Genomic DNA, 57,671 nt, shown 5'->3' on the forward strand with positions numbered 1-57,671 from the left:
TTTTCCATTTCTAAGTGCAAAAATTGATGCTTTTTGTAATATTCTTGCAACTTCACCAATTAATCCTTCACTCATATTATAAATTAATTTGAAAAGTTCTTTTTCATATAAATTTGATGCTTCCTTTAAAGGAATAGTGCTTTCAAAACTAAGTAATAGTTTTGCAAAATTAATATCTGGATTCCATTTTTTTAATTCAATAGGTTCAAATCTATTTGCAAGTTGTGGGTCAGCTGTTATAACACTTTGTACTTCCCAAACACCAACACCTACTATTGGTATTTGCATATCTGTACTTAGATGTTTTACTGCTGTTAAGAATTTCTTTTGTTGTATTATGTTTCCATGAAAAATATCTTGAAATTCATCTATTATAATCATTTTAGTTTCTACATCACTCATGACTTTTTTTAATTGAGCTTCTTTTCTTGAAGCTGATTCATTTACTGTATAAGGCATATAGTATGCATCTAAAAGTTTTTCATATAAAGCATTATGACTTGGTGAAATAGGTGCTGAGATTTTAATAACTGGAATTTTATTAGTAATATCTAAATATCTTTGATGATTATTCATAAATCTATTAATAATAGTTGTTTTTCCATTATTTGTATCACCAATAATAAGTAATCCTGGAATTCTTTCTTTATCTGGATAATCAAATAAATCTTCTAATTCATTAAGAATATTATTTGCTTGTGGATATGGAATCCAAACTTGTTCTTTACATTTTTTTATTCTTTCATCTATTGATTTATCTAAAAATTCTTTTGCTATATCAGTAAGACTATTATAATGATTTGTACTTAACATAAATATTCCTAAAATTCAATAGAGTCATCAATATCATCGAGTATGATATTTTTATTTTTAGAGATAGAAGAATCATCAATTCCACTAAAAGGGGTTACTTTTTCTAAATCAAACCATTCTTCTTTAATGGGTGTATTTTTATTAAGTAAAGGTTCTGAATTAAAATCATTATTTGAAATTAATATTTTATGAATACTATTTTTTTCATGAGTATTCTTGTTGAGTTTATTTACTCTGTCAATATTTTTTCTATGGCTTTTTGTCTTATTCTTTGCTTCTTGAGCAATTTCTCTAAGTTTTATAAGTGCTTCAAAAATCTCATTTTCATCATATTCTATATTTTTCTGTTTTTTTAAATACTTTTGTGCAGCTGTAAATTCCCAAATAGATGTTTTTGGTAATCTTGAATTTCTATATGGAAGTTGATAATATTTTTTTGAATCAGGGTTGTAAAACCAGATTTTACTAATATCTCTTGGGTCTCTTCTTATAATAAATTTTCTTTTGATTTTTTTACCTCTTATCATTTCAAATGATTCAATCCATACATTAAGATAATAATAAATTGTATCAAGTTGAATACCATATTTTTGAATAGTTCTTTCAAATTTTGGAAGTAAATTTATTTGTAAAAGTTGTTTGTCTTCAACAATTTTTGGTAATCCTTTTGGTGGTTGAGATGGTGTTCCCATAATTCCATCACGATATTTTTGAATAGGAGACATTTCTAATTGAGAATGTATATTTTTATGATATACATCTGCAATTAAAAGAGTAAGCCATTTTTCAAATTCATTAAGAGTCATATTGGCTTTTTTTTCAGAGTTATAATTTTTACGTTCAGAAATGTTTCCAAAAGTCGTAGCTTCAAGTGCATGAATATAATCATTTAAAGTTCCAAGTAGTCTTTCAATATGAGCTCCATATCGAGGTCTTGCAACTGGACGCCAGATTATATCAATTCCATATTCTTCACAAGTGTGTTGCAAATCAATTCCTCTAAATTCTTTTGCATTATCCATATGTAAAGCTTTTGGAATACCCCAAACATTCCAATCTGATGTAAATTGATATTTTTCTTTAATTTCATCTTTAGGTACTATTGCATTATATAAAGCCTGACCTGTACCAAAATATCCTGGTGCTTCAAATGAAATATAAAATCCTGCAACCATTCTTGAATATACATCTATAGCTACTGTAATCCAAGGTCTACCTAATTCTTGTCTATATTCATCATCAACAAGAATAATATCAACTTTTGTATGGTCAATTTGTAGTATATGAAGAGGATATAAGCCATCAGGATACTCTTTTTTATTAATATCTAATTTTTCTGCTTCATTTTTACCAATACGTTTTTTTAAAACTAATTTTTCAGATAGTGAATTAACTCTTCTTCTTACCGTAACTTCAGATGGTGGTTTTATTTTTACATTTTTACATCTGATAACAACTTCTTCATAAGTTCTTGAAACAGTTGGTTTTAAATTAGTGAGGTAATATTCTTTTAGAACAATATCAATAATCTCGTCTTGCTCATTTGTTAATCTACTTTGACCTTTTCCACCTTTTATTTTTGTTTGAACAAGTGAACTTAACTGCCCAGTTGAATTATAATCTCTTAGCCAATTATAAAGAGTAGTTGGTGATACTTCTAATTCTTTCGCTCTTTTTTCAATTTCTTTTCTTGAATTAAGCCCTATAAGTGGTTTTATTGCCTCATATCTTTTTCTAGCTTCGTCCAGTTTTTTCTTAGGTATTAAAGATAAATCTTCACATACATTTATTTTTTGCATATCTAAAGGTTTAGATGCTAAATCTTTAATTGCAATACGTTCTGTTTCAAATGTTGCAGTGCTTTTTGCAAAAACATAGTTAAAATCTATAATTGATATAATTACATACTCATTGTTAAGTTTGTAAACTTTATTTCCTTCTCTTATTTCTAAACTCATAATAAATATCCTTCAAATACTAGACCTTCAAGATGAGATTTATAAAGTTTTTCATCATAAGGTCTTAGTTGTAATAATTGTGTTTCAAGTGTAAGTTTCTCATACATATTAACAATTAATATTTTTTTTCTAATCATTGCCCAAATTGTTGAAATCATTGAAAGTTGTTTAAATTTATCACTACTATATTCTTCTAATAATTGTTGAATTGTAATTTGTGGTATGAATAAATTATAGATTATTTCATAATTCTCTATTGATAAATCTTCATAATTTAATAAAAAATTTACATTAAATTTATATTCACCACTTTTAATATAAGGACATCTATCAGTAAAAAATTTAAAATCTACATTTTTATTCTTAAGATAACTAATCATTGCCTTATATTTTTGTTTTTCAGTTGAGAATATTTTTTTTAATTCATTGTAATATTTAACTTCTATAATAATGTTATTGTATTTTGGTGGAGTTTCTATATAAAAATCTGGAGTATATGTATATCTTTTATTATCAATAAAATATTCAATTGTAATTGGTTGTTCAAGTATTTTTATAACAAAATTCTCAAATTCAAATAAATATAAGAAATCTCTTTCAAGTTTTGATTCAAAGCTAATCATTCTATTTGATTTCTTACTAGGAATTTTACCTGTAATATTTCTATAATTCTTTGGTATTTTTCTTGATGGTTCATTTAAATTCAAACTTTTCTCCTTTTTAAAATATTTAATTTAATTTGATAAATATAAACTTAGTACAATATAATTCGATAAATAATCCAAACAAATTAGATAAAATTTCTTATTAATATTGATATTTTTCAATTTTAATCCAATTTACTTTAATAATTGATAGACAGAGTCAAATCAGCTTTATTGGTAAATAATTTTAAATTTCCACCTCTAAAAATAACTGTAAATTTATCTCCTTCTGAAATATCAAAAAAAGGAACACATTTTGACTTGGCTATTGCTTTACAAATAGCACTTTTTGATGAACAAAAGCTAAAATTTGATGATTTTTATTTTTTTGGAGAGTTGGCACTCGATGGAAGTATAAAAGATACAACATTGATTTTTCCTATGGTTTTATCTTTGGTTAAACAAGGATTATTAAAAAAAGTTGTTGTTTGTGAAAATAGTGCAATAAAACTATCAAATATACCAAATATTGAAATTTATGTAGTAAATAATCTAAATAGTGCCATAGAGTTTGTAAAAACTGAAAATAAAGAGAGATTTTTATATAAAAAAGAGATTTTAGAATATAAAACTATTGAATTAAATGGTGAGAAATATTTTTATGATACAAATTATACAGAAGATTTTAGATATGTTTTAGGGCAAGATATGGCTAAATATGCAGCTATGATTTGTACAGCTGGAAACCACAATTTGATTATGGAAGGAAGTCCAGGATGTGGAAAGTCTATGATTGCAAAAAGATTGCAATATATTTTAGCTCCTATGAGTTTAGAAGAGATTTTGGAAAAAGCAAAACTTCAAGCACTTGATTTTAAAGATGTAGATTTTTATCCAATAAGGGCTTTTAGAAGTCCTCATCATACAGCGACAAAATCTTCAATTTTAGGTGGAACAAATTCAAAAATGGGCGAAGTTGCACTAAGCAACAATGGAATTTTATTTTTTGATGAATTACCACACTTTCCAAGTAATATTATAGAAGCTTTAAGAGAACCACTTGAAGATAATAAAATTTTAATCTCAAGAGTAAATAGTAAAGTGCTTTATGAAACAAAATTTATCTTTGTTTCAGCACTCAATCCTTGTCCTTGTGGAAATAGGCTCTCTAGTGTGAAAGAGTGTAGGTGCAATGAACTTGAAATTCAAAGATATAAAAATAGGCTTAGTGAACCATTTTTGGATAGGATTGATTTGTATTTGGTGATGAATGATAGTTTTAATGACAATAAAAATATCGTAAGTTCAGCCGAACTTCACGAAAGTGTTATAAAAGCTTTTATCAAACAAAAAAGTAGGGGACAAAAAGAGTTAAATGGAAAACTAAGTGATGAAGATATAAAAAAGTATTGTATTTTAGATGATGAAAGTAAAGAAATACTTGAAAAAGCAAGGATAAACTACTCACTATCTTTTAGAAGTATAAATAAAGTTTTAAAAGTAGCAAGAACTATTGCAGACTTGAATAACAATGATATTATCACTAAAAGTGATTTATTAAAAAGCTTAAATTTTAGAAGAAGGTAATAATGATTGAAGATGAGAAAATAGATTATGATAAAAATCCAATTGAAATTAAAGATTATAATACTTTGTTTATGTTCTTAGTTAATATAAGTTTAATTCCGGTTTTAATATTTGTTTATATAAATCATAAATATAATCCAGGAGAAATTAGTGAAGCTTCATTGTATAGAAATTTATTTATTATTATTCCGTTTGCTATGAGTTTTTATATGGTACCTTATATAAAATCAAGAGGAAAGCGAAAAATAGTTTTAACTAATACTGATATTAAATTTATGCACGAAAACAAGATCATAGAAGAGATTAAAATTTCTGAAATAACAAATATTAAGAAAACATATATTGATATGTATCATAAAAGCCAAAACTTAAAATCTTATCAAAGATTTGGGTTACTTATAGTTTTTCCTTTAATAGCAATACTCTCAGATTCTTATTATATATTATTGATTATTCCATTCATGCATATTTTTTTAGTAATTACAAAATATTTATTTCATAAATTAAAAGATGAAAATTATAAATATAAATTTTTTGATGCAATATTAGTTTATTCTGGTGATAAATTTATAAATATTTTACCTACTACAAATAATGAATATGAAAAAGTTAGAAAATATTTTTTGGATAAAAATTTAGGTGATATTCAGAATAAAAATATTTATTTTAAATTATTTGAACATTCATTTGAAAGAATAAAGTTTGATAGACACTAATATAAAGCCTTATAGAAATTATGTTACTATTACAACTATTTATTAAAAAAGGCAAATAATGACAAAATGCGGATATGTTTCAGTTGTAGGACGACCAAATGCAGGTAAAAGTTCTCTTCTAAATTGGCTTGTTGGTGAAAAAATAGCGATGGTTTCACACAAAGCAAATGCTACAAGAAAAAGGTCAAATATCATAGTTATGCACGAAGATGACCAAATTATATTTGTAGATACTCCAGGAATTCACGAAACAGAAAAACTTTTAAATCAGTTTATGTTAGATGAAGCATTAAAAGCTATGGGTGATTGTGATTTGATACTATTTTTAGCTCCAGTTACTGATAGTTTAAAATATTATGAAGATTTTTTACAAAAAAATAAAAAAAATACAAAACACATATTACTTTTAACAAAAATAGATTTTATAAACAATGATGAATTGATGGTAAAACTAAAAGAGTATGAAAAATATCAAGATAGATATGAGGCGATGATACCAATATCTATAAAACGAGCTACAAAAAAATCTGATATTTTAGATGAGGTTGTGAAATATTTGCCAGAACATCCATATTTATTTGACCCAGAGATTATGACAACTGAACATTTAAGAGATATTTATAAAGAGTTTATAAGAGAATCAATTTTTGAAAATATTAGTGATGAAATACCTTATGAAGCTGATGTTGTTGTAAATAAAATAGAAGAAAAATCAAATGTAGATGTGATAAAAGCTACAATTGTAGTGCAAAAAGATACCCAAAAAGGTATGATAATAGGAAAAGGTGCAACTGCCATAAAAAGAATAGGAAAAGATGCAAGAATAAAAATAGAAAAGCTTAGTGGTAAAAAGTGCTTTTTAGAACTTTTTGTAAGTGTTAAGAAAAACTGGACAAAAAATAAAGAAGCTTTAAAATCTATGGGTTACGAAATAGAGAATTAATCTTAATTTCAAGATAGCTTAAATATAATTCAAATGTTTGCTCTATATTTTCTAGGGGATAAATATGACTACATTTGCTTTATCAAAAGATATTTTTGTTTTTGAGGTCGAAACTAGCGAAAAAATAGATGAAAGATATTTAAAAAATTTTGTCTTATCTAATCTAAAATTAAAAAATATCAATTTAAATCCAAACAATACTATATATATAAATTTTATTGAAAATATAAAAGAGTATCAGTTTTTTATAATAGATAATAGTTTTAAATATTTTGAATTTGAAGCTTTTTACTCTATTTATAAAAATAAAAAAGTTAATGGATTTGAACTTTTTATTTGTGATGATTTCTTTGTTATTTTTAAAGACTCATCATTTTATTACTACCAAAAAATAAGCCAGAATATAAATCAAGATGATTTTTTACAATTTTTAGATAAAAAATTTAAAATAAAAATAGAAAAAATCCATCAGATAAATAGTGATATTTTAAAAGATTTTAAAAATGAATTTCTAAAAACAGTTCCTAAAAAATACTCAAAAGAACCATTAAAAAAGATTGAACTAAAAAGAGATTGGAGTTTTTATATATATATTTTCTATATTTTTATAGTTATTTTTTGTTCATATTATTACTATGAAAATAGTCTAAAAGTAGAAGAGAAAATAGAAAATATAGTCAATATTGAAGATATAAAAGAACAATATGCTTTTAGAAGTTTTGAAGATAGTTTTTATGAAATTCTAAAAAATATTGATAAAAATGGAATTGTTTTGATATCTTTTGAATTTAGGCAAAATATGGCAAAAATTGTTCTAAATTCACAAAAAAAAGAGAATATAAATCTTTTTTTAGAAAATTGCAAAAATGTATTTTCATCTTCTATAAATTTTATTGAAGATAGTAAAACTTTTGAGGCTACAATAGATGTTGAATTCAGTCAAAAATAGCTTTGAAACAAGTAGTTTAAAAATCAAAATAGAGCTTTATATACTACCTATATTGGTTTTGTTATTAATATATATTTTATTTTATCAACAAAATAGTGAAGATTTTGCCCAAGCTCAAAATATAGAATTAATAAATCTTGAAAATAAAAAATATGATAAATCAACATTAGAACTTTTAAATGATATTGAAGAAATAGCAAAACAGAACAATGTTTTTATCCAAAAAAGTGAAAATAGCAAAGATGATATTTTTTTACAAGCAAAATCAAAAAAGAGTGATTTATTAAATTTTTTACATAAGATAGAAATTCTAAATAATTTTACAAATATTTATAGTTTGAGTTTAAAAAAAGTTGGATTTGATGATTATTTATTTGATTTAAGAATAGATATATCAAAGTTTTATATCAAAAAAATAGAACAAAAATATTTGCTCAAAAATGATGAAATAACAGAAACTATTGAAGATATAAAAGAAGAAAAAATAGATTTAGGAAATAGTCAAAAAATTGATTTTGAAATTGGTGCAATAGTTGGAAAATATGCTTTTATAAATAATACTTGGGTGGAATTGAACGACTATATATCTAATTACAAACTTGATTTTATAAGTAGAGATTTTGTTTTATTAAAAAAAGATGAAAATATTATAAAATTGGAGGTAAATAGTATTGAGTATTTTAAAAATTCTAATTGATTACTCTTTATTTGAAAAATATGATCAAGAGTATTTTATAAAAAATTTGATTATTCCGATTTGTGAAGATAGTATTAGTTTGAAATTTGCAGTTTGTAAAAACTCAAATTTAACAACTATAAAAGATGATTTTGTAAAACTTTTGACTTATGTTGAAGTTGATGAATTTGAGATTTTATTTATATTATCAAATTTAGAAAGTAGAAAAAATCTATACAAAATTGCACAAAAATCAACAATTCAAAATAGTTCTGAAAAATATACTGTACAGTTTTTAGATGAACTTATTTTATATTCAATAGAACAAAGAGCAAGTGATATTCATATTGAAAAATTTAAAGATTTAGTATTGTTTAAATTTAGGGTTGATGGGAGATTGAAAATATTTTTTAGTTTTGAAGCTGAATTTCTTAAAATATTTTCATCTTTTGTCAAACTTATATCGAATTTGGATATGACACAAACACGCCTTGCTCTTGATGGTAGATTTACACGATATATTGATGATAAAAAATATGATTTTAGGCTTTCAACCATGCCAACAATAGACGCTGAATCAATAGTTTTAAGAATTTTAGACAATAAAAACATAGATAAAAATCTTCAAACTTTAGGTTTGAGTGAAGATATATACTCTACACTTTTTGATGTTTTAAAACTAACTCAAGGTTTGATTTTGATATCTGGTCCAACAGGAAGTGGTAAGACTACAACTTTATACTCTATTTTAAAAGAGTTAAATAGTGATGAAAAAAAGATAATAACAGTTGAAGACCCCATTGAATATAAAATAGATAGTATAAATCAAGTACCTATAAACAATAAAGTAGGGCTTAGTTTTGAAGTTGTTTTAAAAAATATTTTAAGGCAAGATCCCGATATCATTTTTATTGGAGAAATAAGAGATAAATTTTCTCTTGATATTGCACTCCAATCTTCACTTACAGGGCATTTGGTACTAGCTAGTATTCACTCTTCAAACTGTTTGGAAACAATCACAAGATTGATTGATTTAAAAGCAGATCCTTTTTTAATATCTACAACTTTAAAAGCTATTATGGCTCAAAGATTGGTTTTGACTTATTGCAAAAGTTGTATGGCAAGTGGTTGTAAAAAGTGTAATTTTACAAAATTTTATGATAGAAGTTCCATAGCTGAAATTTTAAAAGTTGATGAAAAAATATCATCTTTGATTTTTCAAAAAGCAAGTTTAAATGAGTTTAAAGAGTATTTAAAAACTATCAATTTTAAAACAATGCTTGATGATGGAAAAGAAAAAGTTGATAAAAAGATTACAAATATTGATGAAGTTTACAAAGTGGTAAACTTTTGATGAAAAAATATAAAATCAAATATCAAGAAAATGGACAAATAAAAACTAAAATTGTAACAAATACAGAACTAGAAGAACAAAAAATATCTAAAAATATTTTGGATATTAAAGAGCAAAAAAGTTTTAATTTAAACAAAAAAATCACAATTGATGAAAAAAATTTGAAAGATATATTTTATGAATTGAATTTGATGCTAAAAGCAAATATAAATATAAGTGATGCCTTGGAAATTTTGATAAAAAATAGAAAAGATAAAAATATTATAGATTTTTTGCAAACTATAAATTACTCTTTATCAAATTCAAAGCCTATAAAAAATGAGTTAGATAGATTTAAAATAGATACAAACATAAAATCTTTTTTAGAAATTTCTCAAAATAGTTCAAATTTAAGTTTGAGTATTGAAGCAATTTATATTTTTTTAAATGAGTCAATATTGATGAAAAAGAGTTTTTATAAAGCTATTTCATACCCTATATTTTTAAGTTTTAGTTTTATTGCTTCAATTATTGCTATATTTTTGATAGTTGTACCAAATTTTAAATCTATTTTTGCACAAGCTGGAAATCATTTACCACTTGCTACAAAAATCTTACTTTATATGGAATATTTTTTTAGAGAGTATTTTATTTTTTTAATATTAACTCCAATTTTACTCATACTTTTTTATATCTTTCTTTCTAAATATAGCACAAGATTCAATTTTCTTGTAACCAAAATGTTATTGAAGAATATTCCATTAATAAGAAAAATATACCTAAATTTCGAGTTATATAAACTATTTTTGGTTATAGACATAATGCAAAAATCAAAATATGAGTTTCATAAAGCTTTTCAAACTGCACATCTTTTATTAAAAAACAAATATTTGTTGGATAAAATATATAGTATTAATAATTTGTTAGAAAATGGAAAAACCATTAGCTATTCATTTAGTAAATCAGAAATTTTTGATGATATTGTTTTAAATCTTTTAAATACAGGAGAAGTTTCAAACTCTTTGGAACTTACTATTTGTGAGATTAAAAAGATTTATAAGAATAGATTTGATGATAGCGTAAATTTTTTAATTTTATTGATACAACCAATATTTCTAATATTTATGGCGTGTTTAATTCTTTTCATTGTAATTGCAATATTTACGCCAATTTGGGATATGGGAAGTATGATTCAATAAAGGAGCGTATATTGATAAATTGTTATTTAAAAAAAGACAATAGGCTCACAGTAGTTGAAGGGATTGATTTTATCAGTAATGATGAAGATAAAAGTAGTGTTATTTGGATAGATATGCTTTTCCCAACAACAAGTGAAGTAAGAGCTGTTGAGGAACTTTTTGATATGAAGTTTCCTACAAAACAAGAAACAGAAGAGATAGAACTAAGTTCTAGGTATTGGGAAGAAGATAATAGAATTGAGATAAATAGTTATTTCTTGATCAATGATAAAAATGAACCTATCAATGAAACGGTATCTTTTATTCTTCAAGAAAAACTTTTAATATCTGTTAGATATAAGAATTTGGCAAGTTTTAGTACTTTTACGAAAAGATTATTAGCTAGTCCAAGAGAGTATAAAAATGGTTATTCAATTTTTTGTCAAATCATCGATATTAGAATCGATGCTGATGCTGATATTATTGAAAACTTAAGTAAAGATATAACGGTTTTGAGAAAAAAAGTATTTCATGATGATTCAGATACTGAAGATATTTTGGAAAAAATATCTACTTTTGAAGATTTGAATATGAAAATAAGAGAAAATCTTACAGATAAGCAAAGAATTCTAAATTCTTTGATAAAATCTCAAAAATTTGTAGATGAGAAAAAAGAGATACCAATAATGTTAAAAGATATTAAATCTTTGATTGAACATACAAATTTTAATTTTGAAAGATTAGATTATTTACAAAATATCTTTGTTGGACTTTTGAGTGTACAACAAAATAAAGTTATTAAAATATTTACAATTGTAAATGTTATTTTCTTACCACCAACGCTAATAGCGAGTATTTATGGAATGAACTTTGTAAATATGCCAGAATTAAATTGGGAATATGGTTATCTTTTCTCAATAGGAATTATGGTTTTAGCAGCAGTTAGTCCATTGATAATATTTAAGAAAAAAGGATGGATCTAATTTTAAATATGAAAGGAATAAATTTTTATGAATAATGAGATAAATTTCGAAAATGCAGTAAAAAATATTTTAGAGTATGTTGGAGAAGATATAAATAGAGAAGGTTTACTTGATACTCCAAAGCGTGTTAGAAAAGCTTATGAGTTTATGTTTAGTGGATATCAATTGAATCCAAAAGAAATCATACAAAAAGCACTCTTTACATCAACAAATGATGAGATGGTTGTTGTAAAAGATATAGAGTTTTACTCTTTTTGTGAGCATCATATGTTGCCTATTATTGGTAAAGCACATGTTGCATATATTCCAAATGGAAAAGTTGTAGGGCTTTCTAAAATCCCAAGAGTTGTAGATGTTTTTGCAAGACGACTTCAAATTCAAGAGCAGATGACAGAACAAATCTGTGAAGCTTTAAATGAACACTTAAAACCAAAAGGTGTTGCAGTTATGATAGATGCAAGACATATGTGTATGGAAATGAGAGGAGTTGAAAAAATCTGTTCTACAACAGTAACTTCATCTTTAAGAGGACTTTTTAAAAGTGATAAAAAAACAAAAGATGAGTTTTTATCAATCGTAGCTTCTTCATCTTTTCGTAAATAAAACTATTCAAACTTTTTTCTATTTTTAGAAAAAAGTTTTTAGTTTTACTTTTTTATAATCCAAGTAATCTAAAAATAAAAATAACTAATTTCATCTATTTTTGTTACCAAAGGTAACTCTGGCTAACAAATTTCAAAATTCTTTTGCAAAAATTGTCCATTTTTTTCAAGTTAATCGTCTTACTATATAGAGAAACAAATTCTCAAAATTAATACAAAGGATTTAGGATGAAAAGAAAGATTTTCATTTCAGTTTTAGCATCAATGATGTTAAGTGGAACAATGTTAAATGCAAAAGAGATAAGTTTGCAAGAAGCAGTAGAGAATATAGTAAAGAAATATAATGTAACATATATTTCAAAATCAAAAGATTTGAAGAATAAAATAGTAGATTCAGAAAAGTTGAGTTTCGGGGGGGGGTACGGTATTAAGTAATCTAAATAGTGTACTAGAAGAACATAATCTCAAAGCTATCGAAGAAGATAGTATAATTTACATAATAGAAAAACCAAAATATCAAAACTTTGGTAATACTACTGTTTTAGATGAAATATCTGTTTCTAGTTCTAATTATAAAAATGGAAGTGCAGAATCAGGCTACCTTGTAGATGAAACTTCAGAGATAGGACCTTGGAAAGGTAAATCACTTCAAGATACACCAGTATCAATAAATGTAATCACAGAAGATTTAATACAAAATATTCAAGCAACTTCAGTTGATTCAATCTATAAAATAAATCCTGTTGTTCATTCTGTTACAAATCAAGGAAGAGAATGGTGGAATCCTATAAATCTTAGAGGATTTAGTATTAACACAGCTGCTTTTGATGGTATGAAAAGAGAAAAATGGCAATATTTTGAAAATGCTAACTCTGAAGAGTTTGAACGAATAGAAACTATTACTGGTTTAACTGGGTTTTTATATGGGGGAGATAGTGTAGGTGGAATTATGAATTATATTCCAAAACGACCAACCTCAAAAGCACAGCATAGTGTAACACTTGGTAATGCAGGGGGTAAAAGTGGATACTACACTCATATAGATTTAGGTGGCCCATTAACTGAAGATGGAAAACTAGGATATAGGCTAAATGTAGTTAGTCAAGATAATGACACTCATATAGAACACCAAAGTATAGAAAGACAAATGATAAATCTAGCACTTGATTATAAACCAACGGATAATCTACTTCTTCAAGCAACAGTTTCAGATAGTAAATATAGAATGGATGGAATGCCTATGTCATGGAACTTGAGTAGTGGAGTAAAAAGACCAAGTGCAAAAACAATAGATGCAAATAAACTTTGGGGAGAAAAGTGGACATTTAATGATAGAGAAACAAGAAGATATAGTACAAATCTTTTATGGAATATCAATGACAATATAAATTTTAGAGCGGCTTATATGAACGAAACTTTGACACGCAAAGGTGTACAGTCTTCTGGACGTATATCATCAGATGGAACTTATAGCAAATATACAGATAATTCTGAATGGTTACAAGATAGAGATGGTTATGGTGTAAATGCTTTCTTTGATTTTGACTTTGATACAGTTGGAGTAGAACATCAATTGACTCTTGGAATGCAAAAAGGTGAATCAAAAACAAGTGGGAATAGATATGGCTATTCTTCTGCTGCAAATGTAACTGTGACTGGATTATCTTTTAATAATCCAACATATCATAGTGAACCTATGAAAGATTCTATTACTTCAACTTTTAAAAATGAACAATATTTAAAAAGTACAAACTATATTATTGGAGATAGTATAAGTTTTAGTCCAGAATGGGATTTACTTGTAGGAGCAAATTATGTTGAATTTGAATATAAAGATGATAACTATAAAAAAAGTAAATTGACTCCATCAGCTTCACTTGTATATAAACCAATAGAAAATTTAACTTTATATACAACATATATGGAAGCTTTAGAAATGGGTGGAATAGCTGGTGATACTTATGGTGGATACGCAGTTATAAATGCAAATGAGATGATGGAACCAGTTAAAAGTGACCAAATAGAAGTTGGAGCAAAACTTACTTTAGGTAATACACTCCTAACAGCTACTTATTTCGAAATAGATAAAGCTTTTGAATTTTATGATAATGATGATATTACAAAACCAAAATATGTTCAAGATGGAAGACAAGTTCATAAAGGATTTGAGGTTACAGCAACTGGTAAAATCACAGATAATCTAACAGCTCTTGGAGGCTTTACTATACTTGATGCAAAAGTAAAGGAAAATAAAAACAATCCTGCTTTGGAAGGTAAAAGACCTAGTAATGTTGCAGATAATTTCGTAAAACTATATTTAGAATATACTCCATTTGATACTATTGATTTTGCAGTAAATGGTGGAGCAAACTATACTGGAAGTTTCTATGGAAATAATCTAAATACTGATAAAATAGATAGTTATACATTGGTAAATCTTGGTGCTAGATATACTACAAATGCGACAACTTATCCTTTGACTTTTAGATTAAATGTAAATAATGCTTTTGATAAAGAATATTGGGTTAGTAGTAATTATTTAGGTGATAGAAGAACGATTCATGCTTCTGTTCAAATGAAGTTTTAATTTGTGAAATAAAGTAATTTTTTTATAAATTTAATTCTAGTTTTTCTAAACTTTCAAGTGAAAGCTTATGGAAGTTTAGATAACTAGAGTTTTCATCTCCCATATATTTATAAAAATTTTCATTTCTTATTGTACAAACAAGTTGAAAATCTTTTCTTTTAAGATTTTCAAATTCAAAGTGAGTTTGGATATATTTTTCGCAATAATTTTCAAATATCTCATCTTTAAAATTTAGTTTATTTGTCCCTTTATTTAGTTCAGGACAAGAAATATCTATATAGATTTGATTATCCAAATGTGGACTCAAAGGATAAGTTTTACAAACTTTTGGGCGATTTTCATAAATTGTACATCTAAAATTTTTTAAATGTGGACAAAAATCAAAGCCATTTGATAGCAAAATTACAGGTTTTATAAAATCTAAAGAACCAAAGATAAATAAAATAGGAAAATTTTTGTAAACAGTTTCAAACTCTTCTTTTAATATTTGAGAATATATACTTCCATATAAGCCACTACAACATTGTGCTTGGCAATTTTTACAATCCCCAAAAGTAAAAGTTTGATTTGAAATAGGTATAAAATCTTTCATAAACGAGATTTTACATATATTTTGTTTCAATTAGATAAAATACAAAAAAATTTAGGAAAAATAGTGAAAAAGAAACTAATAAAAATTATAAAAAAAGCTGGAAAAATCTTAAAAAAAGGTTTTTATTCAAATAAAGATGTAACTTTTAAAGCAAAAAAAGATTTAGTTACAAAATATGATGTTGCTGTTGAAAACTATTTAAAAAAACACTTTAGCAAACATTTTAAAGAGTTTAATATAATCGCTGAAGAGTCAGATAACTCAAAAGTAGAATTTAATAATTCAATTATAATAGACCCGATAGACGGAACTACAAACTTTGTAAATGGAGTTCCTCATACTGCTATATCTGTTGGAGTTTACAAAAATAAAAAGCCATATTTAGCTGTTGTTTATAATCCAATTTTAGATGAACTTTATGTTGCAAAAGTTGGAAAAGGTGCATTTTTAAATGGTAAGGAATTAAAAGTAAGTACAGAAGAAGATTTACAAAAATCACTTCTAGCCACAGGATTTCCATATACAAGTGGTTCAAATGAAGATGATTTAAATGATGTTTTGAAAAAAATCAAAGATGTTTTACCACATTGTCAAGATTTAAGAAGACTAGGAAGTGCTTCTATTGATTTGTGTATGGTTGCAAAGGGAACTTTTGAAGGTTATTATGAGATGAATTTAAAACCTTGGGATGTTAGTGCAGGAGTTTTGATATTAAGTGAAGCTGGTGGAAAAATCACAAATATAAGTGGTGGAGAATATAATCTATTTGAAGATAAATATATTGTTGCGACGAACGGCAAAATACACAATCAACTTTTATCAAAACTTGATATTTAGTAAGATTTATATATAATCTTAGATTTTAAAATGAAATAATATATAAAATTAAGGGAAATTTATGTGTGGAATAGTTGGATATATTGGGAAACAAGATACTACAAAGATTTTATTGGATGGTTTAAAAGAGCTTGAATATAGAGGATATGATAGTGCTGGTATTGCTCTATTACAAAATGATAATATTGATGTTTTTAAAGCAGTTGGAAAGCTTGTAAATCTTGAAGAAAAAGTAAACTCTGTACCAAAACAAGATTATTATTTAGGTATCGGACACACAAGATGGGCAACTCATGGAAAACCAACAGAACTAAATGCACATCCACACTTAGGTGAATACTCTTATGTTGTTCATAATGGAATTATTGAAAACTATAAAGAGTTAAAAGATGAACTTATACAAAAAGGTCATCATTTTGTATCTCAAACAGATACAGAAGTTATAGTACATCTTTTTGAAAGTTTTTATAATCAACTAAATGATGCAACAAAGGCTTTCCAAAATACAATAGAGCGACTTGAAGGTGCTTATGCAATTTTGCTTATTACAAAAGTTGAACCAGAAAAAGTATTTTTCTATAAACTTGGAAGTCCTATGATAGTTGCTCGTGGAAATGAAAAAGATGAGATTTTATTTGCTTCATCTGATTCAGCTTTGATAGGACTAGCAAAAGATGTAGTTTATCTTGAAGATAGAATGGGTGGAGTTGCAACGGCTTCAAACATAGAGTTTTTTAATAAAAATGTATTATGGTCAAAGCTTCCAACTTCTAAACAATTTGCTCAAAAAAATGGTTTTAGATTCTTTATGGAAAAAGAGATTTATGAGCAAAGTGATGTTGTGAGTGATTGTATGCTTGGAAGAATAAAAGATAGTGAGATAAATTTTGATGAGATAAATCCTTCAATATTGGATGGGATAAATGAGATAAAAATTTGTGCTTGTGGAACTTCATACCATGCTGGAATTACATCTTCTTATTTGTTTGAAAGATTGTCAAAAATAAAATGTTCTGTTGAAGTTGCAAGTGAGTTTAGATATAAAGAGCCACTTTTAACAACTGATACTCTTTTTATTGTGATTTCTCAAAGTGGTGAAACAGCGGATACTTTAGAAGCTTTAAAAATGGCAAAAAATGCAGGACTTAGAACTTTAGTTGTTTGTAATGTTGATAACTCTTCTATGACAAGAGTTTCTGATGCGACTATTTTAACAAGAGCTGGAATAGAAAAAGGTGTTGCTTCTACGAAAGCATTTTCTACTCAAACAGTTGTTTTATGGATGTTAAGCTTGTATTTTGGAAAAATAAGAAATAGTATTTCAAAAGAGAAACTTCAAAGTGAGGTTTCAACTTTAAGAGAAGTTCCAAAATCTTTAAAAATAGAAGATAGTATACATGAAAAAGCAAAAAGACTATCAAAAAGATATTTACATGGGCATGGATTTTTCTTTATAGGAAGAGATGTTTTCTATCCACTTGCTTTAGAAGGTGCTTTAAAATTAAAAGAGATTTCATATTTACATGCGGAAGGTTATCCAGCTGGAGAGATGAAGCATGGACCAATCGCTCTTGCAGATCCAGAACTATTTACAATTGCACTTATGCCACAAAATATGCTGTATGATAAAATAAAATCAAATGTTGAAGAGTTAAGTGCAAGAGATAGTACAATTTGTGCTATATCGCCACTGGATTTTGATTTAGCTGATGATTTTATCAAAATAAATAAAAGTGAACATTATATGCTTGAATTTTTTGAAATGTTAGTGGTTTTACAGCTCTTATCTATGGAGATTTCTATAAGACTTGGAAATGATGTAGATATGCCAAGAAACTTAGCAAAATCTGTAACTGTTGAATAATTTTAAAAATATAAGTTATATTTAGATAAAATTAAGAACTTTTTTCTCAAAATGAGAAAACTGATTCTTTAAATTTTTATTTTAATTTTCTTAAATATTTTATAAGATATACAAAATGGAAAACAAAAGATGGAAAACAAATCAAGCTAAAGCTTGTGGAAAACAAAGGATGGAAAACAAAATGGAAAAAAAATCTCAATATCTGTTTACAAGTGAAGTTGTAAGCCCTGGACACCCTGATAAATGTGCTGATATCATAGCAGACTCTATAGTTGATAGATTAATAATTGAAGATAGTAATAGTAGAGTTGCAAGTGAAGTATTTGTAGCTGGAAAACATATAGTTATCGGTGGTGAAGTAAAATCTAATGCAAAATTATCACAAAATGATTATGAAAAAATAGTAAAAGATACATTAGCAAAAATTGGATATGATGGGAAAAGTGCATTCACAAAAGAACAAGCATTGCACCCTGATGAAGTAAAAGTTCAAGTTTTATTAAATCAACAAAGCCCAGATATAAGTCAAGGAGTTGATCAAACAACTGGAGAAATAGGAGCTGGAGATCAAGGAATTATGTTTGGATTTGCTTCAAATGAAGCAGATGAATATATGCCAGCAGCAATAGTTTATGCAAGAAAACTTTGTGATACAGTTTATAATTATGCTCTAAAAAACAATGATAAATTTGGTGTTGATATAAAAACACAAGTTACTGTTGATTATGAAACAAAAGAGAATTTTGAAAATTGTAAACCACAGAAAATTCACACAATAGTTGTATCAGCACCTTGTGTTGAAGGTATGACTATTGAAGAAGTTAGAAAGACTATTCAAGGATTGATTGATAATTCTGGATTACCTTCAAATTTATATGATAAAAATAATACAATTATTCATATAAATCCAACAGGAAGATATGTAAATCACTCATCTTTACACGATAGTGGACTAACAGGAAGAAAACTTATTGTTGATAGTTTTGGTGGATATGCACCTATTGGTGGTGGAGCTCAAAGTAGTAAAGATTATACAAAAGTTGATAGAAGTGGACTTTATGCGGCACGTTGGATAGCAAAACATATAGTTGCATCAGGCTTATCTAAAAAAGCAATAGTTCAAATATCTTATGCTATTGGTGTTGCAAGACCAACATCTGTTTCAGTTGATACTATGGGAACGTATACAAAACATAATGATGACAAATTATCACAATTTGTAATGGATACATTTGCTTTAACGCCAAGATGGATAACTCAAAAGTTTAATTTGGATAAACCAAGTTCTACTACTTTCCTTTATGCAGATGTAGCTGCAAGAGGCCAAGTTGGACAAGCTGATTATCCATGGGAAAAACTTGATGAACTTGATAAGTTTGAGAATATAAAATAAGGAGAAAATTTTGGATTTAAGAAATCTATTTAGCAAAATTTCATTTGATAATAAAGATAAAGAACAAGCAACAAAAAAAGATGCACCAAGCCACTGGGTGAAGTGTCCTTCTTGTAGTGCTTTGATGTTTTTTAAAGAAGTAGAGAATCAAGATAATGTTTGTCCAAAATGTTCATTTCATATGAGAATTGGTGCAAAAAGAAGAATAGAAATATTAGCAGATGAGAATAGTTTTGTTGAATTTGATGCTTCTTTAAAGCCAAATGATCCTTTAAAATTCGTTGATAAACTATCTTATAAAAAAAGAGTAGAAGAGGGACTTGAGAAAACAGGAAGAACATCTTCAGTTATAAGTGGAGAGTGTAAAATTAATCAAATTCCAGTTCAACTTGTTGTTTTTGATTTTGCTTTTATGGGAGGAAGTTTAGGTAGTGTTGAAGGTGAAAAGATTGTAAGAGCAGTAAATCGAGCAATAGAAAAAAGAGAAGCAGTTATCATAGTATCAGCTTCGGGTGGTGCAAGAATGCAAGAATCAACTTTTGCTTTAATGCAAATGGCAAAAACTTCAGCAGCACTTAAAAAACTTGATAGTGAAAAATTACCATATATTTCTATTTTAACAGATCCAACAATGGGTGGAGTTTCGGCATCTTTTGCATTTTTGGGTGATATTATCATGGCTGAACCTGGAGCTTTGATCGGATTTGCTGGACAAAGGGTTATTAAACAAACTATCGGAGCAGATTTACCAGAAGGCTTCCAAAGAGCAGAGTTTTTACTAGAAAAAGGTTCTATTGATATGGTTGTTAATAGACAAAAAATGAAACAAACTATTACTGATTTATTAACAATTTTTAATCAAGAGAAAATTAGTTAGAACATGACTTCAAATTTAGAAAAAGCTTTAGGTTTTAAACTTGAAGCTTTTAACTACTTATATGTTTTATGCGATTATGAAACACTTTTAAAAAGGAATATGTCTTTAGAAAAATTTGTAGATTTATGTAAAAAAAAAGATGTAAAATTAGTACAATATAGAGATAAAATATCATCTTTAGAAATTCAACAAAACAATCTTTTATATTTAAAATCTAGTCTAAATATTCCTATTATTATAAATGATAAAATTGAACTTATAGATTTTGCAGATGGGGTTCATTTAGGACAAGAAGATTTTTTTAAAATTCATAAAGATAAAAAAATAGCAATAAAGCTTTTAAGGGCAAAAATAAAAAATAAACTATTAGGGCTTTCAACTCATAATGAAATTGAAATTCTTGAATCAAACTCTTTGGATATTGATATGATAGGATTAGGTGCTTATAAAAATACATCAACAAAAGATGTTGATACAATTTTAGGAGATAAAATTTCATATTTGGCAAAAATATCAAAACATCCAGTTTGTGCAATAGGTGGAGTAAAAGTTGATGATATAATAGAAAATATAAGATTCAATGTTGTAGGAAGTGCATTTTTAGATGAAAATTAATATTTATGCAATATTGAAACCAACAACTGATGATTTTGATAAAATTATAAAAGAATTTATAAAAATGTCATCAAAATATGCAAAAGTTGAAGTTCATTATATCTTTAATAAAGATATAGCAAAAGCACAAAGTATAGGGGATAAAGAAGCTAAAGAAGTATATACAAAAACTTATTTGCCACTTTTAAAAGGCTTTAATGTAGCTTTAGATGTTTTAGGTAAAAAAGTTGATACTTATGCTTTTTCAAAATTAATAGAAGATAAGAATGAAATAAATTTTTTTATAGGTGGAGCTTTTGGCTTTGAAAGGGATTTTTTAGCTAAATGTGATAGTGTTATATCTCTTAGTGAATTAACTTTTGCACATAAAATAGCAAATATTGTTTTAACAGAGCAGATATTTAGAGCCTTATGTATCCAAAACAACCATCCATATCATAAATAATTTATATATTTTCTTGTATAATAGAAACTCGTAAAATACAAAAAGGACAGAATATGGGTCTTAAACTTTATATCTTAGCTACAATACTATTTCTTATTCTATTATTTGGATATACATATAGTTTAGAGTTAGGAGAGTATACACTTACATTTTTTGGAAATAGTTTTACATTTCCTGTTGCAGTATGGATAGTATTACCAGTATTATTTTTAATGGTTGCTACATACTTACACATAATTTTTTATGGTTTTATAAAATATATAAAACAAAAATTTGTTGATTCTGATTTGGATACAACGGTTGATATTTTGAAATCAAAACTATTAGGAAAAGATACAAAAGCTGTATATAGAACACAAAAATTTAAGAATATAGCAGAACTTTTTGGTGCTTTTGATTTAAGTGTTACAAAAAATAGCTTTGACTCTACAAATCCTGATTTTAATAGAATTGTTACTGCTATTCAAGATATTAATAATGGAAAATATGTTAGTGAAAAAGTTGTAAAACTTGAGACAAATTCTGAAATTGCAAAGAAAAACTTGATAAATAAAATAAATGAACAAGTTGATTTTGCTGTTGATGTTGTTAAAAAAGCGGATAATTATGATTTTGATATTGTAAAAATAGCTTTAAAAAATATTATCAAAGAAAAAAGTATGACAACTGTTAAAAAGCTTTATAAAAATATCAAACTTGATAAAGAATTGGCTTTTGAATTGTTAAAAAAAGATATTGATAATAAAGAGTTTGGTTTTACTGATGAAGAAATTATAGAAATTGTAAAAAATGTTGAATTTACAAATAATGATTATTTAGAACTAGCAAAACTTTATCAAAAAGAGTTAAACCCAGATAGATTGATAAATATTTTTGAAAAATTATCAAATGAATTTGACGAAGCAACAACTGCAAATTTATATGTTTTAAGTGAATTAGAGATGATTGATAAATTAAGAGAAACTTTAGCAAATTCACCTGAAGAAGACTTCTTAGCATTTAAAGCTCTTTTAGATTTAAAAGATGCTGGAAAACACTACAATTTAGAAACTCTATCATATAAATAATGGAAAAAAAACTTGATTTTACAAGACCTTTAGTGGTGTTAGCACCACTTGCAGGTTATACAGATTTACCTTTTAGAAGTGTTGTTAAAAAATTTGGTGCAGATTTAACTATTTCAGAAATGATTAGTTCAAATGCTTTAGTATATAAAAGTGCAAGAACTCTAAAAATGGTAGAAAAATCTCCAAGTGAAGATCCATATTTTGTTCAAATTGCAGGAAATAGTGTAGATTTAGTAAAAGCAGCTGTTGAAATACTAAATGATGTTGAAGGCATTGATGGAATTGACTTAAACTGTGGTTGTCCAGCTCCAAAAGTATTTAATCATGGAAGTGGTTCAAACCTACTTGGTGATTTAAATAAGCTTGAAGAAATTTTAAGTACAGTAAAAAAATACTCAAAAAAACAGTATACGAGTGCAAAAGTAAGACTTGGAGTAAATGAAAAAATCCCAGTTGAAATAGGAAAAGTAGTAGAAGCTTGTGGAGTTGATTTTGTATCTGTTCATGGAAGAACAAGAGCTGGAAAATATAAAGCACCAGTTGATTATGATGCAATAAAACAGATGAAAGAAGCTATCTCAATTCCTGTTATTGCAAATGGTGATATAAAAGATTATGCTAAGGCTAAAGAAGTCTTAGAATATACTAAAGCTGATGGAGTGATGATAGGACGAGGTGCTATTGGAAAACCTTGGGTATTTTATCAATTAAAACATGGTCTTGAGGATATTGATAATAGTATAAAAAAAGAGATAATCTTAGAACATTATGACAAGATGCTTGAGTTTCATGGCAATTATGGAGCTATAATATTTAGAAAACTTTTGCATGCTTACTCAAAAGGTTACACTGGAGCAAATGAGTTTAGAGATATTGTAAATAAAGTTTCAGATGTAGATGTTATGAGAGATTTAATTGATAGCTTTTTTTAAATTTAATATATATAAAAAGTTATTTAGATAAAATATTACACTTTTTAAAAAAATTAGAAAAGGAAAATTTTTGTCTAAACAATATTTTGAATTGGCGATAAAACCACAAAGCCATTATGAACTTTTTTTGGATTTAGTTGAGTCTATCACAACTGATGCAATTGAAGAGAATGATGGATTTATAATAATAAGAAGTGAAGATAATCTTGATGATTTTGCAGAGGCTGTAAAAAAGTTTGGTGAAGTTTTGCAAACTGAATGTGAGATATCTTGTGAAAAGAAAGATAATATAGATTGGATTAAAAAATATCAAGACTCTATAAAATCAGTTGAAGTTGGAAGTTTTTATATTCGTCCATCTTGGGAAGAAAAAAAGGACAATAAAATAGATATTATCATCGATCCTGCATTAGCTTTTGGTTCAGGACATCATGAAACAACTTCATCTTGCATAGAAGCAATCGATGAGTTTGTTCAAAAAAATGATACTTTACTCGATGTTGGAACAGGAAGTGGAATTTTAGCAATAGCTAGTGCTAAAAAAGGTGCAATTGTTGATATTTGTGATACAGATGAGATTTGTATAGATAGTACAAAATCTAATTTTGAATTAAATAAGGAGAAATTTAATCAATTTTGGATTGGTTCAGCTTCAAAATCAACAAAAAAATATGATGTAGTTGTAGCAAATATAATAGCAGATGTACTTGTTATGATAGCAGGTGATTTGAAAAAATGTTTAAATGATGATGGTGTATTGATACTTTCAGGAATTTTAGATAAACATGAAAAAAGAGTTTTAAATAAATTTCAAGATTTAAAAGAACTAAAAACTATTCATAAAAATGAATGGGTAACAATAGTTTTCAAAAATAGTAAGGAGTCTTAAAAGATGAATAACAAACGACAAAATGGCAGACCTCAAAATAATAGACAGCCAAATAATAATCATAATAACAACGATAACAACAACTTTTTTAATAATAATCCAATTTTAATATTTGTAATTTTTGCAATAGTTACTATATTTGCTTTTAAAGTAATTATGCCAGAAGAAGTAGTAAATGCTACACCAAACCAAAATATACAAGCCTTTGGTAGTAATAGTGGTTCAAATAAAACTATTGCTTATTCAGAGTTAAAGAAATTGATAAGTTCTGGTAAAATTGAGTATGTTGGTATTGGAAATACTCAAATTAGAGCGATAAGCAAAAATGATGGAATACAAAGAGTTACTTATACAGCAAGAAGAGTAGTTCCTGATGAAACTTTAATTCCTGAATTAGAAAAATATAATATTGGATATGGTGGAATAAATGAAGAAAATGTTTTATCAGATATTCTTTTTGGTTGGGTAATTCCTATTTTCTTATTCTTTGCTATTTGGATGTTCTTAGTTAAAAGAATGCAAAAATCTATGGGTGGTGGAAGTGGAGGAATACTTGGAATAGGTTCTTCTAAAAAAATGATAAATTCTGAAAAGCCTAAAGTAAAATTTGATGATATGGCTGGAAATAAAGAGGCAAAAGAGGAAGTTCAAGAAGTTGTAGATTTCTTAAAAGCTCCTGATAGATATGTAAGACTTGGCGCTCAAATTCCAAAAGGTGTTTTACTTGTAGGACCTCCAGGTACTGGAAAAACTCTTTTAGCAAAAGCAGTAGCTGGTGAAGCTGATGTACAGTTTTTATCTGTTTCTGGTTCAGCATTTATTGAGATGTTTGTTGGAGTTGGTGCAAGTAGAGTTCGAGATTTATTTGAACAGGCAAAAAAAGTAGCACCTGCTATTATATTTATTGATGAGATAGATGCCATTGGAAAAAGTAGAGCTAGTGGTGGACCAATGGGTGGAAATGATGAAAGAGAACAAACATTAAATCAGCTTTTAGCTGAAATGGATGGTTTTTCTACTGAATCAGCACCAGTAATTGTACTTGCTGCAACTAATAGACCAGAAGTTTTAGACCCAGCACTTTTACGACCAGGAAGATTTGATAGACAAGTTTTAGTTGATAAGCCTGATTATGAAGGAAGAATAGAGATCTTAAATGTACATATTAAAGATGTAAAATTGGCTAAAAATGTTGATTTAAAAGAAGTTGCTAAAATGACAGCTGGTCTTGCAGGAGCTGATTTAGCAAATATTATAAATGAAGCTGCACTTTTAGCAGGACGTGCTTCTAAAAATGAAGTTGAAGCAACTGATTTTAAAGAAGCAGTTGAAAGACAAATTGCTGGATTAGAAAAAAAGAGTAGAAGAATATCTCCAAAAGAGAGAAAAATTGTAGCTTACCATGAAAGTGGACATGCTTTAATTGCTGAAATTACAAAAGGTGCAAAAAAAGTAAATAAAGTATCAATAGTACCAAGAGGTTTAGCAGCTTTAGGATACACACTTAATACTCCTGAAGAGAACAAGTATCTTATGCAAAAACATGAACTTATAGCTGAAGTTGATGTTCTTTTAGGTGGAAGAGCTGCAGAAGAAGTATTTATTGGTGAAATTTCAACTGGTGCTGGAAATGATTTAGAAAGAGCAACAAATATTATAAAATCTATGGCTACTATTTATGGAATGAGTGATATTGCTGGATTAATGGTATTGGAAAGAAGAACAAACCAATTTTTAGGTGGACAAACTCAAAAAGATTTTTCAGATGCTATGGCAAAAGAACTTGATAACCATGTAAAAGATACTCTAAATGAAAGATACAAAGTTGTACTTCAAGCTTTAAGAGATAATAGTCAATCAATAGAGGAAATGACTGCAGAACTTCTTGATATAGAAGTAATTTCAGGTGAAAGAGTAAGGGAAATCATAAAAGGAAATGGTGGAACTGTTTTTGAAGATGAAGATTTACATACAGAAGCCTTAAATAAAGAAGAAGAAAAAGAAGATGAAACTTCAAAAAGTGAAGTAAAAGAAGAGCAAAAAGATAATATTGAAGATAAATCTTCTGAAAATTCTCAAATAGAAGAAACTAAACCTACTGAAAACTCATAAACTAATTTATTTCAAAGTTATACTTTGAAATAAATTTATATATATTTTACAAACGATAAAATTTTTCCTTGACAATTATAAAAAAATAAAATATACTTTCAGAACTATTTATAAAAAAGGAGAGTAATATGAAAATATTTGATATTTTTAAAAGCAATTTCATTAAAAGTGTAAACTCTCTACTCCTCTTAAAACAATCACTCTAATTATAAATTTATAATTAAATATTCCAAAAATCTGTTTTTCTTTTTTTATTTAAAAAAAGATATAATCAAATGTTAAATTAAAAGGTAAATATTATGGATAAAAATAAAATTATTGTATTTGATACTACTTTAAGAGATGGAGAACAAAGCCCTGGTTGCTCTATGAATACTGATGAAAAGATAAAAGTTGCTTTACAATTAGAGAAATTAGGAGTTGATGTAATAGAGGCTGGTTTTGCAGCAGCTAGTCCAGGTGATTTTGATGCAGTTAGTCAAATCGCACAAATTGTTAAAAATTCAACTATCTGTTCTTTAAGTAGAGCAATAGAAAATGATATAAAACAAGCAGGTTTAGCAGTACAAAAAGCAAATAAACATAGAATTCATACATTTATTGCAACAAGTCCTATTCATATGCAATATAAATTAAAAATGACACCAGATGAAGTTATAAAAAGAGCTGTAAGAGCTGTTGAATATGCTAAAACTTTTGTTGAAGATGTAGAGTTTTCTTGTGAAGATGCTGGAAGAAGTGAAATATCATTTTTAAAAGAAGTTATGGATGCAGTTATAAATGCAGGAGCAAAGACAATAAATTTACCAGATACTGTTGGATATAGATTACCAACAGAGTTAGCTTCTATGATAAAAGAGTTGAGTGAATATGCAAAAGATAGAGCAATAATTTCAGTTCATAATCACAATGATTTAGGATTGGCAACAGCTAATACTTTAGCATCAGTTTTAAATGGTGCTAGACAAATAGAAGTTACTATAAATGGTTTGGGTGAACGAGCAGGAAATTCTGCTTTAGAAGAAGCTGTTATGGCTATAAAGGTACGAAAAGATATATTTGGAGATTTATATACAAATATTAATACACCTGAACTTTATGCAACTTCAAGATTAATTGCAACAATAACTGGAGTTGAACCACAACAAAATAAGGCAATTGTTGGTAAAAATGCTTTTGCACACGAAAGTGGTATCCATCAAGATGGTGTTTTAAAACATCAAGAAACTTATGAAATTATGAGACCTGAAGATGTAGGAGTTATCAAAGATAGCACATTGATTTTAGGAAAACATAGTGGAAGAGCAGCATTTAGAGATAAAATAGTTCAATTAGGATTTGATAAAGTTAGTGATGATGAATTAAATGCAGCTTTTGAAAGATTTAAAGTTTTAGCAGATAAGAAAAAAGATATAACAGATGATGATGTAAGAATGTTGATAACTGATGAAGCTTTAAATCATGATAAAATTTATGAATTAGTAGGTTTACAAATAAGCGACTGTTCAAGTGGTATGCCAATGGCAGCTGTATCTATAAAATATGAAGATAAAATCATAAAAGATGCTGGTTTAGGTGATGGAACAATGGATGCTATTTTTAAAACTATAGATAGAATCACTGGATATTCTGGAGAATTAAAAGATTATAAGGTTATATCTGTAAGTGAAGGTAAAGACTCTTTAGCAAAAGTTACAACAAGAGTTAGCTTTGAAAATAGTCAAGCTTTTGTAGGGCATGGATTGAGTATAGATACTATGCAAGCAACTGCAAATGCTTATATTGGAGCTTTAAATTCATACCTTTCTCAAAAAAATAGACTTACAAAAAACTGTGGACATCAGGTATAAAAAGATAGGTTAAATCCTATCTTTTAAATGATAATGCAAAAATATATTTTAAAAGATATAAAAAATATTTTAGAAGAGAATAAAGCGGTTTTACTATATTTTAGTGCAAATGATTGTTCTGTTTGTAAAGTTTTGAAACCGAAAATAGAGCATAGTTTACAAAATAATTTTCCTTTAATGAAGTCAATTTTTATTGAAGATAATATGGAAATAAGTACAAATTTTACTATTTTCTCAAATCCAATGATAGTAGTTTTTTTTGAAGGAAAAGAGTTTAAAAGATATGGTAGAAATATTAGTTTATCTTTGTTTGAAGAAGATATAGAAAGATTATATAAGATGGTATTTTAATATGAAATTAGCAATAGGAATATTAGTTTTAGTGTTTGTAGCTATGCAGTTTATAAGACCAGAAAAGATTGAATATGAAAAGAATTCTATTTCTGAACTACAAGCACCAGAGAATATTAAAGAAATATTAGTAAAAGCTTGTTATGATTGTCATTCAAATCAAATAAATTATCCTTGGTACTCAAATATTGCTCCTTTTTCTTGGGTAGTTATAAATCATACAAAAGAAGGTGTTAGAGCTTTAAATTTTTCTCAATGGGAAAATTATAATTATGTTGAAAAACAAGCAAAATTAAAAGCTATTTATAGAAGCGTATATTCTGCTATGCCACTTCCTGCATATACTTTAGTACATATTGAAGCCGATATTACAAAAGAAGAAAGAGAAATGGTTAGAAAATGGACTGGAGTTCGAGTACCGTGAGAGAAGAGGTTGCTGAACTTTTAGAAAATAGGGGTGAACTGCTTACTATTACGTATTTTAAACTTCAAAAATTATTTGAGAAAAAGTATGGTTCAAATGCTTTAGTTCTTATGGAAATAGGGACATTTTTTGAAGTTTATGAAGTAAACAACGATAAAGAAAAAATAGGAAAAGCAAAAGAGATAGCAGAACTTCTAAATATTCAATTAACAAGAAAAAATAAATCTATTTTAGAAAACTCAAGAGAGAATCCTATAATGGCTGGAGTTCCTGCTATTTCCCTTGAAAAACATTTGGCTAGAATAATAAATGAGCAAAAATATACTATTGCTATTATACGGCAAAAGGGACTTCCCCCAAATGTAAGTAGATACTTAGATACAGTTGTAAGTCCAGGAACAAACTTTGATTTTGTGATTTCACAAGATGAAAATAACGTAACTTCGCTTTTGATTGATCAAATAAGAGGGATTTATTTAGTTGGTTATAGTGCAATTGATGTAACAACAGGAAAATGTTATTACAATGAAGTTCATGGAACTAGTGAAGATAAGTTTTTTGCACTTGATGAAGTATTTAATTATATGAATATGCACAAAACAAATGAAATAGTTGTAACTTTTGCAGATAAGAATATAAATCAAAAAGAGGTTCTTGACTATTTAGAACTTAGCCTTAAAACTTTTCATATAGGAAACTTTAGACCAAAAATATCTTATCAAAATGAACTTTTTAAAAATGTATTTAGTATAGAATCTCTTTTAACTTCTATTGAACATCTTGATATGGAAAGAGTTCCTTTAAGTACTGAATCACTTGCAGTTTTAATTGATTTTGTAATAGGGCATGATTCAAATATCATTCAAAAACTTTCATATCCAGAAAAACTTGATATTAGTAAATATATATATTTAGGAAATAATGCTTTAGAGCAATTAAATATAATAGAAACTACACATAATCCAAGTCTAATAAAACTTATAAACCATACTTCAACAGCTATGGGTAAAAGACTTCTAAAAGAGCGACTTACTCATCCAGTTAAAGATAGCAAAGAGCTTCTTAGACGATATGCCTTATCAAAAGAGTTGTATGATTACCACTCACCAATAGAAAATGAGTTAGCAAATATTTATGATATTGAAAGATTAACAAGAAGAATAAAGCTAAATAGACTTCATCCTTTTGAGCTAAACTATTTGTATGATTCTTTGATAAGTATAAAAGAAGTTGTAACTTTTATGGAAAATTATAAGTTTATAACTCCACCTTGTAGTAGTGCTGATTTGGCTTTATTTATTCAATCTATTGATTCTACATTTGATTTGAATGTTAGTGGTAAATATATGCTAAAAGATGTTGATACAAATATGGTTAGTTTTGGAATCAACAGTCAAATTGATGAATTAAATAGTCAAAATGAGATTTTATATTCAAAACTTGAACTTTTAAGAAACCATATTTTAGCATCTATGAAAGTTGATGATTCAAACTTTGTGAGTATAAATCGACTTGATAAAGAAGGATTCTTTATATCTTTAACAAAAAGTAGGTTTAATCTAATAAAAAAAGAGTTACTAAATTCTCATTTGATTATTGATGATGAATTGCATCTATTTAAGGATTTCAATATCAAAGTTCAGACAAATTCTGTAAAAATATTTTGTAAATTAACTGAAGATGTTTCGGATAAATATGTACATAATTTACGAAAAATTGTAGAGTTAAATAAACTTGTATTTAGAGAAAAAATTCACGAATTTGAGAAAAAGTTTGCTGTTTTACTTCAAGAATTAGTTCAATTCATTGCTGAGGTTGATTTAACAGTTTCAAATATAAAAACAGCAAAAAAATATAATTATACTTGTCCAAAAATAGTAAAAACAAAAGATGATGAAAACTTTTTAGAACTTATTGATTTACGACATCCAATAATTGAAGCAAATGAGGAACAAGGAATTTATGTCCCAAATGATATTATTTTAGGCGAACTTAGTCTTGCATCAAAAGAGTATGAAGACAATATCATCATAAAAAATTCAAATCCAGTAAATATGTATAACAATAAAATGCACGGAGTATTACTCTATGGGATAAATTCTTCTGGAAAATCTTCACTTATGAAAGCCATAGGAATTTGTGTAATACTTGCACAAGCAGGATTTTATGTACCTTGTAAAAGTATGAGATTTTCTATTTTTGATGCAGTTTATACAAGAATTAGTGGAGCTGATAATATCGCAAAAGGTTTATCTTCTTTTGCAGTTGAGATGCTAGAACTTAAAAATATTTTCAATCGTGCTTCTAAAAACTCTCTTATTTTAGGAGATGAAATTTCTCATAGTACAGAAACTATGAGTGGATTGAGTATCGTTGCTAGTGCTATTTTAAAATTAGCAAAACTTGAAGCTTTGTTTGTTTTTGCTACACATTTACATCAATTACCTGAAATTGAAGAGATACAAAAATTAAAAAATATCATCTCTTTGCATTTATCTGTTTTTTATAAAGATGATGAAGATAAACTGATATTTGATAGAAAACTATCTTTTGGAAGTGGTTCTTCTATGTATGGTTTAGAATATGCTAAATCACTTCATATGGATAAAGAGTTTTTAAGTGTTGCAAATGAAATAAGAAAAAAATTAACTGATGATTATAATCCACTAGAAAGATTATCTCAAAAGAAAACTTCAAAATACAATAACAACGTTTTTGCTTCAAATTGTGTGATTTGTGGAAAAGCTTGTGATGATGTTCATCATATAAAAGAACAAGCACGAGCAAACAAAGATGGATTTATAGGACATATAAATGCAAACCATAAATACAATCTTATTCCACTTTGTAAAGAACATCATAAAATGGTACACGATGGAACTATCAATGTAAACGGTTTTGTAGCAACCTCTAAAGGTTTAGAGTTGCACTATACAAGTTTGGAAGAAAAATAGCTATTTTGTAAACTTCAAAGTCAAATCTTTGTAGTTTTTTAAAGTATTTTCTAACTCTTTTAAAAATATTTCAGGTGCATAAACTAATAGTTCATTTATCTTATCTATATTGTTTCTATTTATTTTATTATTAATATTTGTATGACTACATAAATGAGATTTTAAATACTCTTTTTCTTCACTTGAAGCGGTAGCCAAAATATGTTTTAAGTACATTTTTCTATTAGCGGAACTATCATCAAACAATAATTGTTCAGGTACTTCTAATACTTCAGCTATATATGGAATCAACTCTATTTTTATACCAATTCTTCCATTTAAATATGCATAGATAGTATTTTCAGATGGTATTTCTCCTGTGTTCTTTAATTTTGGTTCAAGAGTTAAAAGCTTTTTAGAAAACTCTTTTTTTGATAACTTATTGATTTTTAGAAGCTGATTTATTCTTTCAAAAGTCTCCATAAATGTACTTATCCTATTTTTTTGTATCTATAGTACAAAAGTAAAGAATATATATGATACAATTTTTTATTATTATTTGTATTATAGATACAAATTTAGGAAAATAGGGAAAATAAAATGGAAAAAAAACAAAAATTATATTTGTACGGAATGATATTTACAGCAAGTTTATTGATTGGAATACTATATTTTATATTCTCTACAAATTTATTAGGATAAAAAATGCAAAATAGATATTTACAAGAGGATGAAATAGATTTAAAAGAGTTATTTAAAATAATATGGAATAAAAAGCTTTTCATATCTATTTTTACTATATTTACAACTATTCTAGCAGGATTTTATATTTATAATAAAACACCAATATATGAAGTGAAATCTTATATTGAGATTGGGTATATAAACAATGAAATACTTGAAGATATAAATATTTTAGAGCAAAAATTAAAAGTTATATATTCAGTTGATGAAGCAAAAGTTGGTGAAAATAGCTTTGAAAAAGGGATAGTAAGTGCTATAAAACAGATAAAAGGTGTAAAAAATCTTTTAGAAATAAAAACAGAAAGTTACTTAAATGAAAATGCTTTAGAAAGAAATAAAGAAATTTTAATATTTATTCAAAATTTATTTATTGAGAAAATAAAACAATATGAAATAGTTTTAAATAATAGTATTTTGGATACAAAAAGAGAGATAGATTTTATAAATAATATTGAGATAAAAAATATAAAATCACAAATAGAAATTTTAAAAGGGCAAGAGTTAAAAAATATTGATAGGCAAATTGAGATTTTGAAAACACAAGATATTGAAAATATAAATAAAGAGATAAATTTATTGAAATCTCAAGAAATACCAAGCTTAAAAAAACAAATAGAGTTTTTTTCTAATTCAAAAATAAAATCGTTACAAGATAAAATTGATTACTACTCAAATAGCTTAAAAACTTATATTTTAGAACTAGATAAATTAAATAAAAATATAGATAAATCAGATAGTTCAATTTCTATGATAGCATCTGTTCAAATGTTAAATTATCAAAATTTAATAACAAATGCACAAAATCAAATCAAAGATTTAGAACTACAAATTGAACTTATTCAAACTGAAACTATCCCAAAATTAAAATATAAATTGGAAAATATTACAACAATTCAAATCAAAGATTTAGAAAATAAAAAGAAAAATATTTCAAATGTAAATATAAAAGATTTACAAAATAAAAAATTAAATGTTTCAAATGAAACTATTAGAAAGCTTGAAGATAGAATAAATATTGAATTTCAAACTAAAATAACTCAATTAAACGAAAAAATAGATACTTTGAATTTTAAAAAATCTGAACAAAATCTTAGCAATTCAAAACTAGTAGGAAATTATATAGTAAATGATTATCCTATAAAACCAAAGAAAAATTTGGTTTTAGCAGTTTCCTTTGTAACTGGATTTATATTGTCAATATTTTTAGTGTTTATTTTTAATTTTATTAGAAAAGATTAAACTCTATTTTAAAATATAAAAGCTAGAATAAGCCCAAAATTAGTTTATTCTAGGAAAAAATATGGACTTTTTTATATCAACGCTTTTAAAAATGTTTTTTATTATGACACCATTTTTTGTTCTTTCAGTATTTTTAACTATTACAAATGATGCAACACCAAGTGAAAAGAGAAAATTGGCAGTTAAGGTTACATTTTCAGTTATTGTTATATCTTTAGTTTTACTATTTTTTGGGCAACACATCTTCAAAGTTTTTGGAATAACTCTTGATGCTTTTAAAATAGGAGCTGGGGCATTGTTATTTTTAACAGCAGTTGGGCTTATATATGGAAATAAAGATGGTCAAAAACCAACAGATAAAAATCTATCTGATTTAGCAGTTGTTCCTTTGGCTTTGCCTATTACTATTGGACCTGGAACTATTGGAGTTCTGCTTGTTATTGGAGCAGAGTTTCATACTATTTCAAAACTTATTATTGGAAGTTTAGCTCTTTTATGTGCTATTTTGCTAATTGGAACGATGTTATATCTTTCAAGTATCATAGAAAAGTTTATAGGAAAAGATGGATTATTGATAATATCAAAAATAACTGGTCTTTTTTTGGCTGCATTATCAGCACAAATAATGTTTGATGGAATAAAAAGCTTTTTAGGATTGTAGTTTTGTTAATAAACAATAAATTTCTAAAATATTTATCTTTTATTATTTCAACAATATTTTTATTGTATCTTTTTTATATAATTTATCAATCTTTTTTTGTAGTAAAAACAAGATTTACAGATATTGGAAAAGCAACTTATGTAAATCAAGTAAGAGTTGATGAATATACAAAAAATCTAGCTTTATTTCTTACAAAAGATTGTAGAAATGATAAAATATGTGAAGTTCAATCAATGCTTGATTTTGTTACAAGAATTCCATATAAAATAAATGATGGAATCGCAAAAAATCCAAGGAGAGTTGTTGAGCAAAATTTTGGCGATTGTGATGACAAATCAAATTTGCTTATTTCACTACTTAAAACAAAAGGTTATGAAGCATATTTTGTTTTAGTTCCAGAACATATTTTTGTAATTATAAATCTTGAAGAAAATATAGATAAAAAAGCTTTATATGTAAATCATAAAAAATTTTATATTTTAGAATCAACAGCTACAAACTCAAAGATTGGGTTTCCTTTAAAATACCAATTTGAAGAGATTGAAGCTATTGTTGATCCCTTTATAAATAAAAAGTTAGTTGTATCAAAAATAGAGTACAAATAAATCTTATTTAAACTCTTTTATGAGTATAAATTTTTCTAACTTTATCATCAAGTGGAGCTAATAATCTATATAAAGCTGGAACTACAAATAAACTTAAAATTGTAGATATTATCAAGCCACTAATAACACTAATTGCCATAGGAGCTTTTATACTTGAACCTTCTCCAACAGAAATTGCAAGAGGAAGCATCCCTAAACACATAGATATAGTTGTCATCAAAATAGGTCGTAATCTTGATATTCCTGCTTCGATAATCGCTTCATCTAAAGCTATATTGTTTTGTCTATTTCTATTTGCTGCATCAACTATCAAAGTTGAGTTTTTCCCAACTAAACCTAAAAGTAAAAATAATCCCATCATGCTAAACAAACTCATATTCATATTAGCTAAATAAAGCCCTAAAAACGCTCCTGTAAAACTAAGTGGCATAGCACTCATAATAATTATTGGTTGAAGTGGAGATTCATATAATGAAGCAAGGATTAAATATATCATTATAATTGCAGCCATGATTGCAACACCAAAGGCAGTTGCTGTATCTTGCATATCTTTTGCATCACCTTCAAAAGTATATGTAACTCCATCTAAAAGCCATTTATCTTCATTTTCAACTACAAAACTTACTAAGGCATCTAAAGCTAAGCCATTTGTTATATCACTTCCAACTGTAACTTGTTTTTGCCTATCATATCTTTTTATAACAGAAGCTATTTCTTTACTATTTATATTTACCAAACTTGATAAAGCAATAAGTTCTTCTTTATCATTTTTTACATTTAACTGATTTATCACATCTTTATTTGTTCTTAAATCATCAGATAATCTCATCACAATATCATACTCTTTACCATTTTTATTAAAATTACTTATTGCAATTTCCCCTGAATATGCCATGGCAATAACTCTTGCAATATCACTACTTTTTACTCCAAATTTTGAAGAATTTTGTTTTAGTATTTCTATAGAAACTTCAGCTTTTTTAGGTTGAATATTATTTTGGATATTTGTTGTTCCTTCAATTGTTTTTAAATAATTTATTAGTTTTTTTGCTGATTGTTCAGCAAGTTTTGAATCACTTGCTTTTAGTATAAGTTGAAAAGGAGTCATAATCTCAGCGCCTGAATTCATATCGTCAGTTTCATTTACATTTATTTCTATATTTTCAAATATTTTTGATTTTTTTCTAATTTCTTCCATTATTTGATGTTGGTTTTTAGTTCTTTTTTCAATTGGAATCAACCTTACATAAATAGAACTCTCATAAATATTTCCATTTAGTCCAATAGTCAAAGAAGAGTAATCAACTTCATTTATTGAAAGCAATTCTTCTTGGATATTGATTGCAGTTTTCTTCATCTCATCCATAGAAATATCTGCATTTGCTTTGATAGAGATTTGAAATTGACTTCTATCTTCTTTTGGCATAAAAACCATTCCCAAGTTTGAAGATAAAATTATAGAAATTACAAATATTACAAATGCACCAAGTAAAGTTGTAAGTTTGAAATTTATAGCTTTTGTTAAAAGATTTTTATAAATTCTATCCATTGATAAGAAAATTGATTCTGTCATCAAATAAAATTTTGAGTGTTTAGGATTTACCAAAAGTGAACTAATCATAGGAATAACAGTAATTGCAATAATATATGAGATTATTACCGAAGCTACAATTGTTATACCAAAACTTTTGAAAAATTTACCTACAATTCCACTCATATTTGCAATAGGAATAAAAATGGCTAAAAGCATAGCTGAAATAGCTAAAATAGAAAAAGAGATTTCTTTTACTCCTTCAAGTGCTGCTTCATATCGACTTTTACCTAATTCTAATTTTTTATAGATATTTTCTATTACAACTATTGCATCATCTATTATAATTCCTATTGATAAAGTTAAGGCTGTAAGAGTCAAAATATTTAAAGTTTGGTCGCTCCAACCCATAACTGCTAAAACACCTAAGATTGAAACAGGAAGAGAAATAGCTGCAATGATTGTAAAAGTGAAATTTCTTAAAAATACAAATACTATTAAAGAAGCTAAAAAACAACCTAAAATTAAGTCAAATTGAACACTTTTATAAGTTGATTCTATAAATGTTGTAGTATCAAATAATAAATTTATGTCAAAATCACTTGATAACTCTTTTATATAAGGGATTTTTTCTTTTACTACTTTTGCAATATTTACTTCATTTGCTCCAGAGATTTTTTTTACTTGTAGTAAAACACCTTTTTGAGTATTGTAGTTTGCAAAAGTTCTTTCATCTTTTATTGTTTCTTCAACTATTGCAACATCTTTGAGTCTTATTCCATCTTTTATTTTTATATTTTCAAGCTCTTCAACATTTATAGCATCTGAATCAATAGAAATATTCCACTCTTTTTCATTTTGGATTACTCTTCCACCATCCTTTTTGATATTTTCTTCATCTATTTTTGAAGCTAGATTATTTAAATCAAGATTATATTTACTCAAAAGAGTTGTATCTGGATAGATTTTGATTACTTTATCTCTAAAACCTGCAATATCAACCTCTCCAACTCCTTCGATACTTTGTAAAATTGGTTTTACTACTTCATTTGCATGAAGCATTAAAGAATCAAGATTATCAAGTTTTGTTGATAAGAAAAGTGTGATGATTGGAGCAGAACTACTTGAAAATTTTTCGATTATAGGTTTATCAGCTTCAATTGGTAAAACAACAGTTGATACTTTATCTCTTACATCATTTGCTGCTTCTTCCACTGGTTTACTTAATTCAAATTGTGCGATTACGATTGATTGGTTTTTTGAAGTATCTGACCTTATAATATCAATTCCTGAAATACCACTTATTGCTTCTTCTATTTTATCAGTTATTTTACTTTCGATAATTTCAGTTGAACCTTGATCGTAAGTTGTAACTATACTAACAACAGGATAATCAACATTTGGTAAAAAGGCAATTGGCATTTTTTGCATTTGAGTATATCCAAAGAAAACTAGAGCAAATACAAACATTAAAGTTGTAATTGGTCTTGAAATGGCAAGTTTGTACATCTTAGTTTCCTTTTATTATTGAACCATCGCCAAAATTACCAACTTTTAAATCAACTCCAAAAGCTTCTGCATTTAGCTTTTTTTCACTATTTAAAGTAGGGTAAACTTTGTAAATTTCAACACAAGTTTTGTTTTCTTCTTTATTTGAATTTATACAAAACTTATCACCCACTTTTACATCTTGTGCAAATTTTGAATCAAAGGCTAAAAGAAGTTTTTTTTCATTTGAAACAAGTTTTAATAAAGCTTTTTCACTATTATTTGACATATCTCCAATTTCGATATTTTTTTCAGAAATTACACCAGAAAATGGAGCAATGATTTTCATCTTTGAGAGTTTTGCTTCATTTAGATTTATCAAATCTTTTGCACTTTTTAGTTCGGCTTCTAATTTATCTAAGCTATTTTTATCAAAAACTTCAGCACTTTTTTTATATCTTTCATATTGAGTTAATAAAAATTTGTAGTCATTTTTTGATATTTCAAGGTTCGCTTTTTCTTCTAAATCATTTAATACAAGTAAAATATCACCTTTATTTACTTGATTTGCAATATCTGTATTTATTTTAGAAACAACTCCAACTGTTGAAACATTTAAAGAGGCTTCTTTTAGAGCTTTTACTTCATAAGTTGCATAAATATTAGCAAATAAAAAATTTGCTAAAAAAAGTATTAAAAATTGTATTTTCATTTTATTCCTTTATAAGTGTTAATAAATCAATTCCAAGAGCAAAAGCAAGATTAGCTTTTTTTAGTTCAATATCATTTTGGGCTAAAATTACTCTATAATTTGCATCTTGTTTTTTTGTAAGTTCAGTTAAATATTCAGTATAACTTATCAAATTTGCATCAAATCTTTTTTTACTAAAATCATAAGTTGTATTAGTAGCTTCAAGTGCTGCTATTGCACTATCTAATTTGATTTTTGAAGACTCTAGTGATTTTAAAGCTAGTTTTCTTTCAATTTGTATAGATTTTTCTTTATATTCAATCTCTTTATTTAAGGCTAAAGTCTCTAATTGGCTAGCTTCTTTATCTTTTGATATTTTTCCAAAATCAAAGATAGGAATATTGATTTGTAAAGATATTTGATTATTTAATTTATCATTATATATTTCATCATAATCTAAATATTTTTGTTTTTTCAAAGAGTTATTTATTGAAATTGTTGGTAAATAATTATGCATTTTTTCATTGTATTTCAAACTTTGTGCTTCAAGCTTTTTTGCTTCAATATCATATCTTTGTTCTTCTTTATAGATTGGCTCCAATAATTTGTCATCATCTTTTGGCAAGATATCAAGACCTGTTAAAAGAGATAGTTGCAAAATAGAATTTTCTAAATCAATTTTTAGCGTTTCAATATCATATAAAGACTCTTTTTTAGAAGCAATTAAAGCTTGAAGTTTATCTTTTGTTGCAAGGTCATTTTTTACTAATATTTCAGATTTTCTTATTTGTTCGTCTATTTCATTTATTTTATAATTTAAAACTTCAATGGCAGACTTGCTATTTTGAAAAGAAAAATACTCTTTTATAACATCTAACATAATCTCTTGTTTTAAGTATTGAGTATTGAATTTTTGTGATTCGTGTAAACTTTTTTTAGCTAATTTATTGTTTGTTATTCTTCCACCATCATATAAAGTATATGATGCTTTTAACTCTCCATATAAAATATCTTCTGGCTCATGTTCTAAAACTTTTGAATTATTTTCATAAGCACCAATTAGATTTAAGGTTGGGAAATTATCTTTAGATGCAGATTCGTACTGCTTTTTAGCCATTTGTTGTAAAGCTTGTTGGGCTTGATAGTTTTCATTTGTTACTTCTATACTATTTAGAAGTTCTTTTAGTGAAACAGCGTATAAAGAAGTCGATATTAGAAAAAATATCAATATATTTTTTAACATAAAAATCCTTTTATTTTTTTAATTGATTTGTAGTTTGGATTAAATACTCTGTAATAGTTTTTTTCAAATTGTAATTACTCAATATCAAAGAGTGATAGTACATACCATCAACTGTTGCAAGAATGATTTTTATAGATTCTTTTGAATCCTCTTTTAAAAAACCTTTTTTTATTTCAGCATCAAAAATATCTTCTATTATTTGGTACATATCAGAAAATGTACTTTCATAGCTTTTCATCTCCTCTTTATATTTTGGATGAAGATATAAGTGTATTGATTCAAACATAATTTTTCTTGCATCAATAAATATTTTTTCTTTATCATTCAAAATAAAAGCAAAATATTCAAATAATTTCTCTAAAAAGTCATTTTTCTTTAAAATATTTTCTTTGATTATTTTTGTAAATTCAAGCTCTTTTATTTTTAAAGTTTCAAATATAAGTTTCTCTTTTGATTTAAAATAGTAGTAAAATTGTCCCTTTGACATATTTAAAGATTCTATGAATTTATTTAAAGAAAATTCAGCAACTCCTTCTTCAATGAATCTTTCATAAGCTAAAGTACATATCTCTAATCTTTTTTCATCAGAATTGATAATTTTTGGCATTTTATAACCTCTTTGTATAGACTGATAGTTTTTTAAACTAGTGGTCTAATAGTAAATTAAAAAAGCTTAATAAAGAATTAATTAACAATATCATTTTTATTTTTGATTTTAACATATAAAGATTTGTAGATTTTTATCTACAAATCTTAGTAGTCTATTTTTTCACCATTTTTAAGAATATCTTTAGAAAATCTTACAACTTTATTTCTTCCTGTATCTTTTGCTTCATACAAAGATATATCAGCATATTTTATACATTTCCAAAATTGTTCTGTATCTGCTGGGAAGAATGAGTAACCTATACTTACAGTTTTATTGAAAGTATCATTTCCATAATTAAATACTATTTTTGAGAACTCTTTATTTATTCTTAGTGCTAACTCTTTTGCACTATCTTCTGTTGGATTTCTCATCAAAATTAAGAATTCCTCTCCACCATATCTTATTATGCATTCATCTTTACTTATTAATTTTTTCATAGTAACGGCAAGTTTTCTTAAAATATCATCACCTACATCGTGACCATAAGTATCATTTACCATTTTGAAATAGTCAATATCTAAAAACATAATAGCAAATGTTACTCCATCTTTTACATCAATAGGAAGTTGTCTATCTATAAATTCATCTAAATATTTTCTATTGTAAAGCCCTGTTAAAGCATCTGTTAGATTTTTATGTCTTAAAACATCCATTAAAATTTTACTTTCTAAAATAGGTTTTGTTTCTTCAAGATATTTTTTGATAATTCCTATTTTATATTTCAAATCTTGCATTTCTTCACTATTTTTGACAACTATATGAATTACTAAATTTACTTGTTCATTTATAGGAAATGGAATACAAATATGTTGTTCTTTATCTTTACAATTTGCAATTCTACAAATTTTAGGAAAATTATTTGAAGTTACAATACTATTTAATCGTTCTGCCCTACAAGCTTCTTTTATATTTTTATCCAAGCTGCAACAAGGTTTTGTATCTTTTGAAGAGTATATAGTTCTTCTTTCATCTTTTATTAAATTTGTTTCAAATATAAAGAAATTCTTAATAAAAAGTTTATCTTTTAAGACCAAAATTAATCTGTGATATATATCATCAATAGTTAAGTCATTTTCAATAGTTTTTTTATAGTGATAAATTTCACTAATATCTTCTATTATTTCTTTTGCTGTTATTAATTTATCATGGTTTATATTTGAAGCACGATTATGAACAAATGATGTAAGATTCTTTTCAATTCCTGTTAATACAGTTTCTAATTTATCTATAAGCTCGTTTAACCAATTTGAAGCTTCTTTATCCTCTTTTAGAACACCATCTTTTGCACGAACCGAATAATCACCTTCATGGACTTTTTTTAGAACTTCTGTAATTTGATCAAAAGAACTAGTATATGGAGTTATTTTTTTTCTTAGGAATATTAAAATTATTACAAAAAATACTGTTATTGTAGCAATTACATATAGAAGGACTACTATATTTGAGCTTCTATCTTCATTTATATCAAATACTAAAGATATAGCACCTAAAACTTCCCCTTCTTGTGCATTATGACATGATAAACAGTTTGGTTTATCAAGTGATGAAGCTGTATATGGAATAGTAATTCTTAAATTTGCATTGAATAAAGATTCATCTATTACAATTTTTTCTTTACCACTATTTAAGACTTCCATATCTATATTGTCTTTAGGATTTTCATTAGCTAAATGAGATTCTCCAAATTGTTCTCTTATGCTTTTAGACCTAACCAACCACAAAGATTTTACATCATCTAGTTGGCTTATACTATTTAGGAAAACATCCCTTTGGTGCATATTTCCATTTATCATGTGTGAAGTAAGAGATTTTTTAACAATATCTGCTGTTAAGTGAGCTTTTTTCTTAACATTTTCATATCCAGTTTCTCGCGAACCAATAGCAACTAATACAACAATTATAGTTGTTAAAAGTGCTATTAAAGAGAATATTATTAGAGTTATTTTTTGATTAGAACTCATATTAAGCCTTGTGCAAAGTTTATGACTATCATTTTACCAAAAAATTATTTATTTTTTATGTAAATTTACAAAATTTTAAAAGCCTCTTCAAGGTTTATTGTTCCTTCGTAAAATGCTTTTCCTACAATTACTCCAGCAATATTTCCATTTTCTTTACAATTTTTTATATCTTCAATATCTTTTACTCCACCACTTGCGATTGTTTCAATACCTGAAGCAAGTGCGATACTTTGTGTAAACTCAACATTTACTCCACAAAGCATTCCATCTTTACTTATATCTGTACAAATAATTGCTTGAACTCCAGCATTTGCAAACTCTTTTGCTAAAGTAGTTGCTTTCATTTTGGATACTTCCGCCCAACCTTCAACTGCAACCATTCCATCAATAGCATCTATTCCAACAGCTATTGGATACTTTTTTGCCATATCCTTTACAAATTGTGGATTTTTAACGGCAATTGAACCAAGAATTAATCTATCAACTCCAAGTTCTAAATACATTTGAATAGTTTTTTCATCTCTTATTCCACCACCAAGTTCTATTTTTAAGTTACAATTTTCTCTTATTTTTCTTATTTGTTCTAAATTTGCTGGTTTTCCTTCAAAAGCTCCATTTAAATCAACTATATGAACCCATTTTGAACCTAACTCTTCAAATCTTTTAGCAACCATCCAAGGTTCATCAGAATAAATTTTTGCACTATCCATAAGCCCTTTGCTAAGCCTTACAGCCTTTCCATCTTTTAAATCAATCGCTGGTAATATATCCATTTTTTCTCCTTTTTAAATAGTTCCTAATTAAAAAGGAACCGTTTTTTTAATTACTACTTTTTATAGCTGGGATTAAAAATCCCCTAAAAAGTAGCAAAAACCTAAAGGGCTTTGAGAACAAAGCTTTTTTATTATAAGTTTATAAAATTTTCTAAAATTTTAAGCCCGTTGTTGTGAGATTTTTCAGGGTGTGGTTGAAATCCAAAAATATTGTCTTTATTTACTGCACTTGTAAACTCATAACCATAATTTGTAGTTCCTATTATATTTTTTTCACTTGTAACTGCGTGATAAGAGTGTACAAAGTATAAATAAGGGTCTTTTAAACCTTCAAAAAGTTTGTTTTCTTTATTTAATATTTTATTCCAACCCATATGAGGTATTTTTAAATCTTTGTTCATTTGTGATTTATCAAATTTTACAACTTTTCCATCAATAAGACCTAAACCTTCAGTAAATCCAAATTCTTCACTACTTTCAAAAAGAAGTTGCATTCCAAGGCAAATTCCAATCATCGGTTTTCCACTTTTTGCAAAATCTAAAATAGCACTTTTTAAATCATTGCTATTTAGGTGTTCCATCGCATCTTTATATGCTCCAACACCTGGTAAAATAAGTCTTGATAGATTTTTTATATCACTAGCATCTTTTACTATTTTTACATTGTTTGTAAATTTTGAACAGGCATTGTAAACACTTGCCAAATTTCCCATATTATAATCAATAATTCCTAGCATAAATAAGTCCTTAATAAAGCGAAAATTATATCTTTTTTAATTTTATATTAGTTTAAAAATGAGCATAAAGTAAGTGCAAATAAGACATTTACGTTATCCTTTTTCAGAGTTTTTCTAGCTTCTAATATTGTTATTCCAGTTGTGAGTACATCATCGACTAAAATGACATCACAATTTTTTGCTCCATTATATTTAAATTTTCTTGGATTTTTTTGTCTAAATTCTAAGTTCTTACCAGCATATTTCACGATATTTGAAGCTTTTAAACTATTAAAAACAGGCTTTAAAAAAGGAGATTTTAGATATTTTGCTAAAATTGCAGTTTGTGAAAAATCGTGTCTTGTGTGGTCATCTATTGGTAATGCTAAAATAGGGTGAGTAAAAGTAAAATTTAAAGCGAATTTTTTAAAACTAAGCTTTGCTAAAGTATTAAAAACTCTATCTCCATAAAAATAATACTTACTTTGGATTAAATCTTCTAAGTCTTTGTAGTCATAAAAAGAGTAAACAAAAAAATCTTTGTCTAACTCTTTTTTATAAAAATTTGGTTCAAGAAGTGTACTTTGACAAGTTTTACAAATGATAGAAAAAGATAACTTATCACAACTTGTACACTTCATATTTTATACTTTATTTAAACTTATTTTATCACTATCTACTAATATTACTTCATTATTACTAATTGGTTTTAAAAAGAGTTTTGAAGAATAAATTTCGATAATCTTTTCTACACTTTCTTCAAAAGGAAAATTTTTATAGTGAGGAACTAAATAAAAATCTACTAAATTCAAAGCATCAAAATTTTTTAGATTAATATTTTCTTCTATACTATCCATCTCTTTCGCATACTCTATATTTTTAGATGTAATTATAGCACCAGCTGACTCGCCTATATAAAGTTTTCCTTTTTTTACCTCTTCAACAATTATTTTATCTGCACCAGTTCTTTTTAATTCTTGTAGTAAAAAGAAAGTATTTCCACCAGATACATAGATAAAATCATTTTTTCTTAATTTGTTTTCTATTTCTTCACTTGTATCAGTTGAAATCTCTAACTCATCTACAATTAATCCTAAGCTTTGAAAATCTTTTTTTGCTAAATCTACATAAAAATTAACTTCTTCAACTATTGAGGCTGTTGGTATAAAAGTTACACTTTTACCTTTTAAATTTTTTTGAAAATCTACAAAAATATCTATAACATCACTAAAAGATGAAGCTAAAAAGAGTTTTTTCATACTTATTTTTCCTTTATATTTTCAATACAGCCATAAAAGCTTCTTGTGGAACATTTACTTTTCCAATAGCTTTCATTCTTTTTTTACCAGCTTTTTGTTTTTCAAGTAGTTTTCTTTTTCTTGTAATATCTCCACCATAACATTTTGCAGTTACATTTTTTCCCATAGATTTTACAGTTTCTCTAGCAATAATTGTACTTCCAATACTAGCTTGTACTGCTACTTCAAAAAGTTGTCTTGGAATAAGCTCTTTTAGTGCTTTTACAAACTCTCTTCCTCTTGAAACTGATTTATCTTCAGGAACTATTATTGATAAAGCATCAACAATATCTCCTGCAACTCTAACATCGAGTTTTTTCAAGTTTCCAGGTCTAAAACCTATTGGTTCATAATCAAAAGAGGCATAACCTTTAGTAGTTGATTTTAATTTATCATAAAAATCCATAACTATTTCATTCATAGGAATATCGTACTCTAGAAGAACTCTTTTCCCTATATAATCCATTTTTAGCTGTATTCCTCTTTTATCATTCAAAAGTTTTATAACATTTCCTAAAAATTCATCAGGTACTAAAATAGTTGCTTTAACATAAGGTTCAAAAATAGTTTCAATATAGTTTGGTTCTGGAAGTTCACTAGGATTTTGAATTACAACTTTTTCTCCATCCTTTTTTAAAACTTCATAAACAACCGTTGGAGCAGTCGCTATTAAATCTAAATCAAATTCTCTTTCTAATCTTTCTTTGATAACTTCCATATGAAGCATACCTAAAAATCCAGTTCTAAAACCACTTCCTAAAGCGATAGAACTTTCAGGTTCAAAAGATATTGATGAATCGTTTAGTTTTAATTTATTTAGTGCTTCTCTTAAATCTTCGAATTTATCTGTTTCTATTGGATAAAGACCTGCAAAAACAAATGGTTTAGCTGGTTCAAACCCATCAATTACTTCAAGTGTCGGATTTTTTGCATCAGTCATGGTATCACCAACTGCAATTCCATCAAGTGTTTTTAAACCTAAAACAACTATTCCAATTTCTCCTGTTTTTATCTCTGTTGTATCTTGTTTTTTTAAGGGATGTGGATACATCAAGCTTATTACTTGGTGTTCAACTTTTGTATTCATCATACGAAGAATTTGTCCTTTTTTTATACTTCCATCATAAACCCTCACAAGTGCTAAAGCTCCCAAATAGTTATCAAACCAACTATCGTAAATAAGTGCTTTTGTAGGAGCGTTTTCATCTCCAGTTGGGGAAGGAACTCTATCAACTATTGAATCTATTAAATCTTTTACCCCAAGTCCAGTTTTTGCACTTATTAGATTGTGAAAAGTACAATCAAGCCCAATAGCTTCTTCAACTTCTCCTAAAACTCTCATAGGGTCTGCACTTGGTAAATCTATTTTGTTTACAACAGGAAGTAATTCCAAATCATTATCCATAGCTATATAAACATTTGCAATAGTTTGTGCTTCAACTCCTTGAGTTGAATCAACTATTAGTAAAGCACCCTCAGATGAAGCTAAAGAACGGCTAACTTCATAAGAGAAATCAACGTGACCAGGAGTGTCTATGAGATTTAGAACATATTTTTGTCCATCTTTTTCATAATTTAATCTAACACTTTGAGCTTTTATAGTAATTCCACGCTCTTTTTCAATATCCATATTGTCCATAACTTGTGAAGTCATCTCTCTATCACTAATTCCACCACACTCTTGGATAATTCTATCTGCTAGTGTTGATTTCCCGTGATCAATATGTGCAATAATACTAAAGTTTCTGATATTTTTTTGCAATTTTCTTCCTATAAATTTAAAAGATTTTTTGTAAAGTGGCAAGATTATATCCAAAAAGTAGTAAGTTTTTGTTAAAGTTTTATCTCTTCATCAGTATTTAAAAATAGCTTAGCTAATATTATTGATAGTATTTATCAAGGAATTTTATGAAAACAGAAAAATATGATATAAAAGGTATGACTTGTTCTGCTTGTTCAAATGCAGTGGATAAAAGTGTTAAAAAACTAGAAGGAATAAAAGATATAAATGTAAATTTGCTAAGTAATAGTATGCTTGTAAGTTATGATGAAAATGTTTTAGATTATGAAAAAATCATAAAAACAGTTGAAGATGCTGGATATAGTGCAAGTTTAGTTTCTAAAGATAATAGTAAAAAAAATGATATAGCAAAAGAGAATATTGCACAAATTGAAATAGATGAGTTAAAACAAAGATTAATCATCTCTTTGATTTTTGCAATTCCACTTTTTTATGTTTCAATGGGACATATGTTAAATTGGTATTTACCATCATTTTTTCATGGAGTTGAAAATGCTATAACTTTTGCATTTACGCAGTTTTTGTTATCTTTACCAATAGTTGTAATAAATAAGAAGTTCTATAAAGTTGGTTTCAAAACTTTATTTAAAGGTTCACCAAATATGGACTCTTTAATAGCCATTGGAACTGGTGCAGCGATGGTTTATGGAGTTTTTTCTATCTATAAAATAGCTTATGGATTAGGGCATAATGATATAAATATTGTAATTCAATACTCTATGGATTTATATTTTGAAAGTGCAGCTATTGTATTGACTTTGATAACATTTGGAAAATTTTTAGAAGCAAGAGCAAAAGGTAAAACTAGCGAAGCTATAAATAAACTTATTGATTTATCTCCTAAAACAGCTTTAGTTTTAAAATATGATAAAGAGGTCGAAATTGCAGTTGAAGATTTGAGATTACAAGATATTATTATTGTTAAACCAGGACAAATTATCCCAACAGATGGAATTATTATAGATGGAAATACATCTATTGATGAATCTATGATAACAGGGGAAAGTTTACCAATTTCAAAGAAAATTGGAGATAAAGTAATAGGTGCTAGTATAAATAAATATGGTGCTATAAAATTTGAAGTTACAAAAGTTGGAGTTGATACTGTTTTATCACAGATTATAAAACTTGTTGAAGAAGCAAGTTCTTCAAAAGCTCCTATTTCAAAACTAGCCGATAAAATAAGTAGTATTTTTGTGCCAACAGTTATAGCTATTTCTATAATTGCTACTATTACTTGGCTATTTTTAGGTTACTCATTTGAATTTTCTTTATCAATTGGAATAGCTATTTTGGTTATTTCTTGCCCTTGTGCATTGGGACTTGCTACTCCAACAGCAATTATGGTAGCAACAGGAAAAGGTGCTCAAAATGGTATTTTGATAAAAAATGCGGAAGCTTTAGAAGTAGTACATAAAATAGATACTGTTGTGTTAGATAAAACAGGAACTATAACACAAGGAAAACCGAAAGTTACAGATATTTTTACAAATGAAAATATAAGTGAAAATGATTTACTTCAAATTGCTTTTTCTTTGGAAAAGAATTCTGAACATCCTTTGGCTCTTGCAATAGTTGAAAAGGCAAATGAAAAGAAATTAGAATCTTTAAATATTTATGATTTTAAAGCCATAAATGGTTTAGGAATTGAAGCAAAAATTGAAGGTAAAACAATATTTATAGGAAATAAAAAGTTTATTGATAGTAAAAATATATATTTAGATGAGTTCTTTACTAAAAGTGAAGAGTTGTCAAATAGTGGTAAAACTCCTATTTTTATTGCTAATCAAAAAGAAATTTTAGGACTTATTTCAATAGCAGATACTATAAAATCTACAAGCAAACAAGCTATTTTAGAGTTTAAAAAAATGGGACTTGATGTGATAATGCTAACTGGTGATAATAAAAATACAGCACTTTCAATAGCAAAAGATTTGAGTATTTCAACTGTTATATCAGAAGTTTTACCACAAGATAAAGAAAAAGCCGTAAGAAAGCTTCAAGAAGATGGTAAAAAAGTAGCTATGATTGGTGATGGAATAAATGATGCTCCAGCACTTGTTCGTTCTGATGTAGGAATAGCAATAGGAGCTGGAACTGATGTAGCAATAGAATCAGCAAATATTGTTTTAGTTAAAAATGATTTACTTGATGCTGTAAAAGCTATCCAATTAAGCAAAGCAACTATTAAAAATATAAAACAGAATCTATTTTGGGCATTTATATATAATATTATTGGTATTCCATTAGCTGCAGGAGTATTTTATACAATTCTAGGATGGAAACTAAATCCAATGTTTGCTGGTGCTGCTATGAGTTTGAGTAGTGTTTCAGTCGTTTTAAATGCTTTAAGATTGAAGTTATTTAAGCCAATAATAGATGAAGAATTTAATATAATAAGCAATACAAATCAAAAAGGAGTTAATATGACAAAAGTTTTAAAAGTAGATGGTATGAGTTGTGGGCATTGTAGTGGAAGAGTTGAAAAAGCTTTGAATGCTATTGATGGAGTTGATAGTGTGAAAGTTGAATTATCAACAAAAGATGTAACTATAAATATGTCAAAAGAGTTAGATGAACAAACTTTAGTAAGTGCTATAAGTGATGCTGGGTATGAAGTTATAAAATAAAGTTAAACTTTAAACAATAAAAAAAGGGTTGGAAACTTATTTCCAACCCTTTTTAAATAGAAAAACTATTTAGAATTATTTTACCATTACAGCATCAACTCTTCTATTTTCAGCTCTTCCTTCTACAGTATCATTAGAAGCAACTGGTCTTGTTTCACCATAACCAACAGCTTTAATTCTATCTTTTTCAACACCAGCCTCAACTAATGCTTTAACAACAGAAGCAGCTCTTCTTTCTGATAATTTTTGATTATAAGCATCTTTTCCAACAGAATCTGTATGTCCTTCGATATCAGCTTTTAATCTTTTGTCTTTTTTCATAACTTCTGCAAATTCGTGAATTCTTGTATTGTAAACATTTTTGATGTCAGATTTGTCTGTATCAAAATTAACATTTAAGTTAATTAATGTAATACAACCAACAGTATCAACTTTTGCACCTTTTGGAGTATTTGGACATTGATCTAATTCATCAATTACACCATCACCATCACTGTCTAATGGAGCAGCAACTGGAGTTGGAACTGGAGTTGTAGCAACAACTGGAGCAACTTTAGCAGCTTTTTCTCCAAATGGAACAGCAAGACCTAAAGTATATAATAATGTATTATCTCCTCTATTTGTTTCAATTAAATGTCTAACATCAAATTTAACTGCTAATCTTTCAGCAACTTGATATTTAGCACCAATACCATAGTTTCCAAATACACCATTTTCATGTCTTCCAAATTCGTTATCAAAGAATTCAACACCAACTCCGATTAATCCATATAAAGATAAATCATCAGTTAAAGAATAATCTTTTACTAAGTTAGTAAATACTCTAGTGATTCCAGTATCTCTACCTTGGAAACCATTTTTACCATTTAAATCTTCTAATGTTCTTAAAAAACCAATTTCAACTTGGTCAATAAAAGAATCAGTTTGGTTAAAACCAAAAGCTAAACCACCATTAATATAGTTTTTCTCATGATTTGCATTACCTTCTGTAAGTCCTCCAGAGATTAATGGAGTTATTTCATATTTGTAATCACTATTTGCAGCTAGTACTAAAGAAGCACAAGCTAAAGATGATAATAAAATTTTTTTCATTTTGTATCCTTTTTTAAAATATAATCGTACAAATTATATTAAATCTTTTTTTAAACCTAAATTAATTATTAAAAATAGAGTTAACAGATTCGTTATTATGTATTCTTCTAATAGCTTCTCCTATCATAGATGAAGCTGTTAAAACTGTAATTTTTTTTGCATTCTCTTTTGTTGGAATAGTATCAGAAATTACAAGTTCATCTAAAACACCATTTGCAACTCTTTCATATGCTGGACCACTTAAAACTCCATGAGTACAACAAGCCATAACACTTGTAGCTCCTCTTTGTTTTAAAACTTCTGCCGCTTTTACTAAAGTTCCAGCTGTATCAACCATATCATCTACTAAGATTACATCTTTACCTTTTACATCACCAATGATGTTCATAACCTCTGCAACATTTGCTTTTTCTCTTTTTTTATCAACAATTACTAAATCATAACCTAATTTATCAGCATACTGTCTAGCACGTGCTACTCCACCAATATCTGGACTTGCAATAATAGGATTTTTAAGATTTTTACTTTTTATATAGTTAATAAATAAAATTGAACCAAATAAATTATCTGCAGGAAGATTGAAAAATCCTTGAATCTGGGCTGCATGTAAATCTATAGTTACAATTCTATCAATTCCTGCAGCTTCAAGTAAATCTGCAACTAATCTTGCACTAATTGGAACTCTTGGAGCTGCTTTTCTGTCTTGTCTTGCATACCCATAATATGGAACAACGGCATTTATGCTTTTTGCACTAGATCTTTTAAGTGCATCTATCATGATTAATAATTCCATTAAATTATCATTTGTCGGAGCACAAGTTGGCTGAATTATATAAACATCTTGTCCTCTTACGCTTTGAGTTATTTGAACAGATATTTCACCATCACTAAATTTATTTAAAGTTGCATCAGATACTTTCATACCCAAATATTCACCAACTTTTTTTGCAAATTTTGGGTTTGCACTCCCACTGAATAGTTTAAATGTTGACATAAAATTCCTTGAATTTTTATATTTTAATTATAAAATTCTATCAAAAAAGGGCTTAATAAAGATGTTCTAATTTGTTAATAGTAGATTAATGAAACATTAATAAAAAAAAGAATATAATTTTATGCCTAAAATATTGATAATAGGTATCATCAAGTCAAAAGGAGACAAAATGAAAAAAATTAGTTTAGCTGTGGCAAGTTTGGTGTTATCAACATCTGTTTTCGCTGATTCTTCAACTATTGATGAAGCGTTTAAAAATAGTGAAATTGAAGGTGCAATATCTCTATATGGACAAAAAGTAGAAAATAAAAAAGCACAAGACTTAGCTTATGGAAATGGAAATTTAAGATTAGGCTTTACTACTGACTCTTTTTATGGTTTTAATGCAAAAGTTGAAGCTAAGGGGAATTTAAAATTAGGGCAACAACACGGAAAAGACTACAAAGATGGTGCTCCTTTTGAAAATAGTGCTTTATTTACACAAGCATATTTACAATATGAGTTAGACAATATTTTATCTATTAAAGCTGGAAGATATGAAGGGGAATATGAATGGCTTACTGATTATCAACAAGGAGCAGTTGCAGAAATTTTAGCAATACCAAATACGGTTTTAGCTTTGGGATATTCAAATAAAAAATCTGAATCAGGAATAGATTTAAGTGAAGATTTTCATAGACCAGAATTAACTGATAAAGGTGTTTATTTTGTAGATATTCAAAATAATAGTTTAGATTTTGTTACATTTAATCCATACTATTATGAAATGCCAGATTTTGGAAGATTTTATGGTTTAAAAACAGTTTTTGATACAGATTATTTTGGAATTACTGCACAATATGCGAAAAGCAATGCAGATAATACTTGGTACTATGATGAAGAAGAAAATGAAAATTTTCAATTAGAAGATGGAAGTATAGCACATATTGAGGGTATTGTTAAAATAGAAGATTTTGAAGCATTTGCTGGGTATGCAAAAACAGATAAAGACGGTGGTGCAAATATGATAGCTTCTTTTGGAGATACTATTTCACCATTTGAAGATGGAGATTATGTTTATGATCCTAATTCAAAAACTTGGTATATTGGAGCAAACTACTCTATTGCTGGGGTTGATTTAGGTGCTTTATATGGTGCTACAAAACATGGAATTGAAGGTGATTTAAAAACAAAAGAGCTTAACTTAAGTATTGGATATAGTATTACTGATAGTTTAGGTGTGAGTTTTATGTATGTAAATGTTGATAACAAAAACTTTGATGAAACAAATTATAACAAATATTTAGCAGCTGTTGAATATAGCTTTTAGTTTTAAGAAAGAGATTTTTCTCTTTCTTAATTATTTTGCACTTTCTATAAATGCACTTCCTATGACTCTATCTTTATCATAAAAAACTGCAAGTTGTCCACTAGCAACTCCGAAAGCTGGTTCTTCTAAAGATATATAAACTTTATCATTTTCTATTTTGACTTTACATAGTATTGTATTCGAACGATATCTTAGTTTTACTCCACAATGAAATTCTTTATCATCAATATACATATTTAGACTATTACCAATAACTTCATTTACTTCTAAAGATGGTTTTTTACCAACAATAATAGTATTGTCTTTTGGATTTAGTTTTGTAACAAAGTGAGGTTCTTGTGCACCTTTAACTGTAAAACCTCTTCTTTTCCCAATTGTATAATGCGCATAACCTTTATGTTTTCCTACAACATTTCCATTTTCATCTAAAACATCACCTTCAACATCAATATTTGAATGTTTTTTTACAACATCAGTATAAACTGTTTCAACAAAACAAATCTCTTGTGATTCATTTTTTTCTGTGATTTTTTTATATGCAACATCAAGTTTTGCACCAAATTTTACAATATCTTCTTTTTTGTAAGTACTAAGAGGAAACATCATATAAGGAAGTGTATTTTTTGGAACTTGAGATAAAAAATAGCTTTGATCTTTTGATAAATCATCTGCCATATAAAAAAACTTTCCATCAGTTTTTGCATAGTGTCCAGTTGCTAAATATGAAGCACCATGTTTTTTTGCAAAATCAAGCATAGCACCAAATTTTATCTGTTTATTACATTTGACACATGGATTTGGAGTAGTACCTTCTAAATATGAGTTTACAAAATAGTCATAAATCTCTTTGGAAAATTTATCTGTCAAATCTAAAATATGATATTTAATACCTAAAAATTTGGTAACATCGTCAATATAACCTAAATTTGATTCGTGATAACCATCGGTTCTATTATGAAGTTTTAGATAAATTCCTTCAACTTCATATCCTTCATTTTGTAGCATATAAGCAGTAACGGAAGAGTCAATTCCTCCACTCATTCCAACCATTACTTTTTTTTTACTCAAATTCTTACCTTTTTATTTGTAGTAACTTATAAAGCCACCACCAAGACAGTAATCGCCAGAATATAAAACAAGACTTTGTCCTAGTGTTACAGCTCTTTGAGGATTATCAAATTCAACTACTACTTTTTCACCACTTGCTTCAACAACTGTACAAGCTTGTTTTTGTTGTCTATATCTAACTTGTGCCATTAATTTATCACCAATTTTTGGTGCCTCTTCAAGTACCCAATGCATATGGCTTGCTTCAACAGTTTTACTCATAAGTAAAGGATGATTTGTATCTTGAACAATAGTTAATGTGTTATTTACTACATCTTTAGAAGCTACAAACCAAGGTTTGTGTGTATTGTTTTCACTTTCATTACCTTTAATACCACCAAGACCAATACCTTTTCGCTGACCTAATGTATAACAAACAAGACCTTTGTGTTTTCCTATAACTTTTCCATTTTCATCTAAAATATCACCTGGAATAGCCTTTAAATGTTGAGTAATAAATTCATCAAATTTTTGATTACCAATAAAACAAATTCCTGTACTATCTTTTTTATCACTAACAGGAAGATTATGCTCTCTAGCTATTTGCCTAACTTCTTTTTTTGTTAAATCTCCAAGTGGAAACATAGCGTGTGATAATTGTTCACTTGATAATGCGTGTAGAAAATAACTTTGATCTTTTGTATTATCTTTTGGAGTATCTAGTACAAAATGATCTTTGTATTTTGCAATTTTTGCATAATGACCAGTTGCAATCATATCTGCACCCATACTTTTTGCTTCATTTAAAAATACATTAAATTTTATTTCTTTGTTACATAAAATATCTGGATTTGGTGTTAGACCTTGTTCTAAACCTTTTAAAAATACATCAAAAACTCTATCTCTGTACTCTTTAACAAAGTCTTTACCTCTTACTTCAATTCCTATTAATTCACCAACTTTTTTTGCATCTTCAAACTCTATACGATTAGGACATTGGCTACCTTTGATTCCATATTCCCAGTTACGCATAAAGAGTCCAACAACATCATATCCTTGTTGTTTTAACAATAACGCAGTAACAGAGGAATCAACTCCACCTGACATTCCTACAACTATTTTTTTATTTTTGTTCATTTTTTTACCTTTAAAAAGTTCTCTTTTAGAACTCTGTTTACAACAATTTAGTTGTTTTTTATATATTTTAAAGGAATAATCACTGATTCTCTAATTGCCCAATTTTTGTGAGGGATAACTAAATTTTTTGTATTTATTTTTTTATTGTCAAAAAATATTATATCTATATCCAAGGTTCTAGGCGCATCTTGAAAGGATCGCTTTCTTCCGAATTTTTTTTCATATCTTTGCATGGCTTTTAAGAAGTCATTAGGACAAAGATTAGTTTTGAGTGAGATTATACCATTTAAAAAGTAGCTTTGTTCTAAAAATCCAAATGGTGGATTTTGTAAAAGTGGAGAACTCATAAGTAAAGTAAATCGTAAATCTTTTTTTAAACATAAGATTAAATTATCAAATATTTTTTTTGTATTTCCAATATTTCCCCCAATACCAATAGTTACACAATACTTTTTATTTGAAGTAGTGTTAAATATTTTTGGAAAATTTGGGTAATAAAAAAGTGTTAAATTATTATTTAAATTTTTTTTCAAAATTCTCTCTTTTTTTATAAAAAATTAAAACTTATTAAATAAGTCAAGTTTATTTTAGCATTTTATTAATTTATAAGATAATAGCTTTTCCATTCTTCATAACAACTGTATCTTCTATTCTTACACCAAATTCATTTGGTAAATAAATACCTGGTTCTACTGTAAAAACCATATTGTCTTCTATTATTAAATCATTTTTTGTATTTATATTTGGAAATTCATGAATATCAAGCCCAACTCCATGACCTGTACTATGAACAAAAAATTCTCCATATCCAGCTTTTGTTATAATATCCCTAGCAATCTTGTCAATTTGAGAAGCTTTCATTCCACTTCTTGCTTTTTTTATAGCAGTTGTTTGTGCTTTATAAACAATATCATAAATTCTTTGGTGTTTTTTATTTTTAAATTTTTGTTCTCTTTCAAAGCTAAAATTTTCAAAATCAACTGCACTCGTACAAGTTCTGTCTGAACAATATCTTTTATATTTTACTCCAGCATCAACTAACAATAAATCATTTTGTCGTAATTTTTTTGTAGTTGGTAAAGCATGTGGTTTTGCTGCATTTTCATTTATTGCAACGATTGGTTCAAAAGAGATATTTAGTTTTCCAGTTTGGCTCATATTTTCAAAAGCTTTAAAGTATAAAAAATCTTCACTTTTTTTAAGACCTTGTTTTTTAATATATTTTGCAAAGTTTTTAAAACCATCTTTTCCTAACATACTAGCTTTTTTTAATAATTTTATCTCATCATCATTTTTTATCAATCTTTTTGTTTTTGAGAAATTTAGTTCTTGTTTAAAAATAGTTTGCATATCTTTTGCCAAGTTTGAATATGTTGCATAGCTAAAATCATTTGGATCAAATATTAACTCTTTTATTTGATTTTTATTTAGAATATTTTTTGCAGCTTCTACTAAATCTGAACTTTCTATAACTTCACAATTTTTAACATTTTGTTTTGCTTCAAGAGTATATCTAGCATCTGTTATAAAAAAGTTTTCACTTCCTAAACTCAAGAATATTACATTATCACAAGAAAAATTAGCTTCATAATATATTGCATTTTCATTTTTTAAAATAAAGTTTTTCATCAAAAATTGCCTTTTTTTGGGTTGGTTTAACAAAAATTTAATTATAATCTTACCTAAATTTTATAAAAGGAAAATAATAATGAAAATAGCAGTAATTCAAGGACCAAATCTAAATATGCTTGGAGTTAGAGAACAACATATTTATGGAAATATTACATTAGAGCAAATTCATAACCAATTAGAAAGTGCAGCAAAGCAAAATGGAGTTGAAATTGAGTTTTTTCAATCAAACTTTGAAGGTGAAATAGTAGATAGAATTCAAGAGTGTTTAGGAACAGTTGAT

52 protein-coding genes (2 of these 52 cut by a window edge) are annotated in these 57,671 nt (G+C 26.9%); 31 read left to right on the forward strand and 21 right to left on the reverse strand.

Annotated features, from left to right (window positions below):
- The 3 genes in view from CRU91_RS03870 to CRU91_RS03880 are tightly spaced (at most 8 nt apart) and all read right to left on the reverse strand, a layout consistent with a single transcriptional unit that may run on beyond the window.
- Positions 1-813: the 5' portion of a TniB family NTP-binding protein gene (locus tag CRU91_RS03870; protein WP_113893585.1), read on the reverse strand. The gene continues 66 nt to the left of window position 1, outside the view; only the first 813 of its 879 coding nucleotides appear in the window; it begins with the start codon at positions 811-813; the stop codon falls past the left edge of the window.
- An 8-nt stretch (positions 814-821) separates the two neighbouring features.
- Entirely contained in the window at positions 822-2,771 is a 1,950-nt protein-coding gene (locus CRU91_RS03875) for a Mu transposase C-terminal domain-containing protein (protein ID WP_113893587.1), read from the reverse strand.
- Positions 2,768-3,478, reverse strand: a complete 711-nt coding sequence (locus CRU91_RS03880; protein ID WP_113893589.1) for a TnsA endonuclease N-terminal domain-containing protein — start codon at positions 3,476-3,478, stop codon at positions 2,768-2,770. Before CRU91_RS03880 ends, CRU91_RS03875 begins: the two co-directional genes overlap by 4 nt.
- 144 nt (positions 3,479-3,622) lie before the next feature.
- Here CRU91_RS03880 and CRU91_RS03885 point away from each other — a divergent pair, with 144 nt between their 5' ends.
- The 11 genes from CRU91_RS03885 (at position 3,623) to CRU91_RS03930 (ending at position 14,969) form a co-directional block, all read left to right on the forward strand.
- Positions 3,623-5,002 carry a YifB family Mg chelatase-like AAA ATPase gene (locus CRU91_RS03885; protein ID WP_113893591.1) on the forward strand — a complete coding sequence of 460 codons (1,380 nt, stop codon included), beginning with the start codon at positions 3,623-3,625 and terminating at the stop codon, positions 5,000-5,002.
- 2 nt (positions 5,003-5,004) lie between these two features.
- Complete coding sequence (locus CRU91_RS03890; protein ID WP_113893593.1) at positions 5,005-5,718, forward strand: hypothetical protein; 714 nt, start codon at positions 5,005-5,007, stop codon at positions 5,716-5,718.
- A gap of 58 nt (positions 5,719-5,776) precedes the next feature.
- The gene (gene era, locus CRU91_RS03895; protein WP_113893595.1) at positions 5,777-6,661 is read left to right on the forward strand and encodes a GTPase Era; all 885 of its coding nucleotides are present in this window, start codon (positions 5,777-5,779) and stop codon (positions 6,659-6,661) included.
- A 64-nt stretch (positions 6,662-6,725) separates the two neighbouring features.
- Positions 6,726-7,610: a hypothetical protein gene (locus tag CRU91_RS03900; RefSeq protein ID WP_113893597.1), complete on the forward strand. Its 885-nt coding sequence runs from the start codon at positions 6,726-6,728 to the stop codon at positions 7,608-7,610.
- Positions 7,588-8,307, forward strand: coding sequence for a hypothetical protein (locus CRU91_RS03905; RefSeq protein ID WP_113893599.1), 720 nt, complete (start codon positions 7,588-7,590; stop codon positions 8,305-8,307). Before CRU91_RS03900 ends, CRU91_RS03905 begins: the two co-directional genes overlap by 23 nt.
- Entirely contained in the window at positions 8,282-9,640 is a 1,359-nt protein-coding gene (locus CRU91_RS03910) for a GspE/PulE family protein (RefSeq protein WP_235826943.1), read from the forward strand. Before CRU91_RS03905 ends, CRU91_RS03910 begins: the two co-directional genes overlap by 26 nt.
- Positions 9,640-10,818, forward strand: coding sequence for a type II secretion system F family protein (locus tag CRU91_RS03915; protein ID WP_113893603.1), 1,179 nt, complete (start codon positions 9,640-9,642; stop codon positions 10,816-10,818). The genes CRU91_RS03910 and CRU91_RS03915 overlap by 1 nt, the downstream gene beginning before the upstream one ends.
- Before the next feature lie 11 nt (positions 10,819-10,829).
- A complete protein-coding gene (corA, locus tag CRU91_RS03920; protein ID WP_113893605.1) occupies positions 10,830-11,780 on the forward strand; it encodes a magnesium/cobalt transporter CorA in 951 nt (316 codons plus the stop codon).
- 27 nt (positions 11,781-11,807) lie between these two features.
- Positions 11,808-12,383 carry a GTP cyclohydrolase I FolE gene (gene folE, locus CRU91_RS03925; RefSeq protein WP_113893607.1) on the forward strand — a complete coding sequence of 192 codons (576 nt, stop codon included), beginning with the start codon at positions 11,808-11,810 and terminating at the stop codon, positions 12,381-12,383.
- A gap of 227 nt (positions 12,384-12,610) precedes the next feature.
- Positions 12,611-12,817 carry a hypothetical protein gene (locus CRU91_RS12215; protein ID WP_222718389.1) on the forward strand — a complete coding sequence of 69 codons (207 nt, stop codon included), beginning with the start codon at positions 12,611-12,613 and terminating at the stop codon, positions 12,815-12,817.
- A 187-nt stretch (positions 12,818-13,004) separates the two neighbouring features.
- The gene (locus CRU91_RS03930; RefSeq protein WP_268876309.1) at positions 13,005-14,969 is read left to right on the forward strand and encodes a TonB-dependent siderophore receptor; all 1,965 of its coding nucleotides are present in this window, start codon (positions 13,005-13,007) and stop codon (positions 14,967-14,969) included.
- Between the two features lie 22 nt (positions 14,970-14,991).
- Here the strand turns inward: CRU91_RS03930 and CRU91_RS03935 are convergent, their stop codons facing one another.
- A complete protein-coding gene (locus tag CRU91_RS03935) occupies positions 14,992-15,561 on the reverse strand; it encodes a YkgJ family cysteine cluster protein (protein WP_113893609.1) in 570 nt (189 codons plus the stop codon).
- A gap of 63 nt (positions 15,562-15,624) precedes the next feature.
- Here CRU91_RS03935 and CRU91_RS03940 point away from each other — a divergent pair, with 63 nt between their 5' ends.
- The 14 genes from CRU91_RS03940 to CRU91_RS04005 all read left to right on the forward strand — a co-directional run bounded on the left by CRU91_RS03940 (position 15,625) and on the right by CRU91_RS04005 (position 32,171).
- Positions 15,625-16,398: an inositol monophosphatase family protein gene (locus CRU91_RS03940; protein WP_113893610.1), complete on the forward strand. Its 774-nt coding sequence runs from the start codon at positions 15,625-15,627 to the stop codon at positions 16,396-16,398.
- A 61-nt stretch (positions 16,399-16,459) separates the two neighbouring features.
- Entirely contained in the window at positions 16,460-18,262 is a 1,803-nt protein-coding gene (glmS, locus tag CRU91_RS03945) for a glutamine--fructose-6-phosphate transaminase (isomerizing) (RefSeq protein WP_113893612.1), read from the forward strand.
- A gap of 181 nt (positions 18,263-18,443) precedes the next feature.
- A complete protein-coding gene (gene metK, locus CRU91_RS03950) occupies positions 18,444-19,655 on the forward strand; it encodes a methionine adenosyltransferase (protein ID WP_371317903.1) in 1,212 nt (403 codons plus the stop codon).
- 10 nt (positions 19,656-19,665) lie between these two features.
- Complete coding sequence (gene accD / locus CRU91_RS03955; RefSeq protein WP_113893617.1) at positions 19,666-20,532, forward strand: acetyl-CoA carboxylase, carboxyltransferase subunit beta; 867 nt, start codon at positions 19,666-19,668, stop codon at positions 20,530-20,532.
- Positions 20,533-20,535: 3 nt separating this feature from the next.
- Positions 20,536-21,147, forward strand: a complete 612-nt coding sequence (locus CRU91_RS03960; protein WP_113893619.1) for a thiamine phosphate synthase — start codon at positions 20,536-20,538, stop codon at positions 21,145-21,147.
- Positions 21,137-21,592, forward strand: coding sequence for a 23S rRNA (pseudouridine(1915)-N(3))-methyltransferase RlmH (locus tag CRU91_RS03965; protein ID WP_113893621.1), 456 nt, complete (start codon positions 21,137-21,139; stop codon positions 21,590-21,592). The genes CRU91_RS03960 and CRU91_RS03965 overlap by 11 nt, the downstream gene beginning before the upstream one ends.
- A 53-nt stretch (positions 21,593-21,645) precedes the next feature.
- Positions 21,646-22,659 (forward strand): hypothetical protein, encoded by a 1,014-nt coding sequence (locus tag CRU91_RS03970; RefSeq protein ID WP_113893623.1) that lies wholly within the window; start codon positions 21,646-21,648, stop codon positions 22,657-22,659.
- The gene (locus CRU91_RS03975; protein ID WP_113893625.1) at positions 22,659-23,591 is read left to right on the forward strand and encodes a tRNA dihydrouridine synthase; all 933 of its coding nucleotides are present in this window, start codon (positions 22,659-22,661) and stop codon (positions 23,589-23,591) included. The genes CRU91_RS03970 and CRU91_RS03975 overlap by 1 nt, the downstream gene beginning before the upstream one ends.
- 70 nt (positions 23,592-23,661) lie before the next feature.
- Positions 23,662-24,480: a 50S ribosomal protein L11 methyltransferase gene (locus CRU91_RS03980; protein WP_113893628.1), complete on the forward strand. Its 819-nt coding sequence runs from the start codon at positions 23,662-23,664 to the stop codon at positions 24,478-24,480.
- 3 nt (positions 24,481-24,483) lie between these two features.
- Positions 24,484-26,592: an ATP-dependent zinc metalloprotease FtsH gene (gene ftsH, locus CRU91_RS03985; protein WP_113893630.1), complete on the forward strand. Its 2,109-nt coding sequence runs from the start codon at positions 24,484-24,486 to the stop codon at positions 26,590-26,592.
- A gap of 299 nt (positions 26,593-26,891) precedes the next feature.
- Positions 26,892-28,442 carry a 2-isopropylmalate synthase gene (locus CRU91_RS03990; RefSeq protein ID WP_113893632.1) on the forward strand — a complete coding sequence of 517 codons (1,551 nt, stop codon included), beginning with the start codon at positions 26,892-26,894 and terminating at the stop codon, positions 28,440-28,442.
- Positions 28,443-28,475: 33 nt separating this feature from the next.
- Positions 28,476-28,793: a thioredoxin family protein gene (locus CRU91_RS03995; RefSeq protein WP_113893724.1), complete on the forward strand. Its 318-nt coding sequence runs from the start codon at positions 28,476-28,478 to the stop codon at positions 28,791-28,793.
- 1 nt (position 28,794) lies between these two features.
- Complete coding sequence (locus tag CRU91_RS04000) at positions 28,795-29,217, forward strand: heme-binding domain-containing protein (RefSeq protein ID WP_113893634.1); 423 nt, start codon at positions 28,795-28,797, stop codon at positions 29,215-29,217.
- Positions 29,193-32,171: a MutS-related protein gene (locus tag CRU91_RS04005; protein WP_235826944.1), complete on the forward strand. Its 2,979-nt coding sequence runs from the start codon at positions 29,193-29,195 to the stop codon at positions 32,169-32,171. The genes CRU91_RS04000 and CRU91_RS04005 overlap by 25 nt, the downstream gene beginning before the upstream one ends.
- On the opposite strand, the gene CRU91_RS04010 is transcribed toward CRU91_RS04005, so the two are convergent.
- On the reverse strand, positions 32,172-32,633 hold the full coding sequence (locus CRU91_RS04010) for a helix-turn-helix domain-containing protein (RefSeq protein ID WP_113893638.1): 462 nt from the start codon (positions 32,631-32,633) through the stop codon (positions 32,172-32,174).
- Between the two features lie 222 nt (positions 32,634-32,855).
- On the opposite strand from CRU91_RS04010, the gene CRU91_RS04015 reads away from it, so the two are divergent.
- From CRU91_RS04015 to CRU91_RS04025, 3 genes are all read left to right on the forward strand, one after another.
- Complete coding sequence (locus tag CRU91_RS04015) at positions 32,856-34,133, forward strand: Wzz/FepE/Etk N-terminal domain-containing protein (protein WP_113893640.1); 1,278 nt, start codon at positions 32,856-32,858, stop codon at positions 34,131-34,133.
- A 61-nt stretch (positions 34,134-34,194) separates the two neighbouring features.
- Positions 34,195-34,794 (forward strand): MarC family protein, encoded by a 600-nt coding sequence (locus CRU91_RS04020; protein WP_113893642.1) that lies wholly within the window; start codon positions 34,195-34,197, stop codon positions 34,792-34,794.
- 2 nt (positions 34,795-34,796) lie between these two features.
- A complete protein-coding gene (locus tag CRU91_RS04025; protein WP_113893644.1) occupies positions 34,797-35,399 on the forward strand; it encodes a hypothetical protein in 603 nt (200 codons plus the stop codon).
- Between the two features lie 7 nt (positions 35,400-35,406).
- On the opposite strand, the gene CRU91_RS04030 is transcribed toward CRU91_RS04025, so the two are convergent.
- The 10 genes from CRU91_RS04030 to lepA form a co-directional block, all read right to left on the reverse strand.
- Entirely contained in the window at positions 35,407-38,439 is a 3,033-nt protein-coding gene (locus CRU91_RS04030) for an efflux RND transporter permease subunit (RefSeq protein ID WP_113893646.1), read from the reverse strand.
- A gap of 1 nt (position 38,440) precedes the next feature.
- Positions 38,441-39,130, reverse strand: a complete 690-nt coding sequence (locus CRU91_RS04035) for an efflux RND transporter periplasmic adaptor subunit (RefSeq protein ID WP_113893648.1) — start codon at positions 39,128-39,130, stop codon at positions 38,441-38,443.
- A 1-nt stretch (position 39,131) separates the two neighbouring features.
- Complete coding sequence (locus CRU91_RS04040) at positions 39,132-40,352, reverse strand: TolC family protein (RefSeq protein ID WP_113893650.1); 1,221 nt, start codon at positions 40,350-40,352, stop codon at positions 39,132-39,134.
- Between the two features lie 10 nt (positions 40,353-40,362).
- Positions 40,363-40,959, reverse strand: a complete 597-nt coding sequence (locus CRU91_RS04045; protein WP_113893651.1) for a TetR/AcrR family transcriptional regulator — start codon at positions 40,957-40,959, stop codon at positions 40,363-40,365.
- A gap of 146 nt (positions 40,960-41,105) precedes the next feature.
- On the reverse strand, positions 41,106-42,962 hold the full coding sequence (locus CRU91_RS04050) for a GGDEF domain-containing protein (RefSeq protein ID WP_113893652.1): 1,857 nt from the start codon (positions 42,960-42,962) through the stop codon (positions 41,106-41,108).
- A 65-nt stretch (positions 42,963-43,027) separates the two neighbouring features.
- On the reverse strand, positions 43,028-43,735 hold the full coding sequence (hisA, locus tag CRU91_RS04055; RefSeq protein ID WP_113893654.1) for a 1-(5-phosphoribosyl)-5-[(5-phosphoribosylamino)methylideneamino]imidazole-4-carboxamide isomerase: 708 nt from the start codon (positions 43,733-43,735) through the stop codon (positions 43,028-43,030).
- Positions 43,736-43,866: 131 nt separating this feature from the next.
- Positions 43,867-44,472: an imidazole glycerol phosphate synthase subunit HisH gene (hisH, locus tag CRU91_RS04060; RefSeq protein WP_113893656.1), complete on the reverse strand. Its 606-nt coding sequence runs from the start codon at positions 44,470-44,472 to the stop codon at positions 43,867-43,869.
- Positions 44,473-44,519: 47 nt separating this feature from the next.
- Complete coding sequence (locus CRU91_RS04065; RefSeq protein WP_113893657.1) at positions 44,520-45,092, reverse strand: ComF family protein; 573 nt, start codon at positions 45,090-45,092, stop codon at positions 44,520-44,522.
- 3 nt (positions 45,093-45,095) lie between these two features.
- Positions 45,096-45,710, reverse strand: coding sequence for a peptidase E (locus CRU91_RS04070; protein ID WP_113893659.1), 615 nt, complete (start codon positions 45,708-45,710; stop codon positions 45,096-45,098).
- Between the two features lie 13 nt (positions 45,711-45,723).
- Positions 45,724-47,511, reverse strand: coding sequence for a translation elongation factor 4 (gene lepA / locus CRU91_RS04075; protein WP_113893726.1), 1,788 nt, complete (start codon positions 47,509-47,511; stop codon positions 45,724-45,726).
- A 146-nt stretch (positions 47,512-47,657) separates the two neighbouring features.
- Here lepA and CRU91_RS04080 point away from each other — a divergent pair, with 146 nt between their 5' ends.
- Entirely contained in the window at positions 47,658-50,180 is a 2,523-nt protein-coding gene (locus tag CRU91_RS04080; RefSeq protein WP_113893661.1) for a heavy metal translocating P-type ATPase, read from the forward strand.
- A gap of 75 nt (positions 50,181-50,255) precedes the next feature.
- On the opposite strand, the gene CRU91_RS04085 is transcribed toward CRU91_RS04080, so the two are convergent.
- Both CRU91_RS04085 and CRU91_RS04090 read right to left on the reverse strand, forming a co-directional pair.
- Positions 50,256-51,272: an OmpA family protein gene (locus CRU91_RS04085; RefSeq protein WP_113893663.1), complete on the reverse strand. Its 1,017-nt coding sequence runs from the start codon at positions 51,270-51,272 to the stop codon at positions 50,256-50,258.
- A gap of 61 nt (positions 51,273-51,333) precedes the next feature.
- Positions 51,334-52,266, reverse strand: a complete 933-nt coding sequence (locus CRU91_RS04090) for a ribose-phosphate pyrophosphokinase (protein ID WP_113893665.1) — start codon at positions 52,264-52,266, stop codon at positions 51,334-51,336.
- A 169-nt stretch (positions 52,267-52,435) separates the two neighbouring features.
- Between CRU91_RS04090 and CRU91_RS04095 the strand changes: the two genes are divergently transcribed.
- Entirely contained in the window at positions 52,436-53,575 is a 1,140-nt protein-coding gene (locus CRU91_RS04095) for an Opr family porin (RefSeq protein ID WP_222718390.1), read from the forward strand.
- 30 nt (positions 53,576-53,605) lie between these two features.
- On the opposite strand, the gene mnmA (CRU91_RS04100) is transcribed toward CRU91_RS04095, so the two are convergent.
- The 4 genes from mnmA (CRU91_RS04100) to CRU91_RS04115 form a co-directional block, all read right to left on the reverse strand.
- Entirely contained in the window at positions 53,606-54,625 is a 1,020-nt protein-coding gene (mnmA, locus tag CRU91_RS04100; RefSeq protein WP_222718393.1) for a tRNA 2-thiouridine(34) synthase MnmA, read from the reverse strand.
- 30 nt (positions 54,626-54,655) lie between these two features.
- A complete protein-coding gene (gene mnmA / locus CRU91_RS04105) occupies positions 54,656-55,759 on the reverse strand; it encodes a tRNA 2-thiouridine(34) synthase MnmA (RefSeq protein ID WP_113893671.1) in 1,104 nt (367 codons plus the stop codon).
- Between the two features lie 47 nt (positions 55,760-55,806).
- On the reverse strand, positions 55,807-56,292 hold the full coding sequence (folK, locus tag CRU91_RS04110) for a 2-amino-4-hydroxy-6-hydroxymethyldihydropteridine diphosphokinase (RefSeq protein WP_113893673.1): 486 nt from the start codon (positions 56,290-56,292) through the stop codon (positions 55,807-55,809).
- A 70-nt stretch (positions 56,293-56,362) separates the two neighbouring features.
- Positions 56,363-57,388 (reverse strand): M24 family metallopeptidase, encoded by a 1,026-nt coding sequence (locus CRU91_RS04115; RefSeq protein WP_113893675.1) that lies wholly within the window; start codon positions 57,386-57,388, stop codon positions 56,363-56,365.
- Positions 57,389-57,467: 79 nt separating this feature from the next.
- Between CRU91_RS04115 and aroQ the strand changes: the two genes are divergently transcribed.
- Positions 57,468-57,671, forward strand: the start of a protein-coding gene (gene aroQ, locus CRU91_RS04120; RefSeq protein ID WP_113893677.1) for a type II 3-dehydroquinate dehydratase. The gene runs 294 nt beyond the window's last position; only the first 204 of its 498 coding nucleotides appear in the window; it begins with the start codon at positions 57,468-57,470; the stop codon falls past the right edge of the window.

Origin of the sequence: Aliarcobacter vitoriensis (assembly GCF_003316695.1) — a bacterium.
Taxonomy (GTDB): domain Bacteria; phylum Campylobacterota; class Campylobacteria; order Campylobacterales; family Arcobacteraceae; genus Aliarcobacter; species Aliarcobacter vitoriensis.

Bases quoted from the DNA above. Each gene is read 5' to 3' on its own strand.
- CRU91_RS03875 (WP_113893587.1), bottom strand. From the start codon at position 2,771: ATGAGTTTAGAAATAAGAGAAGGAAATAAAGTTTACAAACTTAACAAT.
- CRU91_RS03890 (WP_113893593.1), top strand. From the start codon at position 5,005: ATGATTGAAGATGAGAAAATAGATTATGATAAAAATCCAATTGAAATT.
- era (WP_113893595.1), top strand. From the start codon at position 5,777: ATGACAAAATGCGGATATGTTTCAGTTGTAGGACGACCAAATGCAGGT.
- CRU91_RS03900 (WP_113893597.1), top strand. From the start codon at position 6,726: ATGACTACATTTGCTTTATCAAAAGATATTTTTGTTTTTGAGGTCGAA.
- CRU91_RS03905 (WP_113893599.1), top strand. From the start codon at position 7,588: ATGTTGAATTCAGTCAAAAATAGCTTTGAAACAAGTAGTTTAAAAATC.
- CRU91_RS03915 (WP_113893603.1), top strand. From the start codon at position 9,640: ATGAAAAAATATAAAATCAAATATCAAGAAAATGGACAAATAAAAACT.
- folE (WP_113893607.1), top strand. From the start codon at position 11,808: ATGAATAATGAGATAAATTTCGAAAATGCAGTAAAAAATATTTTAGAG.
- CRU91_RS12215 (WP_222718389.1), top strand. From the start codon at position 12,611: ATGAAAAGAAAGATTTTCATTTCAGTTTTAGCATCAATGATGTTAAGT.
- CRU91_RS03935 (WP_113893609.1), bottom strand. From the start codon at position 15,561: ATGAAAGATTTTATACCTATTTCAAATCAAACTTTTACTTTTGGGGAT.
- glmS (WP_113893612.1), top strand. From the start codon at position 16,460: ATGTGTGGAATAGTTGGATATATTGGGAAACAAGATACTACAAAGATT.
- metK (WP_371317903.1), top strand. From the start codon at position 18,444: ATGGAAAAAAAATCTCAATATCTGTTTACAAGTGAAGTTGTAAGCCCT.
- CRU91_RS03960 (WP_113893619.1), top strand. From the start codon at position 20,536: ATGACTTCAAATTTAGAAAAAGCTTTAGGTTTTAAACTTGAAGCTTTT.
- CRU91_RS03965 (WP_113893621.1), top strand. From the start codon at position 21,137: ATGAAAATTAATATTTATGCAATATTGAAACCAACAACTGATGATTTT.
- CRU91_RS03970 (WP_113893623.1), top strand. From the start codon at position 21,646: ATGGGTCTTAAACTTTATATCTTAGCTACAATACTATTTCTTATTCTA.
- CRU91_RS03975 (WP_113893625.1), top strand. From the start codon at position 22,659: ATGGAAAAAAAACTTGATTTTACAAGACCTTTAGTGGTGTTAGCACCA.
- ftsH (WP_113893630.1), top strand. From the start codon at position 24,484: ATGAATAACAAACGACAAAATGGCAGACCTCAAAATAATAGACAGCCA.
- CRU91_RS03990 (WP_113893632.1), top strand. From the start codon at position 26,892: ATGGATAAAAATAAAATTATTGTATTTGATACTACTTTAAGAGATGGA.
- CRU91_RS03995 (WP_113893724.1), top strand. From the start codon at position 28,476: ATGCAAAAATATATTTTAAAAGATATAAAAAATATTTTAGAAGAGAAT.
- CRU91_RS04000 (WP_113893634.1), top strand. From the start codon at position 28,795: ATGAAATTAGCAATAGGAATATTAGTTTTAGTGTTTGTAGCTATGCAG.
- CRU91_RS04005 (WP_235826944.1), top strand. From the start codon at position 29,193: ATGGACTGGAGTTCGAGTACCGTGAGAGAAGAGGTTGCTGAACTTTTA.
- CRU91_RS04010 (WP_113893638.1), bottom strand. From the start codon at position 32,633: ATGGAGACTTTTGAAAGAATAAATCAGCTTCTAAAAATCAATAAGTTA.
- CRU91_RS04015 (WP_113893640.1), top strand. From the start codon at position 32,856: ATGCAAAATAGATATTTACAAGAGGATGAAATAGATTTAAAAGAGTTA.
- CRU91_RS04020 (WP_113893642.1), top strand. From the start codon at position 34,195: ATGGACTTTTTTATATCAACGCTTTTAAAAATGTTTTTTATTATGACA.
- CRU91_RS04030 (WP_113893646.1), bottom strand. From the start codon at position 38,439: ATGTACAAACTTGCCATTTCAAGACCAATTACAACTTTAATGTTTGTA.
- CRU91_RS04035 (WP_113893648.1), bottom strand. From the start codon at position 39,130: ATGAAAATACAATTTTTAATACTTTTTTTAGCAAATTTTTTATTTGCT.
- CRU91_RS04040 (WP_113893650.1), bottom strand. From the start codon at position 40,352: ATGTTAAAAAATATATTGATATTTTTTCTAATATCGACTTCTTTATAC.
- CRU91_RS04045 (WP_113893651.1), bottom strand. From the start codon at position 40,959: ATGCCAAAAATTATCAATTCTGATGAAAAAAGATTAGAGATATGTACT.
- CRU91_RS04050 (WP_113893652.1), bottom strand. From the start codon at position 42,962: ATGAGTTCTAATCAAAAAATAACTCTAATAATATTCTCTTTAATAGCA.
- hisA (WP_113893654.1), bottom strand. From the start codon at position 43,735: ATGGATATATTACCAGCGATTGATTTAAAAGATGGAAAGGCTGTAAGG.
- hisH (WP_113893656.1), bottom strand. From the start codon at position 44,472: ATGCTAGGAATTATTGATTATAATATGGGAAATTTGGCAAGTGTTTAC.
- CRU91_RS04065 (WP_113893657.1), bottom strand. From the start codon at position 45,092: ATGAAGTGTACAAGTTGTGATAAGTTATCTTTTTCTATCATTTGTAAA.
- CRU91_RS04070 (WP_113893659.1), bottom strand. From the start codon at position 45,710: ATGAAAAAACTCTTTTTAGCTTCATCTTTTAGTGATGTTATAGATATT.
- CRU91_RS04080 (WP_113893661.1), top strand. From the start codon at position 47,658: ATGAAAACAGAAAAATATGATATAAAAGGTATGACTTGTTCTGCTTGT.
- CRU91_RS04085 (WP_113893663.1), bottom strand. From the start codon at position 51,272: ATGAAAAAAATTTTATTATCATCTTTAGCTTGTGCTTCTTTAGTACTA.
- CRU91_RS04090 (WP_113893665.1), bottom strand. From the start codon at position 52,266: ATGTCAACATTTAAACTATTCAGTGGGAGTGCAAACCCAAAATTTGCA.
- CRU91_RS04095 (WP_222718390.1), top strand. From the start codon at position 52,436: ATGAAAAAAATTAGTTTAGCTGTGGCAAGTTTGGTGTTATCAACATCT.
- mnmA (WP_222718393.1), bottom strand. From the start codon at position 54,625: ATGGTTGGAATGAGTGGAGGAATTGACTCTTCCGTTACTGCTTATATG.
- mnmA (WP_113893671.1), bottom strand. From the start codon at position 55,759: ATGAACAAAAATAAAAAAATAGTTGTAGGAATGTCAGGTGGAGTTGAT.
- CRU91_RS04115 (WP_113893675.1), bottom strand. From the start codon at position 57,388: ATGAAAAACTTTATTTTAAAAAATGAAAATGCAATATATTATGAAGCT.